This window comes from Rhodococcus sp. MEB041, assembly GCF_030208955.1.
Taxonomy (GTDB): domain Bacteria; phylum Actinomycetota; class Actinomycetes; order Mycobacteriales; family Mycobacteriaceae; genus Rhodococcoides.
Genome location: NZ_JARVSZ010000010.1, coordinates 1 through 57,671, shown reverse-complemented (window position 1 = coordinate 57,671; position 57,671 = coordinate 1). Strand labels below are relative to the sequence as shown.

Here is a 57,671-nt window from a genome sequence, read left to right as displayed (position 1 = left end):
TTCCCCGAACTGCCAACTGGGGAGCTCGCACGTCTCGATGTCCACCTCGGCCCACTGCACCTGGGCGCCGTACCGATTGGCGATGCGCAGCCACGGTGCCACGTTCGCCTCGTCGTCCAGCCGGGACAGGACGATGCCCGTACCGAGGCCGAGACGCGTGCTGAGGGCTTCCGCGAGAGCGGTCAGGAGGATGCCGTGGTCCGGACCGAGGACCACGCCCTCGGGGGTTCCACCGACCAGATCTGCGACGGCCTGCCGAGCGTCGTCGGCGACCTTCGCGCTGCGCTGCGCGTAGGGGTGCCGACCGATGTGCGTCGATGCGGTCCCACGGAAGGTGGTGGACACGGCCGTGGCCACCCGGTCGGGGATCTGCATGCCCAGCTGCGGATCGAGGTGGATCCAGCCGTCGCCGAGCGAGGGAAACAGCCCTCGTACGCGGGCGACGTCGTAGGTCATGCCGCACACTCTAGGCGCCGACGGCGACAGGGCGGGCACGCACGGGCACGCCCCGGACCCCATCCTGGTGAGCGACCCGGGTCAAGATGGAGACATGACGTCTTCACACGAGCAGAACTCGGACGGCGGCCGCGCGGACGACAGCGCCGACCACGTCGTCGTCATCGGTCCGGACGGGCAGCCGATCGCGCTCAGTCCCCGCGAGGCGGCGGCCGCCGCGGCCCGCGCGAACGTCACCGGGGCCGGCGACTCGTCGGACGGCGACGACCAGGAATCGCTGGCGGACATGGTCGAGCAACCCGCCAAGGTCATGCGCATCGGCACCATGATCAAGCAGCTCCTCGAGGAGGTGCGCGCGGCACCGCTGGACGACGCCAGCCGCACCCGCCTCAAGGAGATCCACACCTCCTCCATCCGTGAGCTCGAGCAGGGACTCGCGCCGGAGTTGCGCGACGAGCTCCAACGCCTGGCGTTACCCTTCGGCGAGGACGCGGTGCCGTCCGACGCCGAGCTCCGCATCGCCCAGGCACAACTGGTGGGCTGGCTGGAGGGACTGTTCCACGGCATCCAGACGGCACTCTTCGCTCAGCAGATGGCGGCGCGCGCCCAGCTCGAGCAGATGCGCCAGGGTGCACTTCCGCCCGGTGTGTCCATCGGCGGCGGCGGTCAGGGCCAGCACGGGCAGGGCACCGGCCAGTACCTCTGACGGTTCTCGTCTGTAGGGTCGTCGGTCGTGGCAGCACCAGCGATCGACTCGAACACCGGGGACTCGAACTCCGGGGATGCACCCGCGTCCGATTCGCAGACGTTCCGCCGGGCCGTCCGCGATCTCCGGCAGGGCTACGCCCAGCGTGAGCTGTGGCTGAGTCTCGGGTGGCAGGACATCAAGCAGCGGTACCGGCGTTCCGTCATCGGCCCGTTCTGGATCACCATCGCCACGGGTGTGCAGGCCGTCGCGATGGGTCTGCTGTACTCGGTCCTCCTCGACATCGACCTGAAGTCGTTCCTGCCCCACGTCACCGTCGGGCTCATCATCTGGAACCTCATCAGCGCGTCGATCCTCGAGGGCGCCGACGTCTTCGTGGCCAACGAGGGCCTGATCAAACAGCTGCCGTCGGCACTGAGCGTGCACATCTATCGGCTCGTGTGGCGCCAGGTGCTGCTCCTCGGCCACAACATGCTGATCTACCTGATCATGCTCGCGGTGTTCCGTCCAGAGCTGCACTGGACCATCGTCATGGCGATCCCGGCGTTCGGTCTGATCGTCGTCAACATGGTGTGGGTGTCACTGCTCTTCGGCATCATCGCCACCCGCTACCGCGACCTGGCCCCGATCCTCGGCAGCGTCGTCACGCTGCTGTTCTTCATGACGCCGATCGTGTGGACCACGGCGAATCTGCAGAAGATGGGCGGGGCCGCGGCGGACCGCGCGCGGCTGGTGGAGATCAATCCGCTGTTCCACTACCTCGACATCCTGCGCGCGCCCCTGATCGGCGAGGACCAGCAGGCGTACCACTGGTACATCGTGCTGGCGTTCACCGTGGTCGGCCTGGCCGTCACCATGGTGGCGATGCGTACGTTCCGGGCCCGCGTGCCCTACTGGGTCTGATCGGACGAGACACACATGACAGTCAGCATCGAGACGCACGGCGCGTGCGTCGACTTCCCCATCTTCGACGCCAAGACCCGGTCGCTGAAGAAGGCGTTCCTCGGCAAGGCCGGCGGCACCATCGGACGCAACAGCAGTGACGTCGTCGTCGTGGAGGCGCTGCGCGACATCACGCTCTCACTGAAGGAGGGCGACCGCGTCGGACTGGTCGGCCACAACGGTGCGGGCAAGTCGACGCTCCTACGCCTGCTGGCGGGCATCTACGAACCCACCCGAGGCAGTGCCGTCGTGCGGGGTCGCGTCGCGCCGGTCTTCGACCTGGGCGTCGGCATGGACCCGGAGATCTCCGGCTACGAGAACATCATCATCCGCGGCCTGTTCCTCGGCCAGACACGCAAGCAGATGATGTCGAAGATCGACGAGATCGCCGACTTCACCGAGCTCGGCGAGTACCTCGACATGCCGCTGCGCACCTACTCGACGGGCATGCGGGTGCGCATCGCCATGGGCGTCGTCACGAGCATCGACCCCGAGATCCTGCTGCTCGACGAGGGCATCGGCGCTGTCGACGCCGAGTTCATGAAGAAGGCGCGCACTCGTCTGCAGAAGCTCGTGCAGCGCTCGGGCATCCTCGTCTTCGCCTCGCACTCCAACGAGTTCCTCGCCCAGCTCTGCGATTCGGCGATGTGGATCGATCACGGCCACGTGCGGCAGCAGGGCGGCATCGAGGAGGTCGTGCGGTCGTACGAGGGCGACGACGCGGGAGACCACGTCGCGCACGTCATTCGTGAGCTGGAGGCCGCGGATCGTGACCAGGCCGATCACGACCCGCATGCCTGAGTTCATCGTCGGCGTGGTGGTCACCCACCGGCGCCGCGAGCTACTGGCCCAGTCCCTCGCCGTCCTGACGTCGCAGACCCGTCCGCTCGACCATCTGATCGTGGTGGACAACGCGAACGAGACCGCGGTCCGCGAGCTCGTCGAGAGCGCGGCCGTGCCGACCACCTACCTCGGGAGCAAGCACAACCTCGGCGGGGCGGGCGGCTTCGCGCTGGGGATGCTGCACGCGCTGTCCCTCGGTGCCGAGCGGGTGTGGCTAGCCGACGACGACGGCAGGCCGGAGGGGCCGGACGTCCTCGCCACGCTCCTCGACTGCGCGGTGCGACACGGCCTCGACGAGGTCTCCCCCGTCGTGTGCGACATCGACGATCCCGATCACCTCGCGTTCCCGCTGCGACGCGGCACCGCGTGGCGACGCTGGCGGTCCGAACTCGGTGACGACGAGTTGTTGCCGTCCTACGCGTCGTTGTTCAACGGTGCGCTGTTCTCGGCCGCTGCGATCGACGCCGTCGGTGTCCCCGACCTCCGGCTCTTCGTCCGCGGCGACGAGGTCGAGATCCACCGTCGCCTCACACGCTCGGGGCTGGCTTTCGGCACGTGCCTGCAGACCGCGTACCTGCATCCGAACGGCGCCGACGAGTTCAAGCCGATCCTCGGCGGCCGGATGCACACGCAGTATCCTGACGACGCCACCAAGCGCTACTTCACCTACCGCAACCGCGGATACCTGATGGCTCAACCCGGCATGCGCAAGCTTCTCCCGCAGGAATGGGTGCGCTTCGGGTGGTACTTCGTGGTCACACGACGGGACCTCCGCGGCCTGCGCGAGTGGTTGCGTCTGCGCAAGCTCGGCCGGGATGAGTACTTCCGCAAACCCTGAACTACGGTATGTCCCCATGACGAGTGGACGGTGCGGGTGATGCGGTGGAGCCGACGCGTCAGAGCCTCGGCGCGGGGCAAGGTCGTGCAGGCAGTCCAGGACGCCGTGGCACCCGAGGCCGACCGTCGTCACAGTGAGTTGATTGACCTGATCACGGGTCAGGCGAAGACGATCGCCGACCTCCAGGAATCCATCACCACGCTGGAGTTCCGGATGCGCCGCGACATCCCGTTCGCCTCGGACCTCGAGGCCACCGCCTCGAGTGCCGACTTCGTGGAGGACCACCTCCCGCGGACGCCGTCGTTCACCCGTCCCGACCTCACGTTGCGCCACGCCCTGGGTGCGGTGTCCATCGACGGCATGGCACTCGAGTTCGGGGTCGCCACCGGGACCACGCTGGCGATCATCGTCGACGAGTGGCGCCGCGCCGCCAACGTCGGAGTCATCGCCGGCTTCGACACCTTCGAGGGCCTGCCGGAGGACTGGCGCACCGGCTTCGAGGCCGGGACCTTCGCTCAGGACGCTCTACCGGACGTTCCGGGAGCGCACCTGGTGAAGGGCATGTTCCAGCAGACCCTCGGGCCGTTCCTGTCGAAGAACCGCGGCCCGGTCGCGTTCCTGCACCTCGACGCCGACCTGTACTCGTCGACCGACTTCGTCCTGCGACGTCTCGAGTCACGACTGGTGCCGGGCACCGTCATCGTGTTCGACGAGTTCTTCAACTTCCCCGGCTGGGCCCTGCACGAGTACAAGGCGTGGACCGAGTTCGTCCACCGCACCGGGGTGACGTTCGAGTACCTCGCCTACACGTCCAACAACGAGCAGGTGGCGGTCCGGCTCACCTGACCGATTCGGTGGTCGGAGCGTCGGCGTCGATCCCGTAGAGCCGGGCCCAGTTCTCGCGTGCGATGAGATCGGCACCGGCCGCACGGTACTGCTCCTGCAGAGCAGGAGCCTCCCGCCGCAGACGCCGCATCACCTTGACGGCACGCACCATCAGCGCGACCCCACGTGCTTTGTCCCGCTTGCGGATTCGAACACCGCCCTGCGATGCGTCGGTGACCACGACATGATCGAACCTGGCGATGTGCCACCAGTGGGCGTCCTCGCGCGTGACGCCGACGAGACCGCCGATCGTGCGTCCGAGGAACTGGTCGACACCGCGCTTGGCCAACACCGCTCGCATCGCGCTCGGCTCCCCGCCCGCTCGCGACACCCGCACCTCCGCGGAGGGCACCGGCGCAGTGGCCGCCGGGTGCATGATCGTCTCCGGGTACTCCTTGCGGTCGGCTCGGATACGAGCCATCGCCGCCATGCCGCCGTCGGACAGATGGTCCGGCCCCGACAGCCAGTCCTCGATACCCTTCAAGGTGGTGTGGGCGAGGCCGTACTGCATTCCGACGACGTACTCGGCGATGTGCCGCAGGAACATTCGCGACAACACCGTCGTGTTCAGGTCGCTGTGCAGAGACCCGACGATCAGCGAGTTGCGCGTGCTGAAGTACCGCGCCCAGTCGTCGAAATCCTTCCAGTAGAAGTCGGCGTGCCACACCGCCGCGTTGGGCAGCGTGACGGTCGGGAAGCCGGCACGGCCGGCGCGCACGCCGTACTCCACGTCGTCCCACTGGAAGAACATGGGAAGCGGGAGACCGATCTCCTCGACGACCTCGGACGGGATCAGGCACGTCCACCAGGCGTTGTAGCCGGCGTCGACCCGGCGCTCCTGGTTCTTCTTGATCATGCTCTTGTTGGACAACGCCTTTCCGACGGTGCGACCGTGCTGCAGGTGCAGGAAGTCCACCTCCTCCGCGCCGACGTTGAGGTAGTCGGGATTGAGCAGGAACAGCATCTGCGCACCGACCAGGGTCGGCTGCGCCGTGACGTTGGCGAAGGCGCTCAGACGCAGCACCGTCTCCGGCTCACACAGGATGTCGTCGTCCATGAGGATGACGTCGACACCACTCCGAGACGCGGTCACCTCGTACAGTCCACGCGTGAAACCGCCCGCACCACCGAGATTGGGCTGCCGGAGGTACACCAGGGTGTCGCCCATCCGCGCCCGCGCATCGGCGAACTCCGGCTGATCCTGCACGAGGTCGGTGCCCTGATCCACGACGTGCACGGTGTCGATCAGCGACAACACCACGTCGTCGGACGCCAGTGCGGCCACCGTGTGCGCACAGTCGATGGCGCGGTTGAACGTGCAGATGGCAATGGCCACCGGACGTCTCGACACCGTGGTGGCGTGGGTCCACTCGAGGCCGTCGACGACGGCGGACTCGCCGAACGTCTCGAACTCCAGCCAGAGGGCACCCCCGTCGACGAACTTGTCGAGCGGAGCCTCGAATGTCAGCACGGCGTCGCTCCGCGTCTCCTGCACCGACACGATGCGGCGGTGACCGGCGATGTCCGAGGCCAGCAGTCGCACTCGGACACGGCCGCTCGTCGCGATGCGCAGAGACGCCGTGACCGCGCCGACCGTGGTCCACCGCTGCCAGTAGGACGCCGCGAAGCGCCCGAAGTACGTGTTGGTGTGAGCGAAGGAGTTCTTCGCGAGCGTCATGTCGTGGCGCCTGCGATCCCCGCTGCCCTTCTCGATCTGCACGTACAGATCGGGATTCACTCTGGTGGAGGGGCCGAGGAAGACGCCTCGCTGGAGGACCAACCTGTCGTGGCCGCTGTGCGGAATCGTCGCGGGCGCGGTCGACTGCATCGGTTGTCCAACTCCTGACAGTAGAGACAGGCGTGCTCGTCGCACCCCGTAACAAATGAGACCGGTCTGTGACCTACGATAACAACCGGGAGGGTTCCGTCGCGTCCATGACACTTGCGGGGAACGACGTGTCGGTCAGGAAGCGAGGACGGTGTGACACACACGCCTGTCGTGACCTCGGTCGAGACGTCCCGTCGAGAGCGCTGGTCCTGGGGTCTCGGCTCCGGTGTGGTGGTGGTGCTGGGATTCGTCGCGATCCTCGTGAGCGACCATCGCTTCTTCTACCTCGACGACACCGAGTCCGGCGCGGTGGGCAACTGGCTGGCTCTGGGCCGCCTGCTGCGTGAAGGGCAGTTCCTCCCCCTCGTCACCACCCAGTGGATGGCCGGCAACTACCCGGTCGAGGGCCAGGGTGGGCTCTGGAATCCCGTGCAGATGATCGTCAACCTCATCTCACCGTCGGTGGACGACCTGGCACTGCTCGCTGCCGTCGTCAAGATCTTCTTCGCCGTGGTGCTGGCGATCGGCGTCTACCGCGTGGCTCTCGAGTACGGATCCAGGCCCTCCTGGGCGGCGGTCGCTGCGACTGCCACGCCGTTCGCGGGATTCACCCTCTTCTTCGAGCAGCCGTCCTGGGTGACGTCGCTGATCGGCATGGCCTGGGTGATCAATGCCTGGGCGAGTGCCGTGCGCTATGCCCGCGGCACCTCCGGTCCGCTACCGGTCTTCGCGTTTCTCTACCTCGCCATCAGCGTGGGGTACGTCCACGCGGCCCTCATGGCCGGAGTCGCCGCGGGCGCGGTGATGATCGGCGAGTACCTGCGTGCGCGCGTCCCGATGCCGGTGATCCGACTCGGGGCCGTATCGATCGCCGCCGCCCTGTGCGGCGCCGTCACGTTCCTCCCCGGCGTCCTCACCTCGGGCGTCACCTGGCGCTCGGGCGCCGAGGGAACCCTCAACGACAACTTCCTCGTGGTCCCCTGGTCGGAGACCTTCAGCGCGAGCCTGCCGTCGGCGGTGACCAGCATGGAGTCGTGGAGTGGCGAGACCACCATGGCCCCGGTCACCTACATCGCCTGGTTCCTCGTCCCGGCTGTGGCATTCGTCGACTGGCGCCGTGTGCCGACGGTCGTGCGCGAACTGTCCGGTCCCCTCATCGTTCTCGGCGCCCTGCTCCTGTACACCGCGGGGCCGTCCGACATCGGGCCGATCCGTTGGCCCGGACGACTGCTGCCCTTCGTCGCTGCCGCCCTGCTCATCATCGCCGCAGTTCTGCTGAGCCGTTTCGGAACCCTGCGCTCTCTGCGCGGCCGACTGACCGCCGCCGGCGTCATCACGGGCGTCCTGCTGATCCGCGCGCTGTCGTCCGGACCGCAACTGGCCGGCCGACACCTGCTGTCCGTCCTCTTCGTCGTCGTTCTCGGCGGGCTCGTCGTCGCCGTCTTCCGCGCGCGCAGGGCGACCGCCGCCACCGCGCTGCTCATGGTGTCTGTCATTCCCGTCGCGCTGTACCAGATCCACAACTACCGGCCCGTTCTGAGCGAGTGGAACTTCCCGTCGTCCCAGCAGGAGGCGCGTGCGGAGTTCCCGGACTGGACCGGGACCACGCTGCAACTGGGCGATCGGGCACTGTCCGACAGATCGCCCGAGGACGCCACGGATCGCTGGCGTGCGCAGGTGTACGGCAACTACGCCAAGGTGCTCGACCTGAACTACGTCAGCGCCTACACGCCGGTCGGCCACCAGGCGTTCTCGGAACTGTTGTGCGTCGCCTACGAGGGCACCACCTGCCCCGATGCGTACCGCAACGTGTTCCGTCCCGACGTCTACACCGGGCGGACCACGGCGGATCTGATGTTGCTCGACCGCGTCGTCGTCCAGAAGGCGCAGTACCCGATGTGGCGGCAGCTTCCGGTTCCTCCCGGATGGCGCTGGGTCGACGTCCCACGACCGCAGTCCGACCAGGTCGCCGTCCTCGAACGGGTCGACGGGCCGGTGTCGACGCAGGAGGGCACCGTGTCCGCGACGGTGAACGCCGACGTCGAGCCGGTGCGCTCGAGCGACGTCGACGAGAGCCTGCGGGTGAGCTCCGCCGCCGGCGGCAGCGTGGTCTTCGCCAGGCTCGCCTGGCCCGGATACACGGCCACGCTGAACGGACAGCCGTTGCAGACCAAGGGGCTGGGCGACACCTTCCTCTACGTCGACCTGCCCCCGGGTACCACCGACGCCGATCTCGAGCTGACTTTCCGCCCGCCCGGGTTTCGGCTCGGACTGGCTGCCATGGGCGCTGGAATCGTCGTTCTGCTGGGCCTCGTCGTGCTCGACGTCCGACGACGGTTCTCCGCGCGACCGCAGTCGTCGGCCGCTCGCTCGTCGGCAAACGGCCCCTCTGCGTTATAGGGTCGGCTCTCGTGACTGACGATCAGCTTCCGCACCGGATCTCGGTCATCGTTCCCGTCTACCAGGGTGAGAGGACCCTCGGCCCGTTGACCGACGAGATCGAGACCCTCACCCGGCCGTTTCTGACCCCCGGTCGCCGACTCGCGGTGGTCGAGGAGGTCCTGTTGGTGTTCGACCACGGCCCGGACGGATCCGCGGCCGTCATCCGAGACCTGGCGGACCGTCACTCGTTCGTCCGCGGAATCTGGCTCAGTCGCAACTTCGGGCAGCACCCCGCGACGCTCGCGGGCATGGCCTCGAGTGGCGGCGAGTGGATCGTCACGATGGACGAGGACGGGCAGCACGATCCCGCCGACATCGGCGGACTTCTCGACACCGCACTCGACGAGCAGGCCTCGGTCGTCTACGCCCGCGGTACCAACGCCGCCCCGCACGGACTGTGGCGCAACGCGACGAGCAAGGGTTCGAAGTGGCTCATCGCCAAGGCGTTGGCCGGTGAGAACACCGTGCAGTACAGCAGCTTCCGCATGGTCGTGGGCGAGGTCGGACGGTCGGTGGCCGCCTACGCCGGATCCGAGGCGTACCTCGACGTCGCACTCGGGTGGATCGCCGGCAGTGTGACCACCAGCCCGGTGACGCTGCGCGAGGAACAGGGACGGCGTTCCGGCTACAACCTGCGGACCCTGCTGTCCCACTTCTGGCGCATGGTTCTCTCCAGCGGCACCAAGGGTTTGCGTCTGGTCAGCGTGCTGGGGGTGGTGTTCGCCGTTCTCGGTCTCGTCCTGGTCGCCTATCTCCTCGTCGTGTACACGTTCTTCGACCCGGACACCGAGGTCCGCGGCTGGGCGTCCACCATGGTCGTCCTGCTGTTCGGATTCGGGGCCACCCTGTTCTCTCTCGGCGTCGTCGCCGAGTACGTCGGCGTCAACGTGAAGACCGCGATGGGAAAGCCTCCCTATCTGATCGTGGGCGATCCGGCTGCCGGGCCACTGGGTCGGGCCGACCGGGTGTCCCCGAGCCCGGGCGCCGAGAACCGGGACGCCGATAACCCCGACCTCTCGTGACGACGTTGTCCTGGGTCGTCGGGAGTGGTGGACTTCTCGGCTCGGCCGTCTCCGCCGAACTCGCCCGTCGTGGGCACCGGGTGGTGACCGAGACGATCCCGTGGCTCGACGAGAACGCGGCGCGCACCGTGATCACCTCTCGCGCGCGAGCGGTGGCCACCTCCGACGCACGTCGCGTCAATGTCGTGTGGTGTGCGGGCGCAGGCGTCAACGGCACGCCGCGCGCAGCCTTCGACCGGGAGAACGACCTGTTCGCGCACGCGTTGGCACAGCTCGAGTCGTATGCGGTCCCGAGGCCGGAGCCTGTCACCGTCTTCCATGCGTCGTCCGCCGGTGGGGTCTACGCGGGCACGCCCGACGCACCGCACGACGAGTCGAGCGCGGTCGCGCCGCTGGGCGAGTACGGCCACGCGAAGCTACGCGCCGAGCAGAGAGCGGTGGACTTCGGTCGACGCACCGATGCGTCGGTGGTGGTCGGCCGCTTCGCCAACCTGTACGGACCGGGACAGAACCTGTCGAAGCCGCAGGGACTCATCTCCCACCTGTGCCGCGGGTACCTACTGGCATCACCCATCTCGATCTATGTGCCCATCGACACCCTGCGCGACTACCTCTACATCTCCGATGCGGCAGAGATGGTGGCGGACGCCCTGGACGTCGCCGCGCGGGAGCGCACGGAGCCCGTCACCAAGATCTTCGCCTCGGGCAATGCCGTCACCATCGGCGCCATTCTCGGCGCGTGCAGGTCCGTCTTCCGTCGGCGACCGCTCGTCGTCCAGGCCGCCTCCCCGTTATCCTCGCTCCAGGGCCGTGACCTGCGTCTTCGATCCACCGTCTGGCCCGAGATCGATCGCAGGACTCACCGCACGCTGCCCGCCGGCATCGCCTCGACGCTGGAGTCCATCCGGTCCTCGCTCCTCGCCGGCCACCGCGGGTGACGAGCCCGGAGCGGGTCCGCGAGTTTGTGCCACGGTGAACGCTGCTGAGACACTGCCGTGGTGACCGCCGATCAACCTGCCGACGACGACCGTGTCGTCGTGGACGCGCAGCCGGTCGGCCCGCTCCTCCGCCTGATGGGCAACCAAGGACTCGTCTTTCTCCTGGTGGGCGGCTTCAACACGGTGCTCGGCACCGTCTGGTTCATCGTCTGGCAGCTCGCGATCGGTGACACGCTCGGCTATCACGCCGCGATCGTGCTCGGCTACCTGTGCAACGTGCTGACTGCCTTCTGCACGAATCGCTACCTGGTCTTCCGGGTGCGGGGACACGTGCTTCGCGACTTCTGGCGGTTCGTCGTGGTCAACTCCGGGGCCTTCGCGGTGAACCTCGCCGCGATGACCGTCGCCGTCTCGGTACTCGGATTCGCACCCATCCCGTCCCAGCTGGTCATCACCTTGCTCACCGCCTGCATCAGCTTCTTCGGCTACCGCGACTTCTCGTTCAAGCGCTCGTCCTCGGTGAAAGGTTCCTGACATGGCACCCCGCGTGTCGATCGTGGTCCCGGCGTACAACAACGCCGACTTCATCGGCGAGACCATCGAGTCGATCCTGAGTCAGACCTACCGAGACTTCGAGCTGGTGATCGCCGATCACGCGTCGACCGACTCCACCCTCGACGTCATCGCCCGCTACGACGACGATCGCATCCGCGTCGAGCACACCGAGGCCGGCGGCGGCGCGAAACGCAACTGGGACAGAGTGAGTCGACTGGCCACGGGCGAACTGATCAAACTCGTGTGCGGCGACGACACGATCACCGAGACGTCGATCGCCGACCAGGTCGCCGCGTTCGACGCGCACCCGTCGGCCGTCCTGGTGGCGTCGCAACGCACGCTCGTCGACGCCGCCGGCAAGACCATCATCGCCACGCGTGGACTGGGAAAGTTGTCCGGCCTCGTCGACGGACGCACGGCCGCACGCACCGCGGTGCTCGCCGGCTCCAACATCTTCGGTGAGCCGGGATGCGTCCTGATGCGACGAGACGCCCTCGCCGACATCGGCTGGTGGGACAACGACCACCCGTTCCTCATCGATCAGGCGACCTTCACGGAGGTCGCACTCAAGGGTGACGTGGTGGCCATCCGCTCGTCGCTCGCGGCGTTCCGCATCAATGCCGGGCAGTGGAGCGTGCGCCTGGCGCGGGAACAGGCGGGGCAGGCCGCGGGATTCCATCGGAAACTGCGCGCGGCCTACCCGGACCTGCTGTCCGAGAACGACGTTCGTATCGGTAATGCTCGCGCGCTCGTGACGTCGTTCCTGCGCCGCGCGGTGTACGTGCTGCTGCGGCGGCGCATCACGCACCAGCCGCCGGAACCCGTCTGATCAGAGCGTCCGTTCGCCGGCCGATGCATAGGCCGCTTCGGTCGCAGCTTTCCGGGGCGCCCACCAGGATTCGTTGTCGCGGTACCAGTCGATGGTGGCGGCGAGTCCGCTGCGGAAGTCGGAGTAGCGGGGTGCCCAGCCGAGCTCGGTGCGCAGGCGGGTGCTGTCGATGGCGTAGCGCAGGTCGTGGCCGGGGCGGTCGGTGACGAAGTCGAAGTCGCTCTTGTCGTGGCCGCAGAGTTCGAGGATGGTCTCGACGACGGTGCGGTTGTCGACTTCGCCGTCGGCGCCGATGAGGTAGGTCTGCCCGAGGGCGCCCTTGTCGATGATGGTCCAGACGGCGGTGTTGTGGTCGTCGACGTGGATCCAGTCGCGGACGTTGAGTCCGGCGCCGTAGAGCTTGGGGCGGATACCGGTCAGGACACCGGTGATCTGGCGGGGGATGAACTTCTCGACGTGCTGATAGGGCCCGTAGTTGTTGGAGCAGTTCGAGATCGTCGCGCGGACGCCGAAGGACCGGGCCCAGGCGCGCACGAGCAGGTCGCTGGAGGCTTTGGTGGAGGAGTACGGCGAGGACGGGTTGTACGGGGTGGTCTCGGTGAACCGCGCGGGGTCGTCCAGCTCGAGATCGCCGTAGACCTCGTCGGTGCTGATGTGGTGGTAGCGCACGTCGTGGGTGCGGACTGCCTGGAGCAGGGTGGTGGTGCCGACGATGTTGGTGTGCACGAACGGCCAGGGGTCGCCGAGGGAGTTGTCGTTGTGGGATTCGGCGGCGAAGTGGACGACGAGGTCGGTGTCGGCGACCAGGCGGTCGACGAGGGCGGTGTCGGTGATGTCGCCCTGGACGAAGGTGATGCGGTCGGCGACGGGGTCGAGGGAGGCTCGGTTGCCGGCGTAGGTGAGGGCGTCGAGGACGGTGATCTCGATGTCGGGGCGGGTGCGGGCGGTCAGGTGCACGAAGTTCGCGCCGATGAACCCGGCGCCGCCGGTCACGAGCATTCTCATGGGCGGCACTTTACGTGGGAGAGCGGCGCGAAGCGCAGTCTGAAAGACTCGACCATCATGCGAGGAATCATTCTGGCCGGTGGCACGGGGTCGCGGCTGCATCCGATCACTCAGGGCGTGAGCAAGCAGTTGGTGCCCGTCTACGACAAGCCGATGATCTACTACCCGCTGACCACGCTGATGCTCGCCGGGATCCGCGACATCCTGATCATCACCACCGCGCAGGACGCCGAGCAGTTCCAGCGGCTGCTCGGTGACGGCTCCCAGTTCGGCATCTCGCTGACCTACAAGGTGCAACACGAACCCAACGGCCTCGCGCAGGCGTTCGTGCTGGGTGCCGAGCACATCGGCACCGAGGGCGCCGCGCTGGTGCTGGGGGACAACATCTTCTACGGCCCCGGCCTGGGAACGCAGCTGAGCCGGTTCGGGGACATCGACGGCGGCGCGGTGTTCGCCTACGAGGTCTCCGACCCCACCGCGTACGGGGTCATCGAATTCGACGAGAGCGGCACCGCCCTCTCCTTGGAGGAGAAGCCGACGCACCCGCGGTCGAACTACGCGGTGCCGGGGCTGTACTTCTACGACAACGACGTCATCGCCATCGCCCGCGACCTCGCCCCCTCCGCTCGCGGGGAGTACGAGATCACCGACGTCAACCGCCACTACCTCGAGGCGGGGACCCTGCAGGTGCAGGTGCTGCCGCGTGGGACCGCGTGGCTCGACACCGGCACCTTCGAATCGCTCCTCGACGCCTCCAACTACGTGCGCACCATCGAACAGCGCCAAGGCCTCAAGATCGGCGCCCCCGAGGAGGTGGCGTGGCGACGCGGGTTCATCACCGACGACGACCTGCGCGCCCGCGCGCAGACACTGCTCAAGTCCGGATACGGGGCATACCTGCTGGACCTGCTCGAGAGAGGACACCGACCGTGAGCTTCCGCGAACTGCGCGTCCCCGGGGCGTTCGAATTCACTCCCCGCCAGTTCGGCGACGACCGCGGGGTGTTCTTCGAATGGCACAAGGACTCCGCCTTCACCGCCGCCGTCGGGCACCCCCTGGAACTGCTGCAGGCCAACTGCTCGGTCTCCGCCGCCGGTGTGCTTCGCGGGATTCACGTCACCGTCGACCCACCCGGGCAGGCCAAGTACGTCACCTGCACCCGCGGCGCGTTCCTCGACGTCGTGGTCGACCTTCGCAAGGACTCACCGACGTACGGCACCTGGGACTCGGTGCTCATCGACGACGTCGACCGCCGCGCGGTGTACCTGCCCGTCGGGCTGGGTCACGCGATCCTCTCCCTCGAGGACCACTCCACGGTGATGTACCTGTGCAGCCTCGAGTACACCCCCGGAGCGGACCGCGACATCCACCCGCTCGACCCCGACCTCGCCATCGACTGGCCCACCCACGGCCGCGACGGCACGCCCCTGACCTACCAACTCTCCGACAAGGACGCCGCGGCACCCGCCTTCAAGGACTGGGCCTAGCCCCCGTGCGCCTTTTACGTATCGCTGGATGCGCACAAGGCGCACGGGCGCGTCAGCGCAGCTTGAAGATCACCGCTCGCTGGACCACGAAGTTGATCACCGTCGCGGTGCCCTGCGCGATGACGAACGCCGCGGCGCTGTAGAGGATCGTCTCGGGCCACAGGTGCCCGAACAGCGTGTACAGCACGTTCTGGACACCGAACGTCGCCGCGTACAGGACGACGACGGCCACGAACCGCGCCCGCGACGGCGGTGCCGCGAACGTCCAGCGCCGGTTGATCAGGTACGCGACGGTGGTGCCCACGACGAATCCCGCCGCCTTGGCCAGCGAGAGCTGCACGTCCAGGCCGTACTGCAGCGCGATGGTGATGGAGAAGTCGACGACGGCCGACAGCACCCCGGTGACGAGGAACCGGACAACCTGGGTCCGCAGATCCAGCGCGTCGTCGGCGGTGTTCTCCGTGACGGGGATCTCGACGGGCAGAGGAAGGCGCTGGTGATCGTCTGATGACACAGAGCGTCAGCGTACTGGCCCTCTCACTGCCTGTAACCTGACGAACGATGTCCATCACCGAATTGCCACCCACCAGTGCGCGCACCCTCACCGGGTGGGCACGTACCTCGCCCACCACGGCGCAGGTGCTGACCACGTCCGATCCCGAGATCGTGGCCGCCGCCGTCCTCCGGGTCGCGGAGCAGAACGAGAGCAAGCCGTCCCATCTGCGGCGCGGCGTCATCGCCCGCGGACTCGGCCGTTCGTACGGTGACAACGCGCAGAACGGCGGCGGGCTCGTTGTCGACATGAGCGCACTGAACCGCATCCACTCGATGGACGCGGAGACGCACATCGTCGATGTGGACGGTGGAGTGAGTCTGGACCAGCTGATGCGTGCGGCACTGCCGTTCGGGTTGTGGGTTCCCGTGCTCCCCGGCACTCGTCAGGTGACCATCGGCGGCGCCATCGGGTGTGACATCCACGGCAAGAACCATCACAGCGCCGGCAGCTTCGGCAATCACGTGCGCTCGATGGAGCTGCTGCTCGCGGACGGCACCGTCCGCCACATCACGCCCGACGGCGACGACGCGCCGCTGTTCTGGGCCACGGTGGGCGGCAACGGCCTGACCGGCATCATCCTGCGGGCGACCATCGAGATGACGCCGACCGAGACCGCGTACTTCATCGCCGACGGCGACGTGACGGCGAGCCTCGACGAGACCATCGCGATCCACAGCGACGGCAGCGAGAGCCGGTACGACTACTCGAGCGCCTGGTTCGACGCCATCTCGGGTCCGCCGAAGCTGGGACGTGCGGCGCTGTCGCGCGGATCGCTCGCGACCCTGGACCAGCTGCCGGCGAAGCTGCAGAAGGATCCGCTGCGCTTCAGCGCGAAGCCGCTGCTGACCTTCCCCGACGTGTTCCCCAACGGCCTCGCGAACAAGTACACGTTCGGACCCATCGGCGAGCTCTGGTACCGCAAGTCGGGTACCTACCGCGGCAAGGTGCAGAACCTGACGCAGTTCTATCACCCGCTCGACATGTTCGGGGAGTGGAACAGGGCCTACGGCCCGGCCGGATTCCTGCAGTACCAGTTCGTGGTGCCGCCGCAGGCCGTCGGCGAGTTCAAGAAGATCATCCACGACATCCAGCGCTCGGGGCACTACTCGTTCCTCAACGTCTTCAAGCTCTTCGGGCCGGGAAACCAAGCGCCACTGAGCTTCCCGATCGAGGGCTGGAACGTCTGCGTCGACTTCCCGATCAAGGAGGGTCTCGGCGCGTTCGTCGCGGACCTCGACCGGCGGGTGCTCGAGTTCGGCGGACGGCTCTACACAGCCAAGGACTCCCGGACGTCCGCGGACACGTTCCACGCGATGTACCCGCGCATCGACGAGTGGATCGCCGTTCGGCGATCCGTCGACCCCACAGGCGTCTTCGCCTCGGATATGGCCAGAAGGTTGGAACTGCTGTGACGATCGATGCTGTGGGCGACCCGCAGACCATTCTCGTACTGGGTGGCACGAGCGAAATCGGCCTCGCGATCACCGAGGAGTACCTCTCGACGTCGTCGGCTCGCGTGATTCTCGCGGCGCTGCCCAACGATCCCCTGCGTGACGCGGCCGTCGCTCAGCTGACGGCCAAGGGCGCCAAGTCCGTGGAGGTCATCGACTTCGACGCGCTCGACACAGCGTCGCACCCGAAGGTCATCGATGAGGCCTGGTCGAAGGGCGACGTCGACGTCGCGATCGTGGCGTTCGCGGTGGACTTCGATCCGGAACTGCTGTGGCAGGACCAGAACAAGGCCGTGCTCACGGCCAACATCAACTACACCGCGTCGGTGTCGGTGGGTGTGCTCCTCGGCGAGAAGATGAAGGCGCAGGCCTTCGGCCGCATCATCGTCATGTCCTCCGTCGCGGGCGAGCGCGTGCGGCGCTCCAACTTCGTCTACGGCTCCACCAAGGCCGGACTCGACGGGTTCTACCTCGGTCTCGGGGAAGCCCTGCGCGAGTTCGGTCCTCGCGTCACCGTCATCCGTCCGGGCATGGTGCGCACCAAGTTCAGCGCGCACGTCAAGGAAGCACCGCTGACGGTGGACAAGGAGGACATCGCCAAGCTGGCCGTGTCCGCGTCCCGCAAGGGCAAGGATCTGGTGTGGGCTCCGGGGCCCTTCCGCTTCGTCATGATGGCGCTGCGGCACGTCCCGCGTCCGATCTTCCGCAAACTCCCCATCTGAGCAGGGCCATGCCGAACAGAGTCATGCGGACGGCTCTGAGTACCAGCGCAGAGGCCGTCGCCGCGGCAGTCGTCGCGGCCGCGGTGGCGGCGGTCGGTCTGTACGCTTTCTCCCTGGTGCAGTGGCCGGCATTCAACTCCTCCAACGTGACTCGCGCCGTCGCGACGGTCGGGCAGGTGGCTGCTCTCGCCGTGCTGGCCGCGTCGGTGGTGATGCTCCGGCTGCGCCGCTCCCCCCGTGTCGCGACCCTGCTGTCGTGGATCGGCCTCTCCGGATTCGTCACCGTCACACTCGGCATGCCGCTGGCCGCCACGAAGCTGTACCTGTTCGGCATCTCGGTGGATCAGGAGTTCCGCACCGAGTACCTCACTCGCCTCACCGACTCGCCGGCACTGGCCGACATGACCTACGCCGACCTCCCGCCGTACTATCCCGCGGGCTGGTTCTGGGTCGGCGGCCGGGTAGCGAACGCCCTCGGCATGGCCGGGTGGGAGGCCTACAAGCCCTACGCCATCGCGTCCCTCGCCGTCGCCGCCGTGGTCTCGCTCGTGCTGTGGCGCAGTCTCGTTTGGGCGGACCTGGCAGTACTGGCCGCGCTCGGCGTGACGGCCCTGATGCTGGCCTACGGTTCACCCGAGGCCTACGGCGCCACGATCGCAGTCATGATCCCGCCCGTGCTGATCCTGGCGTGGGGTGCACTCCATCGCCCGGGGTCGACGCGCGGCGCAGGATGGGGAGCCGTCGTCGGCGCCGGCCTGTTCCTCGGTGTCGCCGCGACGGTCTACACCCTCTATCTCGGTATCGCGGCCTTCACCGTCGTGCTCATGGCGGTGGTCGCGGCGGTGCTGCGCTATCGGGAGAACCGTTCCCTCGCAGTGCTGCTCGACCCGGCACTTCGCCTCGTCGTCATCGCAGGCATCTCCGGGCTGCTCGCGCTCACCGTCTGGGCGCCGTACCTGCTCGCGTCGCTGACGGGCAGCACGGCGGAGAACGGTACCGCTCTGCACTACCTGCCGGAGTCCGGGTCCGAGCTGCCCTTCCCGATGGCGCAGTTCACCCTCACGGGCGCCCTGTGCCTCGTCGGCACTCTGTGGATCGTGGTGCGAGTCCGTGATTCTCGCCGTGCGCAGGCCCTGGGTCTCGGCGTCGTCGCCGTCTACGGGTGGTGCCTGCTGTCGATGCTCGCCACCGTCGCGGGTACCACCCTGCTCGGCTTCCGACTCGAGGCGGTGCTGGTGCTGATCCTCGGCGCCGCGGGCGTGTTCGGCTTCGTGGAGGGCGCTCGGGCGCTGTACCTGGTGGCGAGTGAGTCGCCCCGGGTCCGAACCGTCTCCGTCGCGGTCGGAATCGTCGGCGCCGTCGCCTTCGCCCAGGACATCCCCCACGTCCTGCAGAACGAGATCACGGTGGCGTACACGGACACCGACGGCGACGGAGTCCGTGCCGATCAGAGACCACCGAGCGCCGTGTCGTACTACGGCGAGGTCGACGCGGCACTCCAGGAGGCGCGGCCCGGTCCGCGGACCGACACGGTGTTGCTCACCTCGGACACGACGTTCCTCGCGTACCACCCGTATTTCGGGTTCCAGGGGCTGACGTCGCACTACGCGAACCCGCTCGCCGAGTTCGCCGCCCGCGCCGACGCCATCGAGTCGTGGAGCGATCTGCGCAGCAGCGACGAGCTGATCGCCGCCCTCGATGCCCTGCCGTGGCGCGCCCCCGACGCGTTCCTCTTCCGCCGCGGCGCCGACGGTTACACGTTGCGTCTCGCGGAGGACGTGTACCCCAACGATCCGAACGTGCGCCGCTACACCGTCTCCTACCCCGAGTCGCTGTTCGACGACCCTCGGTTCGAGATCCGCGAGATCGGTCCGTTCGTCCTCGTCGTGCGCACGTGACCGCCCGCCGGGCGGACCTCCTCGCTGCCACCGTCTACACGCTGCTGTCCGTGCTGGTGCTGCACAACCAGTGGCAGCACCTGCAGTCGCAGTACCTCCGTTTCAGCGGCCAGGACCAGACCATGTGGGAGTGGTTCTTCGCCGTGACCGCCCGCTCGGTCACCCATTTCGACAACCCGTTCTTCTCCGACCTGCAGAACGCGCCCGACGGCGTGAACATGATGGCCAACACCGCGATGCTCGGCCTGTCGGTACCTCTGACACCGATCACTCTGGCTTTCGGACCGGCGGCCACGTTCACCCTCGCCCTGACGCTCGGGCTGGCGACCACCGCTTACGGGTGGTACTTCCTGTTCTCCCGCACCGTGATCCGGTCACGTGCGGCCGCGGGTCTCGGCGGGCTCCTCTGCGGGTTCGCGCCGGGCATGATCTCGCACGCCAACGCCCACCCCAACTTCGTCGTGCTGGGAGTCCTGCCGTTCATCCTGTATCTACTCGTCCGCATCGCCGACGCGGAGAACACTCGCCGTCGCCGTCACGCCGTCGTCCTGGGTCTCCTGGTGGCGTGGCAGGTGATGCTCGGCGAGGAGCCGCTCCTCGTCTTCGCGGTCGCCGTCGCCCTGTTCACGGTGCTGTACTGGGTGTTCCGGCCGCGCCGGTTCGTCCCCATGGTCCGGCACGCGGCCCTGCCCGTGCTGGGTGCCGCACTGCTGACAACGGTGCTCGTCGCGGTACCCCTGTGGTGGCAGTTCCGCGGGCGACAGCACTACAGCTACCTCGACCACAATCTGCCCGGGAACGATCTGGTGTCACTCGTCCGGTTCCCGCCCCAGTCGCTCTGGGGTGCAGCGTTTCCGATGGACGACGTCGCCCTGAACCCCACCGAGCAGAACGCGTACTTCGGCATCCCGCTGCTGCTTCTCGTCGTGGTCTCCGCCGTGGTGCCGCGCCGCCGTCCGATCGCGGTGGCCGCCTTCGTGTCGATCCTGATCCTCGGCGTCGCCTCACTGGGCGTCGCCCTCGTGGTCGACGGGACGGAGACCGGCATCGCCCTGCCCGGCGAGTACCTCGACCGGATCCCGCTCCTGCAGTCCGTCCTCGAGACCCGGTTCGTACTGGCCGCGGTGCCGGCCATGGCGCTGCTGATCGCGATGGTCACCGATCACGTCCTGACCGCACCCGCGTCGCGCCGCGTCGCCGTGGTGTGGACGGGCGCTCTCGCCGTCGCACTCGTCCCCCTCGCACCGACACCGCTGACGACGGCCGACCGGGGAGAGACCCCGTCGTTCCTGGCGGACGGGACGTGGCGCGAGTACGTCGACACCGACGACCCGGGATCGATCGTCACCGTGCCGGTCCCGAATCCCGGCACCGCCGCAGCGCTGCGCTGGCAGGTGGACACCGGGCTCGAGTACCGCATCGCCGGTGGCTACTTCGTCGGACCGAGCGGACAACCGGACGGGGAGGCGAAGTACGGCGCGATCGATCGACCCACCGCGAAGCTGCTCGGCACCGCGGGACGCACCGGCATCGTCCCGACACTGAACGACGATCAGCGACGCACGGCGCGAGAGGACCTCGCGTTCTGGGATGCCGACGTGGTGATGCTGCCCCCGACCGAGAACCAGGACGCACTGCGCGACACCGTCGACGATCTGCTGGGTCGCACCGCCACCGAGATCGACGGCACGTACGTGTGGGACGTCCGCTGACGGTCGCGGATTCTGGCGGGGCGGGTCTCGTCGCCTAGCATCGTGGCGTGCCGACAACCGCCGAGACGACGACCGAACCACCGGCCCCGGCGTCGAGACCGAGTCGATTCGCCTTCGGGAAGGCCGGAGGCCGGTCGGGACAGTTCGCCACCACGCGCATCGTCGCGATCGTCACGGGTCTGCTCGGCACACTTCTGGCGATCCTCACTCCGCTCCTGCCCGTCGAGCAGGACGCCGCGTCCGTCACCTGGCCGCAGGACGGCTCGTTCACCAGCGTCGAGACGCCCCTCGTCTCGTACAACCCGCTCTCGCTGTCGGCCACCGTCCCGTGTTCCGTTCTCGCCGACGCCGCGCCGGGCAGCCTGGTGCTGTCCACCGTCGCGCCGCAGTCAGCGGACGCCCGGCGCGTGGGCCTCGTGGTCACACGGACCGACGCCGGCGACGTCACCGTCGTGCTGCGCGACCAACTGCTGCTCTCGGTGCCCGCGGACACCGTGGCCGGCTGCGATGCGCTCACTCTCAGCTCGACGCCGGAGAGCACCACCGCGGCGGTCGGCGATCTCACCGGCACCGCCCCGAGCGACGTGCGACCCCAGACCGTCGGGGTGTTCAGCGACCTGACCGGATCCGCACCGGCCGACATGTCGGTACGCATCGACGTGGACTCCCGGTTCTCCTCCTCACCCTCGACGCTGAAACTGCTCGCGATCGTGCTGGGGTCGCTCCTGGTCATCGCGTCGCTGGTCGCACTGCACCGGCTCGACGACGCCGACGGCCGGCGCGCACGGCGGTTCTTCCCCCGGCACTGGCTCCGGGTCACCGGCGTGGATGCCGTGGTCGTGGGGACGCTGCTGCTGTGGCACGTCATCGGCGCCAACACCTCGGACGACGGATATCTGCTCAACATGGCGCGGGTCTCCGAGCACTCGGGATACATGGCCAACTACTACCGGTGGTTCGGCGTGCCCGAGGCGCCCTTCGGCATGCCGTACTACGACATGCTGGCCGCACTGGCCAAGGTGTCGACCGCCAGCCCGTGGATGCGCCTGCCCGCGCTGATCGCGGCCGTCCTGTGCTGGCTCGTCATCTCTCGGGAGGTCATCCCGCGCCTCGGTCGCGCGGTGCGCACCCGACCGGTGGCCGTGTGGACGGCCGGTCTGGTCTTCCTGGCCTTCTGGCTGCCCTACGACAACGGCCTGCGTCCCGAGCCGATCATCGCGCTCGGCGCTCTGCTCACCTGGTGCTCCATCGAGCGCGCGGTCTCCACCGGGCGCCTGCTGCCCGCGGCCGTGGCCGTGGTGATCGCCGCCTTCTCCCTCGCTGCCGGACCCACCGGCCTCATCGCGATCGCCGCGCTGCTGGCCGGCGCGCGCCCGGTCATCCAGATCGTCGTCCGCCGGCGCCACGCCGTCGGACTGCCCGCGCTGCTGGCCCCGATCCTCGCGGCGGGCACCGTGGTGCTGTTCGCCGTGTTCGCCGACCAGACCGTCGCCTCCGTCCTCGAGGCCACCCGTGTCCGATCCGCGGTCGGACCCAACGTGAAGTGGTTCGACGAGCGGTACCGCTGGGACGCTCTGCTCAACATCTCGCCCGACGGATCGCTCGCCCGCCGCTTCGCCGTCTTCGCGATGCTGCTGTGCCTCGTGACCTGTCTCGTCGTGATGCTGCGCCGCGGCGGCCGGATCCCGGGAACGTCGACCGGTCCGTCCCGCCGCATCCTCGGCATCGTCGCCGGAGCCCTCGCCCTCATGATGTTCACGCCGACCAAGTGGACGCACCACTTCGGCGTCTACGCCGGGCTCGCAGGGTCTCTCGCCGCGCTCGCCGCCATCGCCGTGATGTCGGCGACGGAGCGTTCACCGCGCAACCGGACTCTGTTCACGGCCGCCGTCCTGTTCCTCACCGCGCTGGCGTTCACCGGGTCCAACGGGTGGTGGTACGTCTCGAGCTACGGCGTGCCGTGGTTCGACAAGCCCCCGTCCATCGCCGGCAAGGGCTTCGCGACGCTGCTGCTCGGGCTCACCGTGCTGACGCTGGCGTACGCCGCATGGCAACACTTCCGCGCTCCCTACGTCGGCGCCGAGCCGGCGCGGACCCGGCGTTTCAGCGGGGCCTCGCTCACCGTCGTGGCCGGCCTCGTGGTGCTGTTCGAGGTGTTGTCCCTGCTGAAGGGCGCGGTGTCGCAGTACCCCGCGTACTCGGTGGCCCGGTCCAACGTGAACTCGATCCTCGGTCAATCGTGTGGCCTGGCACGCGACGTCCTGGTGGAGACCGATCCGAACGCCTCGATGCTGCAGCCGCTGAACCCGGAGCCGGGCGCCGACCCGCTCGCCGGGACCGACAGCGTCGGCTTCACCCCGAACGGCGTCGCCGGCGATCTGAGCGCCGATCGCGAGAGGTCGGGTGCGACAGGCGGAGCCAACTCGGTCGACCCCTCGGACACCGATCAGCAGGCCACCGCGAACAGCGCGGGCACCGGGGGCGGCACCACCGCCGGCACCGGCGTCAACGGCTCGCGGATCGCGCTGCCGTTCGGGCTGGACCCCGCGACCACGCCGGTGCTCGGCAGCTTCGGCTCCGGTGACGCCGCACCGGCGAGCCTCACGTCCGGCTGGTACGCGCTGCCCGACGCCGCGCAGCGAGACTTCCTGTCCGTCACTGCGGCGGGTCGTATCCGCTCGGTCGACACCGACGGCATCGTCACCCCGGGGCAGAGCCTCGAGGTGGAGTACGCCACGGTCGGGGCGGACGGTGCCGAGGAGATCCTCGGACGCGTCGCGCCCATCGACATCGGCCCGCAACCGTCGTGGCGCAACCTACGGGTCCCCCTCGACCAGGTCCCGCCGACCGCGAACGCGGTGCGACTCGTCGCCTCCGACGAGGATCTGGCGGGCGACCAGTGGCTCGCCGTCACCCCGCCGCGCGCACCGCGGACCACCGTTCTCAACGACGTCGTCGGGTCCACCGACCCGGTGCTGCTGGACTGGTCCGTCGGACTCGCGTTCCCGTGCCAGCGGCCATTCGACCACCGCTACGGAGTCGCCGAACTGCCGGAGTGGCGCATCCTGCCCGACCGCAACGGTGCCGAGTCGACCAACGCCTGGCAGGACTCCGTCGGCGGCGGCCCTCTGGGCTGGACCGGACTGGTCCTGCGCGCGGAGACGGTACCGACCTACCTGGCGGACGACCTCCGTCGCGACTGGGGATCCCTCGAGCGCTATCTGCCCCTCGACCCGGACGCGGTAGCCGTCGAACCCGACGTAACCACGTCGTCGCGTTCGGGCATCTGGTCGCCCGGACACATCAAGTACCAGTAAGTAACCAGCGAGTGCAGCAACCGGATCACGGTCGCATAACATCGGGAGCCGTGCCCGACGCCCTCACCTCTTCGCCGACCGCGCCGACACCTGCCGGCCCGGATCGCTCGGTGGACGTCCGACAGCAGTACCGCACCACCCGCCTCGTGGCGATGGTGGCGGGGGTTCTCGGTGTTCTCTTCGCGATTCTGACCCCGTTCCTTCCGGTCACGCAGGACGACGCCGTCGTCCAGTGGCCGCAGGACGGCACCGTCGACAGTGTCGATGCACCCCTGATGTCCCAGGTGCCGGTCTCGATGTCGGTCTCCATCCCCTGCAGCGCCGTCGCAGACGTGCCGGCCGCGGGCGGCATCCTCCTCTCCACCGCGCCGCCGCAGGGCGAGGGCGCCGCGCTGAACGCGATGTTCGTCCGCGTCGGCGAGAACACGGTCGACGTCCTCGACCGCAACGTCGTGATCGTCTCCGCCCCGCGCTCCGAGGTGCAGTCGGCCGCGTGCGGGGCGATCACCTTCGAGTCGACCATCGATGCCACGTCCGCGTCGTTCGACGGGCTCGTGGACGCACAGGGCAATCCTCGCGCGGGTCAGCTCGGCGGCGACCTGCGGCCCCAGGTGGTCGGCGTCTACTCCGACCTCGCCGGCAGCGCCGCGCAGTACCCGGGCCTCGACGTGTCGATCGCCGTCGACTCCCGTTTCTCGTCGTCGCCCACCGTGCTCAAGCTGCTCGCCATGGCCGCCGCCATCGCCTGCACGGCGCTCGCACTGAGTGCGCTGGCCAGGCTCGACGGTGTCGACGGCCGCACCCACCGCCGCTTCTTCCCCGCGCACTGGTGGAAGGTCACCGGTATCGACGCGGTGGTGGTCGGCGCACTTGCCGGCTGGCACTTCTTCGGCGCCAACACCGCGGACGACGGGTACCTGCTCACCATGGCCCGCGTCTCCGAGAACGCCGGCTACATGGCCAACTACTTCCGCTGGTTCGGCGTCCCCGAGGCGCCCTTCGGCTGGTACTACGACGTGCTGGCCGCGTTCGCCAAGATCTCGACGGCGAGCCCCTGGATGCGCCTGCCCGCGCTGATCGCCGGCATCCTGTGCTGGCTGGTCATCAGCCGCGAGGTGGTCCCGCGCCTCGGGCGCGCGGTGCGCGTCAACTCGGTCGCCGTCTGGACCGGCGGACTGGTCTTCCTCGCCTTCTGGCTGCCGTACAACAACGGGCTGCGTCCCGAGCCCGTCGTGGCCCTCGGCGCCCTGCTCACGTGGTGCTCCGTCGAGCGCGCCATCGCGACCGGACGGCTGCTCCCCGCCGCCATGGCAGCGCTGATCGGCGCCTTCACCCTCGCCGCCGCACCCACCGGCCTCATGTGTGTCGCCGCGATCCTGACGGGCATCCGGCCGCTGGTGCGCATCGTCGTCAAACGGCACCGCATGGTCGGGACGCTGCCGCTGCTGGCACCCATCGCCAGTGCCGGCGTGCTGGTCCTCATCGTCGTCTACGGGGACCAGACCTTCGCGGCGGTCCAGGAGTCGACGCGTGTGCGCACGCTCATCGGTCCGAACTTGCCCTGGTACAACGACTTCCTGCGGTACTACTACCTCTTCGTCCAGACGGTCGACGGATCGGTCGCCCGCCGCTTCGCCTTCCTGACCATGCTGCTGTGCCTCTTCACCACGGTGTTCGTCCTGCTGCGTCGCAAGCGGATCCCGGGCGTTCCGTCCGGTCCGGCGTGGCGTCTCATCGGTGTCGTCTTCGGCACCATCTTCTTCATGATGTTCAACCCGACGAAGTGGACCCACCACTTCGGGGTGTACGCCGGCATCGCCGGTTCGCTCGCGGCGCTCACCGCCGTCGCGGTCTCGGCCAGTGCACTGCGGTCGCGGCGCAACCGCACCGTCTTCGTCGTCGGTCTCGCCTTCGTTCTCGCACTGTCGTTCTCGGGCATCAACGGGTACTGGTACGTCTCGAGTTACGGCGTGCCGTGGTTCGACAAGGTGGTCTCGGTCAAGGGGATCCAGTCCAACACCGTGCTGCTGATCCTGTTCTTCGCCGCCGTCGGACTCGCGGCATGGCACTATCTCCGCGAGGGATTCGCTGCGCCGCAACCGAAGCCCGGAACCGAACGCGGGCGGCGCATCCGCAAGTTCGCGGCCGCGCCGCTCACCGTGGTAGCCGGGTTGCTCGTCCTGTTCGAGATCCTCTCGCTCCTCAAGGGTGCCGTCTCGCAGTACCCCGCCTACTCGCTCGGTCGCTCCAACGTGCAGGCGTTGGCCGGCAACAGCTGCGGACTGGCCGGGGATGTCCTCGTGGAGTCCGACCCGAACGCCGGTGTGCTGTCGCCACTTCCGGGACCGGTGGACACTGCCACGGGCCCACTGGGCGGCGCCGAGCCCGTCGGCTTCACACCCAACGGCATCCCCACCGACCTCAGTGCCGACGCCGTGGAGGTCAAGCCCGGACAGGGCAACACCGACCAGCAGTCCGTGGGCGCGTCCTTCGAGGAGGGCCAGTCCTCCGGTACCGCGGGTGGTGTCGGCGCCGCCGGTGTCAACGGCTCCACCGCGCGCCTGCCCTTCGGGCTCGACCCCGCCACGACACCCGTCCTCGGCTCGTACCAGACCGGGGTGCAGACACCGGCCTACGCGACGTCGAGCTGGTACGGCCTCCCCGCGCGCAGTGACGACGCGCCCCTGGTGGTGGTCAGTGCGGCCGGCCGCATCTGGTCCGAGAACCAGGAGACCGGCGAGAACACGTACGGTCAGTCGCTCCGCGTCGAGTACGGCATCCGGCAGCCGGACGGCTCGGTGCAGGTCCAGGGCGACTACCTCCCCAAGGACATCGGCCCGGCACCGTCGTGGCGCAACCTGCGCATCCCGCTCGACGAGCTCTCCCCCGATGCGGATGCCGTGCGTGTGGTCGCCAACGATCCCAACCTCACCGGTGACCAGTGGCTGGCCTTCACGCCGCCCCGCGTGCCCGTGGTCGTCCCGCTGCAGGAGGAGATCGGCACGACGCAGCCCGTCCTGCTGGACTGGGCCGTGGGGCTGCAGTTCCCGTGCCAGCGTCCGTTCGACCATCTCGACGGCGTCGCCGAGGTGCCGAACTTCCGCATCCTGCCCGATCGCGGGTTGGCGGTCTCGTCCACCGACACGTGGCAGGCCGCGGAGAACGGTGGCCCGCTGGGCTTCACCGAGATGCTGGCGACACCCACCACCGTGCCGACGTACCTGAACCACGACTGGGGACGCGACTGGGGTTCGCTCGAGCGCTACGACAGGTTCGATCCGAGCGCGTCCGCAGCGACCGTCGAGGTCACCGAGCAGACCCGGAGCGGGCTGTGGTCGCCGGGGACGCTGCGGGTCTACTAGACGGCGTTCGTCACCCCGTGGGCTCCGCCGGCGCGATCGGCGACGGGTGTGAGCACGAGTTCGGCGCGGGGACGCCGTCGAAGCGGTCCTGCAACCAGTCGACCGCCACCAGGCCGCCGACCTTCGCCGTGTCCTGGTGTGCCACCTGGCCGATCCAGGCGACGTCGGACTCGGGAGACGGTGCGGCGCAGGCCGTCCGGGCCAGCAGCGCCGTCGTGTTCGGGAGGACGACCGTGTCGGCGAGGCTCTGGACGACGAAGAGGGGTATGTCGACGCGCGAGAGGTCGATGGTCTGATCCGCTGCGGCGGCAGCCCAGTCCGGGTTCTGCATGGGGTCGGAGTCGAAGAACTGCTCCCCCTCGGCGCGCTCGAGCAACAGTTCGGGCAGTTCGTCCGTGATGCACCCGTCGGCCAGCGACCGGTAGCGCGACATCGCCGCGTCGCCGAGCACCCCCTCGAGCGGCAGGTCGGGATACACGACCGGCCACGAGACCGCGACGCTGGGTCCGATCCCCCACGCCACGAACGTGTTCCACTGTTCGGAGAACAGCGGACCCAGCAGCGCCGCGGGCGCTGCCGCCGCCGCGCCCACCGACCGGAGCTCGGGCGCGTAGCCGGCGAACATCGCCGTGCCGATCGCCGCGTGACCGCCTTGCGAGTGCCCGAACGTGGCGTACACCGAACTCGCTTGCGCCGGAGCGTGATCGCGCGCCGCACGCACCGAGTTCAGAACGTCCTGCGCCTCGCTGCGGGCGATCAGATAGTAGGTGTCACCGGCGGTGCCGAGGCCCGTGTAGTCGGTCGCCGCGACGACCCACCCGCGCTCCATCACGGACGGCAACCAATTCGTGAAGTCCAGGGTGTCCATCGTCGGGTGGTACCGCCGCGACGGGGTGCACTCGTCTCCGAAGCCGAGCGTGCCGTGAGACCACGCCAGAACCGGACGACCACCCGGCGGCGCCGGTGCCGTCGGCACGATGAGCATTCCGGACGAGACGGCGGGCGACCCGTCGGGACGCTGGGTGCCGTAGAGCATCCGGTAGGCCGTGCCGCCGGGCACGTCCAGATCGTCGATCGGCTCGATGCGGATCAGCTCACCCGGCGCGGCAGGCGTGTCCGGTGACTCGTAGAACGACGCGATCGACTCCTGGAACCGCGCATCGTCGCGAGACGTCGTGGACGACCGCGTGATCACCACCGCCACCACCGCGGCCACCACCAGCACCACGACCGCTCCGACGCAGGCCAGGACGACCACGGTCCGTCTCATGGCAGCACGATAGCCCCGGCGGAACTAGATCGGGAACAGATGCTGCTTTCTCGGTCGCGGTTCCTTCGCCTTGTCGCGCAGGATGTGCAGGGCCTTGCGGATCTCGAGACGCGTGGTGGACGGCTCGATCACGGCGTCGATGTAACCGCGCTCGGCGGCCACCCACGGCGTCGCCACGTGCTCGTTGTAGAAGTCGATGAATCCCTGACGGATCGCCGGAGCGTTGTCGCCCGCCTCGGCCAGCTGCTTGCGCGCCATGATCGACACCGCACCCTCCGCGCCCATCACCGCGATACGTGCTGTGGGCCAGGCGAAGTTGATGTCGGCGCCGAGCTGCTTCGACCCCATCACCGCGTATCCGCCGCCGTACGACTTGCGGATCACGATGGTGACCTTGGGGACCGATGCGCACACGTACGAGAAGATGAACCGGCCACCGCGCTTGATGACGCCGATCTTCTCCTGCTCGAGCCCCGGCAGGAATCCCGGTGTGTCCGTGACCAACACGAGCGGGATCTCGAAGGCGTTGCAGATGTTGATGAAATGAGACGCCTTGTCGCTGCTCGCCGCGTCCAACGCGCCGCTGAGGTGCATCGGCTGGTTGGCCACCACTCCCACCGGACGACCGTCGACGCGGGCGAACCCGACGATGATGTTGGACGCGGTCTGTGCGGTGAGTTCGTGGAAGTCACCGTCGTCGAAGATCCGCAGCAGGATCTCGTGCATGTCGTACCCGGCGTTGTCCGAGTCCGGCATGAAGGTGTCCAACGAACGATCGTCGTCCGTGATGGTCGGCTCGAGACCGGGGTTGATGACCGGCGGCTGCTCGTGGCAGTTCGACGGCAGGTACGACAGGTACTTGCGCACCCACTCGAACGCTGCCTTCTCGTCCTGAGCCACGTGGTGCACGTTGCCGTACTCGGCCTGCTTCCGGGCACTCCCGAGATCGTGGAGGCTGACGTCCTCGCCGGTGACGGACTTGATGACGTCCGGGCCGGTGACGAACATGTAGGCCTCTTCGGTGGCCACGATGATGTCGGTGTTGATCGGCGCGTACACGGCGCCGCCGGCGCACTTGCCCAGGATCACCGAGATCTGCGGGCACATGCCGGACAACGGTTCCTGCCGACGACCGAGCTCCGCGTACCAGGCCAGCGACGTGACGGCGTCCTGCACACGCGCGCCGCCCGAGTCGTTGATACCGACGCACGGGCAACCGACGTCCGCCGCGAACTCCATGATGAGCGCGACCTTGCGGCCGAACATCTCGCCGACGGTGCCGCCGAACACGGTCTGGTCGTGCGAGAACACGGCGATCGGTCGGCCGTCGACCGTGCCGTGGCCGGTGACCACGCCGTCGCCGTACAGCGAGTCCTGGTTGCCGGGCGCGCGGACGAGGGCGCCGATCTCGACGAAGGAACCCGGATCGAGCAGCATGTCGATGCGCTCGCGCGCACTCGGAATGCCCTTCTTCGCGCGCTTCGCGATGGCGACGTCCCCTGCGGGTTCCCGCGCCACCTCCAACTTCTCGCGCAGTTCGGCCAGCTTGGCGGCAGTGGTGCTCACGTGTGCGACTCGCTTCCCTCGGGCGTGATCGACGCCGAAATGTCTCGCATCTTGCCCGTCAGATCCGCGGCGATCGCGCGGATGTACGGCTCGTCGATCACCGCGAGGTGGTCACCGCCGATGTGCACGATGTCCAGATTCGGTGCGAACGGCGCCCAGCCGCCGTGCGGCTCCCGCTTGCCGAGCCGAGGCTCGAGCGCGATGGCGTCGTCGTGGTACTTGTCCGCCATGTAGAGCGTGACGTCCCCGTCGTAGTGCTGGGGCCGGGCGGTCTGGATCGCGCGGTTGTCCAACCAGGACGTGCGCTGGTGCTCGATGATGCCGCTGGGGATCTTGGCGCTGCTCATCTTGACCATGTCCATGATGATCTTGATCTGGCCGTCGTCGTCGGCCTGTGCCAGCTTCTCGTACGGCAGCGGGTAGTCGACGTTGTAGAGCTTCTTGCCCACCTGCGCGTAGCGCTTCCAGCGGAGCTCGATCTCCTCCGCGGTGTCCGGGATCGGCTCGTACGGCATGACGGTGTCGATGAGCCCGACGTAGCGCACGTCGGCGCCCTCCTCGCGGAGCATCGTCGCGACGGCGTACGAGAGCACACCGCCGAGGGACCAGCCCATCAGCACGTACGGCCCGTCGCCCTGGATCTCCCGGAGCAGGGGCAGATACTCGCGGGCGCGATCCTCGATCGGTCCCTCCGTGCGCTCGAAGCCGTACATCGGCGTGTCCGCCGGGAGTCGCTTGAGCAGCGGCTCGTACACGACGCACGAACTGCCCGCGGGATGGAAGACGAACACCGGCACCGCGGTGGAGCCCTCCGGGCGAGCGCGCAGCGTGCGCACCAGTCCGGTGACGTCGCCCGACTCGAGGAACGGCCGCACCACGTCGGCGAGCTGCTCGATCGTCTCCGAATCGAGGATGTCGTCGAACGTGATCTCGCCCTTCGACCGCTCACTCAGACGCTCCGCGAGCTTCTCGGCCGTCGGATCGTCCAGCACGGGAAGGGGATTGAAGATACCTTTGGCGGACTGCCCCGTCACGACGGCCCACGTCGCAAAGGTGAGGCGCTCCGCGGCGTCACGCGGTGCGACGTCCGTCCCGGTTGCCTCCGCGAACGACTGTGCGTCGCCCACGTCGGTCACCGCGTCGGACACGGGCGCCTCGAACGCCGTCGCCGTGGTCGGGCCCGCCTGCCCGCTGTCGGATCCCGGTACGGTCTCGTCGACCGCCGTCTCGGGCTCGGCGATCACCGGATCCGGCTGTGCGACAGGGGGTTCCTGCTCGGGCGTCTGATCGGCGGCCTGCTCGGCCGTGCGCTCGCGTTCCTGCTGCTCGGCGAGCGCCGCGACCTCCTCGCGATTGTCCAGCGCGTAGCGGAGGTACTTCTCCACCTCACGCAGGCTGGCGTCGCGCACGGCCTGCAACTGCACCTGGGGGATGTCGAACTCGAACTCCACGCGGTTCTTGATGCGCACGGCCATCAGTGAGTCGAGACCCAGTTCGATCAACGGGATCTCGGCCGGCAGATCCTCCGGCGCGTACCCCATCGACTCGGCGACGATGATCGCGAGACGATCCTCCATCGTCTGGGTCCCGTTCGGGATCCAGCGATCGCCGAAGTCGTCGACGACCTCGGGTTCCTCCTCCACGAACGGAGCCGCCGCGGCGGAATCGCCTGCGGGAGCCAGTGATCCGACACCGCCCGCCGCGGTGACCACGGCGTCGGCGACCGGCACGAAGAGGGTGCCGTCGTTCCAGTGCACCTGGAGGGACGCACCGCCCGGATGCGGGGTGAGCGTGGTGGTGAGCGAACCGGTGGTGGGCACGGGGCGCTGCGTGACCACGGCGCCGACCGTCACGTCGCCCAGCACCTCGCCGGCGAGTGTCGACACCAGATCTCCGATGGCGGACACACCGGCCACCGGTGTCTCCCAGACGACGCGGCCGTCGGGCAACGCGACTCGCGCGCCCCCGGCGCTGCCGCTGCCCAGATGCACCGCGGCGTCGATCCAGTGGTGTTTGCGCACGAAGGCGGTGCGTGGCGGTTTCGCGTACTCGCCGGGTCCGAACAGACTCGACAGCGTCACGGCATGGCCGTGCACGTAGAGGTCGGCGAGTGCGGCGAGGAACGTCGCGGGCTCGCTCTCCTTGCGCTTGAGCGTCGCGATCAGCGTCGCGTCCGGGACACCCGTCGCCCAGGCCGTGGCGGCGACGGACATCAGCGCCACAGGATTGGGCGACAACTCCACGAAGGTGGTGTAGCCGGCATCCACGGCCAGCTTGACCGCCTGGGTGAACCAGACGGGATGGCGCATGCCCTTGGTCCAGTACTCGACACCGTGGATCGGCTCGTGACCCGCGCGGTAGAACGCTTCCCTGTCCACCGACGAGAACACCGACACGGCGAGTGGGGTGGGCTCGATGCCCATCAGTTCGGCCGCGAGCTCGCCCAGCAACGGATCGACGGCCGAGGTGTGTCCGGCGCCCTTCACGTCGAGGATGCGGCCCATCTTGCCGAGCGACTCGGCGCACTCGACCAGCTGTCGCACCGGCTCGGCCGGTCCGCCCACGGTCGTGTGCGTCGGCGCTGCGTACACGCTGGGCTCCACCCCGGGGAAGCGATCGGTGAGGTCGGCGACCTCCTGCGCGGAGAACTCCACCAGCGCCATCGCGCCGGCCTCGGCGTCGCCGAGACCTTCCTGGCCCTCGCCGAGCAGTCGCGAACGCGCCACGATGATGCGCACCGCGTCCTCGAGGTTCAGACCACCGGCGGCGTACGCGGCGGCGACCTCACCCATCGAGTGGCCCACCACCGCGGTCGGCGCGGCGCCGTACGCACGCAGCGTCTCGACGAGCGCCACCTGGATCGCGAAGATCCCGACCTGCGAGTTCTCGAAGTCGTACGTGAGCGAGTCGTCCGAGACGATCGCCCGGATCGAGTACCCGGACTCGTCCTCGATGAGGGCGTCGACGCGATCGAGCGCCGCGGCGAACAGCGGCTCGGACGCGTAGAAGTCCTTCGCCATCTTGCGGTGCTGCGCACCGAAGCCGGAGAACACCCACACCGGGCCGTTGGACGCGGGCGCGTCGGCGGAGAACACGCCGGGGCCCGGCTTGTTGTCGGCGACGGCGCGCAGTCCGGCGACGGCCTCGGCACGCGTCGTGGCGAGCACGACGGCGCGGGAGCGCCCGTGATTACGACGGGCGAGGGACCGACCGAGAGCCTCGAGGTCCGTGGTGCTGCCGACCTCGGACTCGATCCAGTCGGCCAGATCCGATGCCGCACGACGACGGCGCGACGGCATGCTCGCCGACACGGCGAGGAGAACGGGTCCCGGCTCCGGCGCCTCCTCGGACTCGGCCGGAGACGCCGACACACCCGCGAGTACCCGCTCGATGTCCGCCGGCGTCTCCTCGGGAACGCCCACGGGCTCCCCGATCAGCGCTTCCGGATCGACCGCTGTCGAATGGAACTCCGGCGAATCGAACTCGGGTGCGCCGGCAACGCTCGGCGCCGACGCGGCGGGAACGTACTCGCGGACCACGACGTGCGCGTTGGTGCCGCCGAAACCGAAGCCGGAGACACCGGCGATGGCGGTGCCGGAGTACCGGGGCCAGTCCGTCGCGGTGTCGACGACGCGGAGCCTGGCCGCGTCGAACGGAATGTAGGGGTTGGGTCCGGCGTAGTTCAGGGACGGCGGCACCTGGTTCTCGCGCATCGCGAGGATCACCTTGATGAGCCCCGCGGCGCCCGCGGCACTCTCGAGGTGGCCGAAGTTCGTCTTCGCGGAACCGAGCAGCGCGGGCTTGTCCGCGTCGCGTCCGCGGCCGACGACGCGACCCAGTGCATCGGCCTCGATGGGGTCGCCGAGGATGGTGCCGGTGCCGTGCGCCTCGATGTAGTCGACGGTGGTGGGCACGATGCGGGCGTCGCGGTAGGCGGTCCGCAGGACGTCGGCCTGGGCGTCCGGGTTGGGCGCGGCCAGCCCGTTCGAGCGACCGTCCTGGTTGACCGCGCTGCCCGCGATGACCGCGAGCACGGTGTCCCCGTCGCGCTCGGCGTCCTCGAGACGCTTGAGCACCACCAGGCCGCCGCCCTCCGAGCGGATCATGCCGTCGGCGTCCGACGAGAACGCCTTGATGCGGCCGTCGGGTGCGAGCACGCCGGTCTGCCCGAATCCGAGCGTCGCGGCGGGCGAGAGCAGCATGTTCACGCCGCCGGCCAGGGCCAGGCTCGACTCACCGGTGCGGAGGCTGCGCACCGCCTGGTGCACGGCGACGAGGGACGACGAGCACGCGGTGTCCAGCGCGACGGACGGCCCGCGGAAGTCGTAGAAGTAGGACACGCGCCCCGCGACGACGGCGGTCGACGTGCCGGTCAGTGCATAGGGGTGCGGGTCGGGATCGCTGACGGCGATCATCTGGTAGTCGTTGGTCGACGTGCCGATGAAGACGCCGACCTGCGTGCCCTTGAGTTCGTTGGCCGGAATCCGCGCGTCCTCCAGCGCTTCCCACGTGAGCTCCAGCGCGAGGCGCTGCTGCGGGTCGACGTTGGCCGCCTCGCGCGGCGACATGGCGAAGAACTCCGCGTCGAACGTCTTGACGTCGTCGAGGTACCCGCCGCGGGTCACCGTCTTCTCCACCGCCTCGGCGATGGCACGGTCGCCGAGGAACTCGGACCACCGGCCCTCGGGCAGATCGGTGATGCCGTCGCGTCCGCCGGACAGCATGTCCCACATCTCGTCCGGCGTGTGGCCGGCACCCGGGAAGCGGGTGGACACGCCCACGACGGCGATGTCGTGACTGTCGTCGGTGGTGCCGGACAGGTAGAACGCGTCGTCGGTGGTGCCGCTCTCCGACTCGGGCTCCCCGTCGATGATGCGTGTCGCGAGCGAGGCGATCGTGGGGTGCTGGTACGCGACCGTGGCCGTCAGCGTGACGCCGACCAGATCCTCGATGTCGCCGCTCAGCGCGACGGCATCGCGGGACGCGAGACCGAACTCCTCCATCGGACGGTCGTCGGAGATCTCCGAGACGTCCTTGCCGGTGGCCTCGGCGACCCAGGCGCGGAGCCAGTCCCTCAGCTGCGCGACGGTCATGTCGCCCGCCTGCGGGGCCCCGGCGTCACCTGTCGGCTCCGGTGCGGACGTCGTTGTCTCTTCTTCAGCCATCAGCTCGCCAAACTACCCGCGTCGGGTGATCAGTCTTCGGGATTGTCGGGGAACGCCGTCTGCTGGTAGCCACCACGCAGCGTGCCCTCGATGTACGCCGCCTTGCAGGCCCGACGCGCGATCTTGCCGCTGGACGTACGCGGGATCGAACCGGCGGGAACCAGGAGGATGTCGCGTGCCGTCACGCCGTGGCGAGTCGAGATCGCCGCACGCACGGTGTCCGCGATGGGCTGCGGATCCGCCTTGCCGGCGCCCGGCGCCCGCTCGGCCACGATGACCAGCTGCTCCGACGAGTCACCCGGGTCTCGGGTGAGTCCGGCGCCGCCGTGCTCGAAGACGAAGTCGGGAAGCTGGTTCGCGGGCACGGCGAAGGCCGCCACGAAACCGGGGCGCAGGGCCGTGCTCGCGTCCTGGGCGGATGCCTCGAGGTCCTGCGGGTAGTGATTGCGGCCGTCGACGATGACCAGGTCCTTCACGCGACCGGTGATGTAGAGCTCGCCGTCCACGTAGACACCGAAATCGCCGGTGCGCATCCAGTTCGCGCCCTCGGCCGCACCGTCGGCGTGGCTGTTCTCCGTCTGGCGCGAGACCAGCTTGTTGTGGAAGGTCTCCGAGGTCTCCTTCTCCCGGCCCCAGTAGCCCTTGCCGATGTTCTCGCCGTGCAGCCAGATCTCACCGACGTGCCCGTCGGGAACCTCGGACGCGGAGTCGGCATCGACGATGGCGGCCCACTGGCTGCGTGCGACGTAGCCGCACGACACCTGCGGAATGGAGTTGGGCGTTCCCTCGGCGACCTGGACGACACGTCCGGAGTTGAGCTCCGTGCGGTCGACGTGGATGACCTTGGCCTCGTCCGAGTGCTTGGTGGAGGAGACGAACAGTGTCGCCTCCGCCATGCCGTACGACGGCTTGATGGCCGTCTTCGGCAGTCCGTACGGCATGAACGCGTCGTTGAACTTCTTCATCGACGTGGTGGTGACCGGCTCGCTGCCGTTGATCAGGCCGATGACGTTGGACAGGTCCAGCGACTCGCCGTTCTTCGGCAGGCCGCGCTGTGCCGCGTGCTCGAACGCGAAGTTCGGTGCAGCCGCGAACGTGCCGGCACCGTCGGACACGGCGGCGAGTTCCTTGATCCATCGCCACGGCCGCTGCACGAAGGCACGCGGGCTCATGATGGTGATGTACTTGCCGCCCAGCGCCGGCAGGATCACGGTGAGCAGGCCCATGTCGTGGAACAGCGGCAGCCACGTGACGCCGCGCGAGTCGTGGTTCAGCTCGATCGCGTCGACCATCTGCAGGGCGTTCACGCCGACGGCGCGGTGCGTGATCTCCACACCGGCCGGCACGCGGGTCGATCCGGACGTGTACTGCAGGTACGCGATCGCGTCGATGTCGGTGGGCGGCTCGGTCCAGGTGGCGCCGACGCTGTCCGGGATGGCGTCGACCGCGATGATGCGGGGGCGCTGCGCCGCGGGAAGAGCGCGGAAGAACTGGCGTACACCGGCGGCCGAGTTGGTCGCGGTGAGGATCGCCGACGGCGAGCAGTCGTCGAGCACGGCGTGCAGGCGGTCGCTGTGTCCGGGCTCGTCCGGATCGAAGAGCGGTACCGCGATGGTGCCCGCGTAGACGGCACCGAAGAACGCCACGACGTAGTCGAGGCCCTGCGGAGCGAGGATCGCCACGCGGTCACCGGGCGACGTCACCTGCTGCAGGCGCGCGGCCACGGCGCGCAGACGGGCACCGAACTGCGACCAGGTGAGCTCGTGCACCTCACCGTCGCGCTCCCGCGAGTAGTCCACGTAGCGGTAGGCCAGGTCGTCGCCGTTGTCCGCGACGTTCTGCTCGACGTGGCGGACCAGCGTCAGATCCTCGCGGATCACGATGTTGCCGGTGTCGTCGACGAAATCGTCGAACGAGTTACTCATCATTCTCTCCTCCGAAGCAGTGCGACACCGCCGGCTACACGACACCGCCCAGTTCTGATGTGGGCGCGGTCTGCTGGATGCACGCGCTCGTTCTCGAGCGTCGTCATCTTACTCACCGGTAAGTCTCACCGGTCTCGCTCACCGATCGTGACAGCGAGAACCACAAGCATGGTACAGACCCGCCGAGCGACGACCGTCATTCTCCCGCCAGCAGCGGAATGACCGGAGCGAAGGCGTCCATCTGCGTCGGGAAGACACCGACGTACGACATCGTCGTCCGGGCCCGCACGTTCCGGATCTGGTCCGCGATCTCCTCGAAGCTCCCGATCGCGATGTACGGCGACTCCAGGATCTGCTCGACGGTCAGACGGGTGTCGACCTCCATGTTGGGCGGGAAGCCGTTGTCGAGCGCACCGATGACCATCTCCGCCGTCTGCTCCCGATCGTCCGAGATCAGGATGGTCGTGATGGTCCAGTTCAGCTCGATGTCGGCGAACCGGTCGCCCGCAGCGGCGCGGATGAGCTCGACGCGCTCGATGCTCTTCTCCATGGTGATCTCGGACAGCTTGAGCTTGCCCTCGCGCGTGGTGCTGGGGACCAGGGAGATGATGTCGGCGTGCTTGGCTGCCATCGCGAGCATCTTCGGGCCGCCGCCGCCCACGGCGATGGGAGGCCGGGGGCCCTGGCGCGGCCGCGGGCTGCCCTGCAACCCGTTCACCTGGTAGTGCTTGCCCTGGAAGTGGCACTCCTGCCCACGCATCAGGGTGTCGAGAATGGTGAGCGACTCGTCGAGCTTCTCGATGCGCACACCGGGGCTCTCGTAGGCGATGCCCGCCTTGTCGTACTCCTCCTTGAGCCAGCCCGCACCGATTCCCAGCTCGAGCCGTCCGCCGGAGATCTGGTCGATGGTCGTCGCGTCCTTCGCCAGCACCGCCGGGTGACGGAAACCGTTCGCGAGGACTGCGGTCCCGAGGCGGATCTTGTCGGTGGCGACGGCCAGCGCGCCGAGCGCGGCGATGGGGCCGACCTGGTTGCCCAGGTGGTCGGGAATCATGAAGCTGTCGAAACCCAGCTCCTCCGCCTTCTGCGCCAACTTCACGAAACGCCGTGCGCCGCCCTCGTCCGGGTTGCCCTCACCGCCTGCCGCGAAGCGGAACGTGCGCAGTGGCGCAGTGGTGGCCGCGGCGTCGGCAGAACTCATGAATTTTCTCTCCTGCAGCGTCGAGGGAAGGTGCGGTGGCCGGAGTCGAAGCCGACTCGCCACTCTAACCGTTACCGGCTCGAGACCAAAGTTGCCCCGCGCAGCACCTTCCGTCAGCTGTGAGCAGGCGTCGGAGCCGACGCGACGAGCCCCGCCGCCCAGTTCGCCGTCCACTGTGTGGCGGTGGTGCCGGCGTCGTCGACGACGTACCGAGCGTAGTTGCCGTGCACCGGATTACCCGCCGCACCGGCCAGTGCGGTCAGCGACGACGGGATGTTCCGGAGCGACATGGCCTCGGGCGGCGCCGCGCAGATGAGGTCGCCGGGAGCGCAGATCGAGAAGGTCCGATCGGCGAGCGCACCGAACCCACCCTGGCGGGCACCGGTCATGGTGATTCCGGGTACGTCGAGACCGCCGAGAGCCACCTCCGCGCCCACGCCGTCCACCGGCGGGCCGATCTGCTGCGCGCTGGTGCCGTCGCGTCGGCCGTCCGCGATGACGGTGACGCCGAGGACTCGCTCCGCCGGAACCGGACCCGCCCCCGCGCCGATCGACGCGGCGAGATCGCCGACGATGACTGCTCCCTGCGAGAACCCTGCGAGCACGTAGGACGTGAGCGGGCACTCCGAGGACCGCTGCGCCAGGATCTCGTTCGCCTTCGCGGCGCCCTCCGACCGGCTGACGTTGTACGAGGCCTGGCCGTCGGGCGGGAACGCGATGGGATTCGAGAACTGCGCGACGTACGGAACCGTGTAGACCTCGGCGCGCTCGGGGCCGAACTGCTGCTGCAGCGGCTGAGTCACGTTCAGCATCAACGAGATCGGGTTCGCGGTGGGAGCGTAGGGATCGTCCGCCGCGTTCGACTCCCACGTGCCCGGCACCGAGAGCACGAACACGTCGGGGCACGACGCCGGCTGCGAGGTGGGCGGCTCGGCGCCGGGAACCTGCGGCTCACCGGGACCGGGTGTCGTCAGTCGACCCGCGAGCAGGTACCAGAGCAACAGCAGGACGAGGACGACGACGAGCGCGACCGCGAGCAGGACGAGCAGTGTGCGCGCCACCGAACGCCGACGCGGCGGCCCGGGCCGACCGGATCGTGTCACGAGGCGCCGCCTATCCGCAGTACGTCGAGCGCGCGACGTCGACGTACGTCTGTGCGGTCCGCGACGCGTCCTCGGCGCTGATGGTCGCACCGGACGCCGACGCCTCGGCACCGACGTTCGCGGTGACGAAGGTGAGGACCTGGTCGTCCGCCACACCCTCGGACTGGGCGGCGCAGATGTAGCTCGCCGTGCCGATGGCGATGTCGCCGTTGCCGGCCACCGTGACGCCGCGGGACTTCAGAGCGTCGAGGAACGCGGTTCCACGGGCGTCGATCGGCACCTCGGTCGGGCCGGGGAAGCCACTGGGCACCGGCTCCGCCTCGTCGGGAGCGGTCGCCGCCGCGCCCGGACTCGTGGTCGCGCCAGGCGAGGTCGACGTGGCGGACGCGGACGTGGAGGTCGGCGCCTCCGTCGTGGTCGCAGCGGCGGTGGCGCTCGACGTGAGGGACGGCGTGCTGCTGGCCGAGGAGTCGTCGCCGCCGCACGCGGTGAGCAGAGCGCCGGCCGCGACGGCCAGCATCACGGGAGCGACGGTGGTGGCGAACCTCGAGGTCACGAGAACGTCCTTACTGTCATCGGGGCACGGCAACTGACAGCGGACGGTACCGGCACGGTCTGAGAGGACTCTGTGTGCGGCAAGGCCGGAGGCCGGCCGCGGGGCGAAGTCCCACCGTGTCGGCACCGCCCGGTGTCGGGTCAGGGAACGATCTGGACGACGCCGTCCCGCACCGTCACGAAGCCGTTCTGGAAGTTCTGCTGGACACCGCCGGGGATGTCGAACTGATCGCTGGTGACGTATCCCAGGCGACCGTTCTCGTACCCGACGCTCTTCCACGCGTCGAATATCTGGCCGTTGAGGATGGACCACGCGCCGGTCGCGGGCGACCAGTAGATGTTGCCGCCCTGGAACTCGGTGAAACGACCGCCGTCACGGACCGGGACCTCGTTGGTCTTCGCGAAGCCGAGTGCCCCGTTCTCCCACCCGAGCTGGCCGTACTTCTCCATGATCTTGCCCATCACGGCGTGCGTGCCGGTGTCGGGCGAGAAGTACATCGCACCGATCTCGAAGCCCTGGACCGCACCCGGCTTGTTCGGGGTCTGCACCTCGTCGCGCAGCGGGTAGCCCAGCGGCCCACCCTCGTAGCCCTGGCGGGCCCACTCGTCGAGAATCGCGCCGCGCACTGCGTGCGCACCGGTCTGCGGGGTCCAGTAGACCATTCCGTTGCGGAACGAGTTGTAGCGTCCACGGCCGTCCGGGGTTCCGAGCTCACCCGACAGCGGCATGCCCAGTGCGCCGGCCGGACCACCGTTGGCCGCGTACGCGCCACCGATCGCACCGGCGACGACGTGCGTGCCCCCGTCGGAGGAGAAGATGCGACCGAACCGGAAGTCCTGCGCGCGCCCACCCGCGACGTCGTACTCGGAGGTGAGGCAGTCGCCGAGCCATCCGTTGGCGCTCGCGGTGCCGCCGATGTTCCCGCCGACGCTGCACGCGGGCTTGTCCACCTCGACGCCGAGGGCGGTGGCGATCTGCGGCCATGCCTGGCGGAGCTCGAACTGCCAGTACTGCCACGAGTGGGTTCCGGACGGCCGGTAGTTGATCGAGGCCGGGATGCCGAGCTTGTTGAGCTTGGTCGCGAACGTCTGCGACGTGAGCCGCGACAGGATCTCGAGACCCATGCCGGCGTAGTTCGTGCTGATGCCGGGGATGTCGGACTGCTGGTCGTACGGTCCGGCGGTACCGCTGCCGCTCGAGACGTACAGGCTCATGCCCTTCAGCTTCTCCGCGAGAACGTACGGGTCGTGCTGAGCCCACAGCTCGCTCGACGGCACGCCCCACATGGCGCCGGCGTCGAAGCCGCCCGCGTCCTGCATGGCGTACCCGATGGCCTGCGGCATGCCGAGCGTCGTGGTGCTGAGGATGCCGGAGAACGATCCGGCGAATCGGAAGAAGCCCGGGTTCCGCGCCGAGAGCGTCATCGCGGCGGTGCCGCCCATGGAGAGACCGGCGACCGCGCGCGTCTGGTTGGAGCGCCAGTCACGCTCGAGAATGGGCGGGAGCTCCTTGGTCAGGAACGTCTCCCACTTGTAGTTCCGGCCGTTGTTCTGCTCGGCCCAGTCGGAGTAGAAGCTCGACTGACCGCCGACGGGCAGCACGACGTTGACGTTCTTGTCGGCGAACCAGGACTCGGCGTCGGTCTCGGCGGTCCAGCCGTTCTCGGTGTCGGTCGCGCGCATGCCGTCGAGCATCCACACCGACGGGAACGTGGCCTGCGGGTTCTTGTTCCAGTCCCGCGCGAGCAGCAGCTGCACCTGGATCGGGACTCCCATGGACGGCGAGTTCACCCACACCGCGACACGGCGGTCGGTGATCCAGTCGACCGCGGACACGGTGGCGCCGGCCTCCGCCTGCGCGCGCAGCGGCGCTGCCTGGACCGGTGCCGCGTGGACCGGAGACGCGACCGCCGTGGCGGCCTGGCCCCCTGCGAGCGGAAGAACCAGCGTGACCGCCAGGGCGGACAGGATCCGCGCTCTCCGGCCGTTCGGAACTCGCATGTGTGGGACTCGCTTCCTCGAAACGTCAGACTGTGCGGGGCCGTCGGCGTGCCGGAGAGGTCCGGTCCGTCGAGAGTGCCGCCGATCTTGTTCTACACGGTCACGACGACGGTCTCGGGGAGACTCGCTGTGACTGGTGGTGCAAATGTTACTGGAGTCGCCTCAGAACATGCGACAGCCCCGGACACCGTCGCCGAAGCGAGGGCCGGGGCTGTCGACTACCGAGCTGACTCAGCCGATGTTGGCACGCAGGTCGGGCATCATCTGCACGATCTGATCGAACCAGTAACCCCACCGGTGCGTTCCCTGCGCGGGGAAGCTGTAGGTGACGTTGTTGGCGCCGATCGAGGCCATGCGGACCTGGAACGCGCGGCTGTTGGCGAGCGCCAGAGCCTCGAGGCCCATGCCGTTGGCGGTGTTGTAGTAGTCGAGCAGCGAGCCCGGGCGGTCGTAGTTGCCCGGGAGGCCGCTGGCGGCCGAGACCCAGACACGCGTGCCGTTGTCACGCAGACGCGGCGCGAAGACGAACGGGTCGTTGCGGAGCCACGCCGGGTTCCAGGGCGGTCCCCACATGCTGTCGACGTTGTAGCGACCGGCGTCGAGCATCGCGACGCGGATGGCCTCGCGCATGCCGGGCGCCGAGATGTTCAGGTAGCCGGACAGCGAGCCGGCGTAGCTGAACTGGTTCGGGTGGTACGCGGCGAGCGTCAGCGCAGCGCTGCCGCCCATCGACAGACCGACGATGCCGTTGTTCTGACGCGAGAAGCCGAGGTCACCCGCTGCGAGACGGTTGGGGAGGTCCTGCGTCAGGAACGTCTCCCACTTGTAGGTGATCTGCTGGCCGTTGAAGTTCGACGGTGCGTACCAGTCGGTGTAGAAGCTGGACTCACCGCCGACCGGCTGGACGACGTTGATGTTGTTGTCCGAGAGGAACGAGCCCGCATTGGTCTCGTGCTCCCAGCCGCTGATGTCCGGCGTCGCGCGGAGACCGTCGAGGAGGTACACGACCTTCGACGTGTTGCCGTCGGCGGCGCGCCAGACGCGACTCTTGATCGGACCCATGGACGAGTCGGACCAGACGTCGAATCCGGCACGGATCTCGGCGTTGGCAGTGGCTCCGGTGCCCACGACCGCGAGGCCGAGGGGGATGGCGGCGGCCATCACGACGGAGACGAGGGCCTGACGCATGCGTCGGCCCACTCGGGGGGTGCGCAGGCGTGAAGCCTTACGCGGCAGAGCGCTGTCGTCACCAGCGACATCGGTAACGGACCCGTCACGCATACATTCGGCCTCTCACAGTTCCGTGCAGCCGGACGGCCGCACCGCTTCGTCGATCGATATCCGGTCACGCTCCGAGGAAGACCTCGGAACCTGAACCATCGGTCTCGTCTTCCGCGCACGATCGCCCCGCGGGCGATCCTGCACGTCGACGCACATCATCTACACATATCTCCGCCGACGGAGACAGCGTTACACAAACGAGATGCCGGAATCCAGCCGGGACGTCGAAATCGGAATACTCACGACACCGAAACGCCATGACCCGGTGATCTCACTGTGACGCGGATCTCACTTGCCGCACATCGTCACGATGCGGGCCGCTCCGGGGGCATCTCCAAATTACACCGTTGTATTTCGTACTTCGGCACCCGGTCGAATCGGTACCCCGCGAGATCCAACGAGTGCTTGAAGTTCTGCACGAATCGGGCCCGCGTGAGCTCTGAACGGTAGGACGTCAGCAGTTCCTGCGTCTCCGGACAGGTCAACGCGACCTGCGCCTGCTCCACCCATTCCTCGTCCAGATAGAACGGCAGGAAGGGATGCACGTCCACCATTCCGGTGTCCGCGACCACCCAGTCCGTGTACAGGTTCTTGTCGTGTCCGATGCGGCCGTTGTCGAGCCGTTCCGTGTGCGCCGCCAACGGATACGCCAGGCCCATCTGATCCAGCACCCGGACGTCGAGCCCCACGTTCATGCTGGTCATTCCCAAGTTGAGGAAGTAGACGACGTGCTCGTCGCCGCCCTCGGGAATCGGCAGGGGCGGCGGCACCACGTCCCAGTAGGTGAACTGCGCGGACGGCAGCAACAGACCGCCGTCCGGCGTGTTCTCGATGGTCTGCACCATTGCCCGCATGCGCGGGTAGTCCAGGTAGTCGCTGGCCAGGATCGGATGGCGGTGGCCGGTGTTCTCCGAGTAGAAGGCCCGCTCGTCGACGATGCCGCTACGCCCGACCGTCGTGCCCTGCGGCATGCCGATGGTGGTGGCCGCGAAGATCGCCCAGACGACCACGCCGAGCCACAGCGCGACGCACGACACCAGCGCCACGATCCCGCGTCGCAGCGGGATCGGCACGACGGCGACCGGGAGCAGAAGCAGGAACAGCGCGGGGAGCAGAGTGCGGCCGTGCATGAAGTCGCCGCCCACTCGCACGGCGTACACCGTGGAGATCAGACCCGACACGAGCGCGAAGACCACCACGGCGCTCGGCGTCCGGATCCGCGAGACCAGTCCGGCGAGACCGCGCGGCGCCTCGCCACGGCGAGCCGCACCGGGCCCGATCCGGGTGGCGGCCAGTGCCGCGGCCACGACGACCAGCACCGCGGGCACCCACAGGGCGTAGGGCCCCACGAGGTTCCACAGATACGTCGAACCCTGCGCCCACTTGGCGCCGCCGGCGTCCTTCGACACCGCGGTGTTCGGGTACGGCAGCGCGTAGTAGCCCATGCGCCAGATCTGGTAGCCCACCGGGAGCAGACCGGCGACCACGACGACGGCGCCGCGGCGGATCCATCCCGACGTCGCGACGACGAGCATGAGGAGCGCGAGGCCGCCGACGATGACGAGTTCCGGGCGGACGAGGGGCGACAGTCCGCCCCAGAACGCGATGACGAGCACGAGTGCCGTCGACGGGTTCTCCACCCGCCGGTCCGCCCACCGGAGCATCAGCCACCACAGGACCGCGATCCAGAAGATGACCAGGCACGACTCGAGGCCGGACGTCGCGAAGTCGCGTGCCGGCGGTACGGCGATGTAGACGAGCGCTCCTGCGGGGAGCACGAGCACCGCGCGCCCGGCGTACAGGCGTGCCGTGCCGATCATCGCGACCGTGACGGCCGCCGTCGTCAGCACGAGGGCGATGGTCAGCACCACGTACTCGAGGCGGACACCGCTGAGCCACGAGAAGGCGTACACGACGTAGGTCCAGGCGGCGCTCGTGTTGGTCTCGACGCGCTCGCCCGCGTTGAACACCGGCCCGTTGCCGGCCAGGAGGTTGCGGACCGTGCGCAGCACGATCAGTCCGTCGTCCGCGATCCAACGGCGGTCCCAGGCGCCCCAGAAGGTCAGCACCGCGACCACGGCGATACCGGCGACGCCGGTCGCTCGGGCCCACCCGGGCGTTCCCACCCGGTCCTCGGCCCGCGACTGCTCGTCGCCGGTACGTTCTGTCAGTTCCTCATGCGAGGTAGACAGCGACACCCACCACTCCGATCCACACGATGGCGAGCATCTGGAGCACCCGGTCCCCGAGTGCGATCTCCTCGGGCTCGCCCGCTTCGCCACCGTCCACGTCCACTGCGTACCGCAGGATAGCGACAGTGAAGGGAACCATCGAGATCGCGAAGAGGGAACTGCCGTTCTTCGCGTCCTGGTCGAAGGCCCACAGTCCGTAGCAGATGACGACGGCCGTGGCGCTGAGCGTCCACACGAACCGCAGGTAGGTGGTGGTGTAGTTCTCCAGCGACTTGCGGATCTTGGCGCCGGTGCGTTCGGCGAGCTGCAGTTCGGCGTACCGCTTGCCGGCTGCCATGAACAGCGATCCGAAGGCCATGATCAGCAGGAACCACTGCGACAGCGGGATGTCGGCCGCCACGCCGCCCGCGATCGCGCGCAGCAGGAAGCCGGACGAGACGATGCAGATGTCGAGCACCGCCTGGTGCTTCAGGCCGAAGCAGTACGCGAGCTGGACCGCGATGTAGACGCCCATGACCACGGCGAGGTTCCAGTTGGCCAGGAACGAGAGCCCGATCGCGCCGCCGAGCAGCACCACCGCCATCGCGAAGGCCAGGTTGACCGGGAGGACACCCGCCGCGATGGGACGGAATCGCTTGGTGGGGTGCGCCCGGTCCGCCTCGACGTCCATCGCGTCGTTGACCAGATAGATGCCCGACGCGGCCATGCAGAAGACGAGGAACGCGAGCGCGACCGGCAGGAGCACCGAGCTCTCGGTGACCGAGCCGGCAGCCAGGGGCGCCGCCAGGACCAGCACGTTCTTGACCCACTGGCGCGGGCGCACCGCCTTGACGATGCCCGTGGCCAGGTTCTTCGGGGGCGCGCCGACGACGGCGGGTTCCTCGCTCATGCTGCTCCTGCTGTCGTGGCCGCTGCGTCTCCGCCGGTCAGGCCGAATCGGACCGCCGCGTTCTTCTCGGCTCGCACCGTCGCCGCCGCGGACAGCGCGCCGAGCGCGGAGCCCACGAGTACGTCGGAAGGGTAGTGAACACCGAGCACCAGGCGCGACACCAGCATCGCGGGCACCAGCACCGGTGCCACGGGCAGACCGCTCGCGCGGCCGATCAGCAGCGCCGCGGCCGTGGTGGACGTCGCGTGCGACGACGGGAAGCTGAACCGGCTGGGCGTGGAGACGCCGACGCGCACGGACGGATGGGTCGGGCGCCGACGCCGCGAGATGCGCTTGACGACGATCGACGCCGCGTGCGCACCGACGGCACCGACCGCGACCGACGCCCACTGCTCGCGCCGCGCCGAGTCGACCACGGCACCGACACCGCCGATGGCGATCCACCCGAGGGCGTGCTCACCGAAGTGCGACATCCCCCGAGCGACACGCACGGCGCCCGGCAGTGATCCGACGCTGCCCTGCACCGCGGTGAGGACCCGCAGGTCGGTTCGAACCAGGTTGTCAGTTCGGATAGGAGAAGACACGTTCCCAACGCTCCTTGCTGGTGAGTTCGGGCACGGCGCGACGGTACCGGTCGGACAGCTCGGGGAAGCGCGACGCCAGCTCGCGGCGCAGCGAGAGCGCCTCTCCGAGCAGCGCGGAGGCGATCTTCGGATCCCGCTTGCGGTAGACGACGCCGCGTCCGTCGGCGGTGGTGACGGTGACACCGTCGACCTGCGAGAGCAGGTACCAGCGCGCATCGAGCGTCGGCACGTTGAGCTGGGGACGGTCGTGGTGCTGCCGCTGCGCGCCTCGGGCGTTGTGGATCAGGCCCTTCGCCAGCCGGGACACCTTGGCCACGGCGCCGACCGGCTCGGCGACGGCGGGTACGTCCGCGCCGCTGGCCGGCGGGAGCAGCGTCGACGACGGGACGACCACGGCGTCGGGGTACTGCCTGCGTACCCGGTGCACCTCGGCGAGCGCCGTCGGCAGGATGTCCATGATGTGCTCGGGGCCGGCGAGGAAGTCGCGGATCGCCATGTTCTGGATCGCGACCGTGGAGTACTCGAGGCACAGCAGATGCTTCATCGTGGCCTTGACGGTGTTCACCACGAGGCCGCGGGCGGAACCCGGGGAGTGCAACGCCGCCACCACGAGGCGGTTGCGCAGGTGGAAGTACGCCTGCCAGTCGATGGCGTCGTCCTTGTCGCTCCACGCCATGTGCCAGATCGCGGCCCCCGGCAGAGTCACCGTGGGGAACCCGGCCTCGCGGGCTCGCAGTCCGTACTCGGCGTCGTCCCACTTGATGAACAGCGGCAGCGGCTGACCGATCGTCTCGGCGACCACCCGCGGGATGAGGCACATCCACCAGCCGTTGTAGTCGACGTCGATCCGGCGGTGCAGCAGTGTCGACTCGCGGAGCGGCTTCTCGGCGAAGTCGTGGTCGTACTCGACGTTCTGGGCGCCACCCCACATGAAGATGCCGGTGTCGATCTTCTCGCCCATCACGTGCAGGTGACTTCGTGCCTGCAGGTTGAGCATCTGGCCACCGACGAGTGTCGGCACCTTCGCGAAGCGGGCCATGGCGAGCGCCCGCAGGATCGAGTCGGGCTCGATCTCGATGTCGTCGTCCATGAAGAGGATGTGCTCGGCGTCGGTGTTCTCGAGCGCCTCGTACATGATCCGGCTGTATCCGCCGGATCCACCGAGGTTGGCCTGGTCGTGGATGCGGAGGAGATCACCGAACGCGGCCGCGGCGTCGTCGAATCCGGGCTCGTCGCGCACCTTGCGGGTGCCCTGGTCGGGCACGATGACGGCGTCGACGACGGCCATGACCAGTGGATCGGACGCGATCGCCGTCAGCGCCTTCACGCAGTCCGTCGGCCGGTTGAACGTGGGGATGCCGATGGCCACGGACGCGCGTCCGGGCGCGTCGACGGGTGCGAACCACCCGGCGGACCGCACCTCGACGTCGGTGTCCGTGGTGACGTCGAACCAGATCCATCCGCCGTCCTCGAAGGGACCGAGCTCGACGACGAACTCGAGAGTCGTGACGTCGCCGTCGACCGTCGTCGCGTCGTCGGTGTCGCCGCCCTGGACGTGGATCCGGGACCCGTCCGCCTTCGAGCGGTAGACGTCGACGCGGCAGTGGCCGATCAGCTCGACCCGCAGGACGACGGAATCCAGCGTGCTCCACCGTCGCCAGTAGCTCGCCGGGAACGCGTTGAAGTACGTGCCGAAGGAGACCTCCGACTCGGATCCGATGGACACCGAGGTGCGAGAGAGCGAATGCGCGCGGCGCGGGTTGGTGCGGGCCTCGTCCGTGTACAGGGTGCGGACGTCGAGCGGCTCACCGGCGCGCGGGAGCAGGATGCGTTGGAGCAGCGACCGCCCCAGCAACTGGTCCTCGCTCACGCCGAATCACCCAGTGGAGCACCGGATTCGAGGTGGGGGCGCAACGTGTTCTCGAACGTGGTGAGCGCACTGGCGATGGCCATGTGCATGTCGAGGTACTGGTAGGTGCCCAGTCGGCCGCCGAACAGGACGGAGTTCTCGGCCGTCTCCTGCTTGGCGCGGGCCCGGTAGGCCGCCAGCTTCGCGCGGTCGTCGGGAGTGTTGATGGGGTAGTACGGCTCGTCTCCCGACTCCGCGAACCGGGAGTACTCGCGCATGATGACCGTCTTGTCCGCGGGGTAGTCGCGCTCGGGATGGAAGTGCCGGAACTCGTGGATGCGCGTGTAGGGCACGTCCGCATCGTTGTAGTTCATCACCGGGGTGCCCTGGAAGTCACCGGTGTCGAGCACCTCGGTCTCGAAGTCGAGTGTGCGCCAACCCAGTTCGCCCTCGGAGTAGCCGAAGTATCGGTCCAGCGGTCCCGTGTAGACGATCGGCGCGTCCGGGCTCTCGGCCCGGAGTTCGTCACGGACGTCGAACCAGTCCGTGTCCAGCCGGACCTCGATGAGGTCGCTCTTCGCCATGTTCTCGAGCCACGCGGTGTAGCCGTCGACGGGCAGACCCTCGTGGGTGTCGTTGAAGTAGCGGTTGTCGAAGGTGTAGCGGACCGGGAGCCGCGCGATGTTGCCCGCGGGCAGATCCTTGGGATCGGTCTGCCACTGCTTGGCGGTGTAGTCGCGGACGAACGCCTCGTACAGCGGGCGGCCGATCAGCGCGATGGCCTTCTCCTCGAGATTCGCGGCGTCCTCGACCGAGATCTCGCTGGACTGCTCCTCGATGAGCGCGCGCGCCTCGGCGGGAGTGAAGTAGCGGCCGAAGAACTGGGAGACCAGGCCCAGGCCCATCGGGAACTGGTACGCCTGGCCCTTGTGCAGGGCGAACACGCGATGCTGGTAGCCCGTGAACTCGGTGAAGCGAGTGACGTACTCCCACACCTTCTCGTTCGACGTGTGGAAGAGGTGGGCGCCGTACTTGTGGATCTCGATGCCGGTACCGGGCTCGGGTTCGGAGTAGGCATTGCCTCCGATGTGGGAGCGCCGGTCGAGCACGAGCACTCGTTTTCCCAGTTCCGCGGCACTCCGCTCGGCGATCGTGAGGCCGTAGAAACCGGACCCCACGACGATCAGGTCGTACCGTCCTCGCGAAGTATCAGTCACGGGTGACCAGGGTATCCGACGCTGTGTAGTCGTCCCGCAACCCGCACGTCGACCCTTCCGACGGGCGAATCGTTCGAACACCTGGCCGAACCCTCTACTTGAGGTTGATGGTTGGTGTTTCTGTGGTTAGTGTGGCGCTTGTTGCGCATCATCTATCACATGAGTCACATCCGTCACATGTGACGGTGATCGCGGGGCAACGTCTACCAGGGGAGAAATCGTCTTGCACCGTCGACCGAAGCCGTCACTGATTCTGGGTGTCGTCGCCGCACTCGCGGTCACGAGTCCTGTCGTGGTCTACGCCGTCGGGGACAGCACCACCGGAGTGCGCGCGGCCAACGACACGACCACCGTCGTTCCCACGCAGATCGCCAAGCTGGCGCTCGCGAACGCACCCGACATCGTCATCCCCGTGAAGGAACTCACCGGGCTGGATCTGCCGGACATCGACCTGGGGTCGCTGCGCGATCTGTCGCTGCCCGACTCCTTCGAGATCCCGTCCATCCCCGGACTCACGGTTCCCGAGGTGCCCGCCGCGTCGCCCACCGATCCGGCAGCCCCCGCGCCGTCCGAGGTGGACGGCTCGCAGGACGGCGCCGTGGTCAAGGAGGTGTCCCAGGACACCCCCTTCAGCATGGTCGCGCTGACGGCCGACCAGCTCGGCTCTGCGGTGGCCCGTGTGCGTGCCCAGCTCGACGACGGTTCCTGGGGTCCGTGGAACGAGACGCAGTCCATCGACACCGGTCGCACCGATTCGGACGTGCCCGCCGTCGCCAACGGCACGGAGCCCATCTACGTGGGCCTGACCAAGCGCGTCCAGTTCCTGCTGAGCCCCACCGTCCCGGCCGGCGCCGTGCTGAACCCCGCCGACCCGGCCTTCCCGGTCGAGCCGCCGGCACCCGCTCCCGAGGCGGCACCGGCACCCGAGGCGGCTCCCGCTCCCGACGCGGCCGATCCCGTCGCGCCGGCACCCGAGCTCGGCTACGTCCCGGCGTCGTCGTCCCGCCCGCTACGGGCCCAGCCGATCGCGAACGCCCTCGCGGACGCGACCGCCGTGCTCATCACGCCCGGCACCTCGGCGGCCGACAGCACGCTGAGTGACATCGCGACCCCCGTCGACGGCTCCGGCCCCGCCGTGATCACCCGCGCCCAGTGGGGAGCGGACGAGTCGAAGCGCTGCGGTTCTCCCACGTACGACGACTCTCTCGGCGGCGCCACGGTGCACCACACCGCGGGCAGCAACAACTACAGCAAGGACGAGTCTGCGGGCATCGTCCGGGCGATCTACGCGTACCACGCGCAGACACTGGGCTGGTGCGACATCGGTTACAACGTGCTGGTGGACAAGTACGGCCAGGTGTTCGAGGGCCGCGCAGGTGGCCTCGATCGCAACGTCGAGGGCGCGCACGCGGGCGGCTTCAACGAGAACACCATGGGCATCGCGCTGATGGGCGACTACAGCTCGGAGCAGCCGACTCAGGAGTCGCTCGACGCTGCCGGCAAGTTCCTCGGGTGGCGTCTCGGCAAGGCCGGCCTGGACCCGAAGGGGACCACCACGATGACGTCCGAGGGCACGCAGTACACGTTCGTCCAGCAGGGCCGCTCGATCGATCTCCCGGTGATCTTCGCGCACCGCGACGTCGGCAACACCGAGTGCCCGGGCGACGCCGCCTACGCACGTATGGACGACATCCGGTCCATCGCGGCAGCCAACCTGAACGGGACCGGCACCCCGACACCGGCGGAGCCCGGTACCGGGACCTCGACCGACGAGGGCCTGGTGGCGCCGCCCGTCGCCGCTCCCCCGAGTGTCGACGCGTCGTCACCGGCACCCGGCAACACGCTGACCGGCCTCGTGTCCGAACTCCTCGCGATGGGCGTCCAGAACCCGATCGTGCAGAAGTGGGTCGCCGAGGGCGGTGAGTCGGGTCGACTCGGCGCCGCCCTGACCGGACTGCTCCCCGCACCCGAGGGACAGACCCGCGCGGACTTCGCCAACGGATCGATCTACACGACGCCCACCGGCCAGGTGGTCTCGGTGCTCGGCCAGATCTTCAAGCAGTTCGTCGCCATGGGCTCGGAGTCCGGATCTCTCGGACTCCCGACGTCCGACGAGTACCGCATCCCGAACGGATGGCAGTCCGACTTCGAGAACGGGTCGCTCTCGTTCGACGAGATCACGGGCATCGTGACGACGGTCGTGAAGACCTTCACCGACACGTACACCGCGGAGATGAACGCCGGCGCGCCGGTGGACGCTCCCGCACCGGCCCCGGAGGCTGCCCCGGCTCCCGAGGCAGCGCCCGTCGGCTGATCGTTCTCCTCTAGCTCCACCACCGTTCGAGCACGCGGGCGACGCCGTCGTCCGCGTTGCTCGTGGTGACCTCGTCGGCCGCGGCGATCGCAGCAGGGTGCGCATTGCCCATCGCGACGCCGTGGCCGACCATCGTCAGCATCGGCACGTCGTTCGGCATGTCTCCGAAGGCGATCATCTCGGACGCGTCGATGCCGAGTGTGCGCGCGATCTCCAGCAGTCCCGACGCCTTCGACACTCCGGGCGGACTCAGTTCGATCAGCCCGTTGTCGGTCGAGAAGGTCACGTCGGCGAGGTGCTCCACATGGGACGTCAGCGCGGCCGCCATGTCCCCGCTCGTCATCGACGACTGCCGGATCAACAATTTCACGGCGGGGGCGGACAGCACCTCCTCCGAGGACGTCTCGGTGTTGTCGGGGTTGAGCCACGCGTGCTCGTAGCCGGGAGAGCTCACGAACTGCGGCGTCGCCGCGTCGTGCGCGCTGCGGCCGACCCGCTCCACCGCGAGGCCGCACCCGGCGATGAGGGACTCCGCAAGAGCGGCCAGCTCGGCCAGATCGGTCACGCTCAACGTCCGCGCCGACACGACCACGTCGTTCTCGCTGTCGTAAATCACGGCGCCGTTGGCGCACACGGCCATGGGCGCGTGACCCAGCTGCTCGACGATGGGCCCGATCCACCGCGGCGGTCGACCCGTCGACAGCACGAAGGTGTCCCCGGCCGCCACGACGGCGTGCACCGCGGCCTTCGTTCGAGCCGTCACGCGCTCGTGGTGGTCGATGAGCGTTCCGTCGACGTCCGATGCGACGAGCCGCGGCCGTCCGGTCTCGCCGGGAGTGACGGGTCGCTGTGTGGGCTGCATCGGTCAAGTTTGCCCGACGGGGTTCCGCGACGTCTCCAGCGACGCACGAATATGGCGTGGAGGACGCGATCGACCGGCCGTAGTCTGACGTCCTGTGTCCCATCTCGAACTGTCCGACGTCGACTACTTCCTGCCCGACGGCCGCCAACTGCTGGACGGCGTGTCCTTCCGGGTCGGTGACGGCGCCAAGACCGCACTGATCGGACCCAACGGCACCGGCAAAACCACCATCACCCGCATCGTCGCCGGTGACGTGCCGCCGGACGAGGGGAGCGTGACGCGCTCCGGAACGCTCGGGGTGATGCGGCAGTTCGTCGGCCAGGTGCGCGACGAGTCGACTGTGCGTGACCTCCTGCTGTCCGTGTGCGCCGAGCCCGTCCGTACGGCCGCCCGGCGACTGGACGACTCCGAGAACGCGATGATCGAGCACGACGACGAAGCGACCCAGATGGCCTACGCACAGGCGCTGTCCGACTGGGGCGACATCGGCGGGTACGACCTCGAGCCGTTCTGGGACGAGGTCACCATGGCCGCGATGGGCACCTCGTTCGAACGCGCGAAATGGCGGGCCGCGTCCACGCTCAGTGGCGGCGAGCAGAAGAGGCTCGTGCTCGAGGCACTGTTCGCGGGCAACGATCAGCTGCTGCTGCTCGACGAGCCCGACAACTACCTCGACGTGCCGGGCAAGCGGTGGCTCGAGCGCACCATCGCCGCGTCGGACAAGTCGGTGCTGTTCATCAGCCACGACCGAGAGTTGTTGTCCACGGCCGCGACTCGCATCGTGACACTGGAGCCAGGGATCAACGGCGCCTCGGCGTGGGTGCACGGCGGCGGCTTCTCCACCTACACCGAGGCACGCGAGAAGCGGAACGCGCGACTCGACGAGTTGAAGGCGCGGTGGGACGAGGAGCGGGTGAAACTGCAGGCGCTCGTACTGCGGCTGCGCGAGAAGGCGAAGTTCAACGACGGTGTGGCCTCGCGCTATCAGGCGGCCCGGACGAGGCTCGCGAAGTTCGAGGAGGCGGGCCCACCCGAGGCGGTGCCGCTCCGCCAGAACGTCGCTGTGCGGCTCACGGGAGGACGGACCGCGAAGCGTGCACTCGTGTGCACGTCACTCGAGTTGACCGGACTCATGCAGCCCTTCGACACGGAGATCTGGTACGGCGACCGCGTGGCCGTACTGGGCTCCAACGGGTCCGGCAAATCGCACTTCCTGCGGCTGCTCGCTGCCGGCGGAACCGATCCCGACCTCGAGCACCTTCCCGTCGGCGAACTCGACCTGGCACCCGTACCGCACACGGGCACAGCCACTCTCGGTGCGCGGGTCCGCCCGGGACTGTTCGCTCAGACCCACACCCGTCCCGACCTCGAGGGCAACACATTGCTGGACATCCTGCACCGCGGGACCTCGCACCGTGACGGGATGGGACGGGAGGCCGCGTCCCGCGCACTGGACCGCTACGGGCTCTCCCGCCAGGCGGAGCAGAGGTACGACGACCTCTCCGGAGGTCAGCAGGCACGGTTGCAGATCCTGCTTTTGGAGCTGTCCGGCGCCACGATGCTTCTCCTCGACGAACCCACCGACAACCTCGACCTCGAGTCGGCCGACTCCCTGCAGGACGCGATCGTCGCGTTCGACGGAACCGTGGTCACGGTGACGCACGACCGATGGTTCGCTCGGAGTTTCGACCGGTTCCTCGTCTTCGGGGCGGACGGTCGGGTGTACGAGTCGGGTGAACCGGTGTGGGACGAGGGCCGCGTGGCACGCGCTCGATGACACCCCGGCGGACGTGACGATTCGGACACGGTGAGGCGCGTGCAACGCCGTGCGTGCGAGTCGCGCCGTTAGTGTCGGGACACATCTCGGCACGCGAAAGGGTGACTCGGCGTGGACATCATGGAACCGATACACGGAACGGCCTACCTGCTGTCGGTCGCGGCCGTCGCCGTGGCCGTCCTGCTCTTCCTCATCATGAAGGTGAAGCTCCACGCCTTCCTGTCGCTCGTTCTGGTCAGCATGGTGACGGCGGTCGCCGCAGGCATCCCGCTCGCGGACGTACCCGACACGCTCCTCTCGGGCTTCGGAGGGACACTCGGCAACGTCGCGTTGCTCGTCGCGCTGGGCGTGATGCTCGGCCGACTCCTCGAGAAGACCGGTGGGGCCCAGGTTCTCGCGGACACCCTCATCGCACGCTTCGGTGAGAAGCGCGCTCCCTTCGCGCTCGGCGTCGCCGCCTTGATCTTCGGGTTCCCGATCTTCTTCGACGCCGGTCTCGTCATCTTCCTGCCGATCATCTTCTCGGTGGCGCGGCGCTTCGGCGGATCCGTCCTGCTCTACGCGCTGCCGACAGCCGGCGCCTTCGCGGCCATGCATGCGATCGTGCCGCCGCACCCGGGACCCGTGGCAGCGGCGGACCTCATGGGCGGAGACATCGGCGTCACTCTCGTCGTCGGGCTCCCGGTCGCGATCATCGCGTGGTTCCTCGGTTCCTACCTGGTCGGTACGCGCCTGGGTCGCCGGTTCGTCACCAGCCCGGCCGCGCTGTTCGCGGATGCAGCCGACGACCCCGACGCTCCGCCCGTCGCGCCACCGCGCTTCCTGGCCGTCCTCGGACTGCTCCTGTTGCCGCTGATACTCATCTGCCTGAACACCGGTGTCTCGACGCTGCAGACCGCCGGAATCGTCTCGGAGGACGCCGGGTGGGCGGACGCACTCATTCTCCTGGGGCAGACACCCGTCGCTCTGCTGCTGACGGTGCTCCTGTCGCTCGTGGTCCTGGCACCCGGACGGTTTTCCGTCTCCAAGGCCACGTCGCTCATGGACGACGCCCTGGGCCCGGTGTGCGCGATCATCCTCATCACGGGCGCCGGCGGAATGTTCGGCGGGGTCCTTCGCGCCAGCGGCATCGGTGCGTCTCTGACGGAGTCACTGTCGGATCTCGGGTTCTCGTTGATCGTGCAGGCGTTCCTCATCGCGGCGGCTCTCCGTGTCGCGCAGGGCAGCGCGACGGTCGCGCTGACGACCACTGCCGGCCTGGTCTCGGCTCAGGTGGTCGAGCTCGGGTTGGGTAACTTCGACATCGCACTGCTCGTGTTCGCGATCGCTGCGGGAGCCACCGTGCTCTCGCACGTGAACGACTCGGGTTTCTGGCTCGTCAGCCGATTCTTCGGCATGGACGAGAAGACGACTCTGAAGACTTGGACGGTCATGGAAACGACATTGGGACTCGCGGTCTTCGCGCTCGCCTCACTGCTCTGGGTGGTGTTCTGACGTGACGGACCACGCCGACGGCATTCCGAGACACATCGTCGTGATGGGTGTGTCGGGGACCGGGAAGACCACCGTCGGCAGCGCACTGGCGACGACACTGGGGAGCACCTTCATCGAGGGCGACACTTTTCATCCCAAGGCGAACATCGACAAGATGTCTGCAGGCCACCCGCTGAACGACGACGACCGTCGACCGTGGCTCGCCGCGGTGGCAGGTGAGATCGGACGAGTGGCAGACGAGGGTGGAACGTCGGTGACGGCCTGTTCCGCCCTGACGCGGCTGTACCGGGACTGGCTGCGCGGGGGCTACCCGGATCTGTTCTTCGTCCATCTGCAAGCGGACTACGACACGCTTCTCGACCGCATGTCGCGCAGGAAGCACTTCATGCCCCCGTCTCTGCTGCAGTCGCAGTTCGACACCCTCGAGGACCTCCAGGCGGACGAGCACGGCGCGGGAGTGCCGGATGTCGACGGCGTCGAGAAGGTGGTGGCAGCTGCCGTGAAGGCAGTGGGCGCCTCCCAATAGCACCATGCCGGCCGGCGGGGGGCACGGCGAAAGACCTTATGCCGGTGCATGACCCGTGAATGCAGAAAGCCCCCCGACCGGTGGTCGGGGGGCTTTCTGGGAAGGG

General features: G+C 68.6%; 41 protein-coding genes (1 of these 41 running past the window's edge). 22 read left to right on the top strand and 19 right to left on the bottom strand.

Annotated elements, in window-relative coordinates; translation table 11 throughout:
- Positions 1-456 carry the beginning of a cysteine desulfurase-like protein gene (locus tag QRN16_RS20620; protein WP_285189609.1) on the bottom strand. It extends 747 nt beyond the left edge of the window, so the window shows 456 of its 1,203 coding nt (coding positions 1-456); it begins with the start codon at positions 454-456; its stop codon lies off the left edge, out of view.
- A 94-nt stretch (positions 457-550) separates the two neighbouring features.
- On the opposite strand from QRN16_RS20620, the gene QRN16_RS20615 reads away from it, so the two are divergent.
- From QRN16_RS20615 to QRN16_RS20595, 5 genes are read left to right on the top strand one after another with little or no spacing between them, the layout of a single operon-like run.
- Positions 551-1,162, top strand: coding sequence for a bacterial proteasome activator family protein (locus QRN16_RS20615; RefSeq protein ID WP_051613544.1), 612 nt, complete (start codon positions 551-553; stop codon positions 1,160-1,162).
- A gap of 27 nt (positions 1,163-1,189) precedes the next feature.
- The gene (wzm, locus tag QRN16_RS20610) at positions 1,190-2,065 is read left to right on the top strand and encodes a galactan export ABC transporter permease subunit Wzm/RfbD (RefSeq protein ID WP_027506560.1); all 876 of its coding nucleotides are present in this window, start codon (positions 1,190-1,192) and stop codon (positions 2,063-2,065) included.
- A 15-nt stretch (positions 2,066-2,080) separates the two neighbouring features.
- On the top strand, positions 2,081-2,905 hold the full coding sequence (gene wzt / locus QRN16_RS20605) for a galactan export ABC transporter ATP-binding subunit Wzt/RfbE (protein ID WP_027506559.1): 825 nt from the start codon (positions 2,081-2,083) through the stop codon (positions 2,903-2,905).
- The gene (gene glfT1, locus QRN16_RS20600) at positions 2,898-3,785 is read left to right on the top strand and encodes a galactofuranosyltransferase GlfT1 (RefSeq protein ID WP_222641201.1); all 888 of its coding nucleotides are present in this window, start codon (positions 2,898-2,900) and stop codon (positions 3,783-3,785) included. Before wzt ends, glfT1 begins: the two co-directional genes overlap by 8 nt.
- Before the next feature lie 39 nt (positions 3,786-3,824).
- Positions 3,825-4,631 carry a class I SAM-dependent methyltransferase gene (locus QRN16_RS20595; RefSeq protein ID WP_027506557.1) on the top strand — a complete coding sequence of 269 codons (807 nt, stop codon included), beginning with the start codon at positions 3,825-3,827 and terminating at the stop codon, positions 4,629-4,631.
- On the opposite strand, the gene QRN16_RS20590 is transcribed toward QRN16_RS20595, so the two are convergent.
- A complete protein-coding gene (locus QRN16_RS20590; protein WP_056443146.1) occupies positions 4,624-6,498 on the bottom strand; it encodes a glycosyltransferase in 1,875 nt (624 codons plus the stop codon). The genes QRN16_RS20595 and QRN16_RS20590 overlap by 8 nt on opposite strands.
- A 153-nt stretch (positions 6,499-6,651) precedes the next feature.
- Here QRN16_RS20590 and QRN16_RS20585 point away from each other — a divergent pair, with 153 nt between their 5' ends.
- From QRN16_RS20585 to QRN16_RS20565, 5 genes are read left to right on the top strand one after another with little or no spacing between them, the layout of a single operon-like run.
- Complete coding sequence (locus tag QRN16_RS20585; RefSeq protein ID WP_285189602.1) at positions 6,652-8,898, top strand: hypothetical protein; 2,247 nt, start codon at positions 6,652-6,654, stop codon at positions 8,896-8,898.
- A 38-nt stretch (positions 8,899-8,936) separates the two neighbouring features.
- The gene (locus QRN16_RS20580; RefSeq protein ID WP_285189717.1) at positions 8,937-9,962 is read left to right on the top strand and encodes a glycosyltransferase; all 1,026 of its coding nucleotides are present in this window, start codon (positions 8,937-8,939) and stop codon (positions 9,960-9,962) included.
- A complete protein-coding gene (locus QRN16_RS20575) occupies positions 9,959-10,900 on the top strand; it encodes an NAD-dependent epimerase/dehydratase family protein (RefSeq protein ID WP_285189600.1) in 942 nt (313 codons plus the stop codon). The genes QRN16_RS20580 and QRN16_RS20575 overlap by 4 nt, the downstream gene beginning before the upstream one ends.
- A gap of 60 nt (positions 10,901-10,960) precedes the next feature.
- Positions 10,961-11,434, top strand: coding sequence for a GtrA family protein (locus QRN16_RS20570; protein ID WP_231476428.1), 474 nt, complete (start codon positions 10,961-10,963; stop codon positions 11,432-11,434).
- Between the two features lies 1 nt (position 11,435).
- Positions 11,436-12,284, top strand: coding sequence for a glycosyltransferase family 2 protein (locus QRN16_RS20565; protein WP_027506551.1), 849 nt, complete (start codon positions 11,436-11,438; stop codon positions 12,282-12,284).
- On the opposite strand, the gene rfbB is transcribed toward QRN16_RS20565, so the two are convergent.
- Positions 12,285-13,289, bottom strand: coding sequence for a dTDP-glucose 4,6-dehydratase (gene rfbB, locus QRN16_RS20560; protein WP_285189596.1), 1,005 nt, complete (start codon positions 13,287-13,289; stop codon positions 12,285-12,287).
- A gap of 57 nt (positions 13,290-13,346) precedes the next feature.
- Here rfbB and rfbA point away from each other — a divergent pair, with 57 nt between their 5' ends.
- A complete protein-coding gene (gene rfbA, locus QRN16_RS20555) occupies positions 13,347-14,222 on the top strand; it encodes a glucose-1-phosphate thymidylyltransferase RfbA (protein WP_027507342.1) in 876 nt (291 codons plus the stop codon).
- Positions 14,219-14,776, top strand: a complete 558-nt coding sequence (locus tag QRN16_RS20550) for a dTDP-4-dehydrorhamnose 3,5-epimerase family protein (protein WP_222641408.1) — start codon at positions 14,219-14,221, stop codon at positions 14,774-14,776. Before rfbA ends, QRN16_RS20550 begins: the two co-directional genes overlap by 4 nt.
- A 52-nt stretch (positions 14,777-14,828) precedes the next feature.
- Here the strand turns inward: QRN16_RS20550 and QRN16_RS20545 are convergent, their stop codons facing one another.
- Positions 14,829-15,290 (bottom strand): GtrA family protein, encoded by a 462-nt coding sequence (locus QRN16_RS20545; protein WP_285189590.1) that lies wholly within the window; start codon positions 15,288-15,290, stop codon positions 14,829-14,831.
- Positions 15,291-15,337: 47 nt separating this feature from the next.
- Here QRN16_RS20545 and dprE1 point away from each other — a divergent pair, with 47 nt between their 5' ends.
- From dprE1 to QRN16_RS20515, 6 genes are read left to right on the top strand one after another with little or no spacing between them, the layout of a single operon-like run.
- Positions 15,338-16,744, top strand: coding sequence for a decaprenylphosphoryl-beta-D-ribose oxidase (gene dprE1, locus QRN16_RS20540; RefSeq protein ID WP_056443121.1), 1,407 nt, complete (start codon positions 15,338-15,340; stop codon positions 16,742-16,744).
- Entirely contained in the window at positions 16,741-17,505 is a 765-nt protein-coding gene (dprE2, locus tag QRN16_RS20535; protein ID WP_027507284.1) for a decaprenylphospho-beta-D-erythro-pentofuranosid-2-ulose 2-reductase, read from the top strand. The genes dprE1 and dprE2 overlap by 4 nt, the downstream gene beginning before the upstream one ends.
- Before the next feature lie 8 nt (positions 17,506-17,513).
- Positions 17,514-19,403 carry a galactan 5-O-arabinofuranosyltransferase gene (locus QRN16_RS20530; RefSeq protein WP_285189585.1) on the top strand — a complete coding sequence of 630 codons (1,890 nt, stop codon included), beginning with the start codon at positions 17,514-17,516 and terminating at the stop codon, positions 19,401-19,403.
- Positions 19,400-21,115 (top strand): 6-pyruvoyl-tetrahydropterin synthase-related protein, encoded by a 1,716-nt coding sequence (locus QRN16_RS20525; protein WP_285189583.1) that lies wholly within the window; start codon positions 19,400-19,402, stop codon positions 21,113-21,115. Before QRN16_RS20530 ends, QRN16_RS20525 begins: the two co-directional genes overlap by 4 nt.
- Positions 21,116-21,162: 47 nt before the next feature.
- A complete protein-coding gene (locus tag QRN16_RS20520; RefSeq protein WP_502944031.1) occupies positions 21,163-24,432 on the top strand; it encodes an arabinosyltransferase domain-containing protein in 3,270 nt (1,089 codons plus the stop codon).
- A gap of 50 nt (positions 24,433-24,482) precedes the next feature.
- A complete protein-coding gene (locus QRN16_RS20515; protein ID WP_285189582.1) occupies positions 24,483-27,794 on the top strand; it encodes an arabinosyltransferase domain-containing protein in 3,312 nt (1,103 codons plus the stop codon).
- A gap of 10 nt (positions 27,795-27,804) precedes the next feature.
- Here QRN16_RS20515 and QRN16_RS20510 read toward each other — a convergent pair whose 3' ends face one another.
- The 14 genes from QRN16_RS20510 to glf form a co-directional block, all read right to left on the bottom strand.
- Positions 27,805-29,064 (bottom strand): lipase family protein, encoded by a 1,260-nt coding sequence (locus QRN16_RS20510; protein ID WP_285189580.1) that lies wholly within the window; start codon positions 29,062-29,064, stop codon positions 27,805-27,807.
- A 24-nt stretch (positions 29,065-29,088) separates the two neighbouring features.
- The gene (locus QRN16_RS20505) at positions 29,089-30,630 is read right to left on the bottom strand and encodes an acyl-CoA carboxylase subunit beta (protein ID WP_027507281.1); all 1,542 of its coding nucleotides are present in this window, start codon (positions 30,628-30,630) and stop codon (positions 29,089-29,091) included.
- Positions 30,627-35,795: a polyketide synthase Pks13 gene (gene pks13, locus QRN16_RS20500; protein WP_502944030.1), complete on the bottom strand. Its 5,169-nt coding sequence runs from the start codon at positions 35,793-35,795 to the stop codon at positions 30,627-30,629. The genes QRN16_RS20505 and pks13 overlap by 4 nt, the downstream gene beginning before the upstream one ends.
- A 29-nt stretch (positions 35,796-35,824) precedes the next feature.
- Positions 35,825-37,720, bottom strand: a complete 1,896-nt coding sequence (gene fadD32 / locus QRN16_RS20495) for a long-chain-fatty-acid--AMP ligase FadD32 (RefSeq protein WP_027507279.1) — start codon at positions 37,718-37,720, stop codon at positions 35,825-35,827.
- Between the two features lie 196 nt (positions 37,721-37,916).
- On the bottom strand, positions 37,917-38,921 hold the full coding sequence (locus QRN16_RS20490; RefSeq protein ID WP_027507278.1) for an LLM class F420-dependent oxidoreductase: 1,005 nt from the start codon (positions 38,919-38,921) through the stop codon (positions 37,917-37,919).
- 113 nt (positions 38,922-39,034) lie between these two features.
- The gene (locus QRN16_RS20485) at positions 39,035-40,024 is read right to left on the bottom strand and encodes a cutinase family protein (protein WP_081821493.1); all 990 of its coding nucleotides are present in this window, start codon (positions 40,022-40,024) and stop codon (positions 39,035-39,037) included.
- 10 nt (positions 40,025-40,034) lie between these two features.
- A complete protein-coding gene (locus tag QRN16_RS20480) occupies positions 40,035-40,580 on the bottom strand; it encodes a DUF732 domain-containing protein (protein WP_027507276.1) in 546 nt (181 codons plus the stop codon).
- 140 nt (positions 40,581-40,720) lie between these two features.
- Positions 40,721-42,580: an alpha/beta hydrolase-fold protein gene (locus tag QRN16_RS20475; protein ID WP_285189572.1), complete on the bottom strand. Its 1,860-nt coding sequence runs from the start codon at positions 42,578-42,580 to the stop codon at positions 40,721-40,723.
- A 231-nt stretch (positions 42,581-42,811) separates the two neighbouring features.
- Positions 42,812-43,768 carry an alpha/beta hydrolase gene (locus QRN16_RS20470; protein ID WP_231476482.1) on the bottom strand — a complete coding sequence of 319 codons (957 nt, stop codon included), beginning with the start codon at positions 43,766-43,768 and terminating at the stop codon, positions 42,812-42,814.
- A gap of 398 nt (positions 43,769-44,166) precedes the next feature.
- The gene (locus QRN16_RS20465) at positions 44,167-46,059 is read right to left on the bottom strand and encodes an arabinofuranosyltransferase AftB family protein (RefSeq protein ID WP_502944029.1); all 1,893 of its coding nucleotides are present in this window, start codon (positions 46,057-46,059) and stop codon (positions 44,167-44,169) included.
- Positions 46,037-46,942 (bottom strand): decaprenyl-phosphate phosphoribosyltransferase, encoded by a 906-nt coding sequence (locus QRN16_RS20460; RefSeq protein ID WP_027507272.1) that lies wholly within the window; start codon positions 46,940-46,942, stop codon positions 46,037-46,039. The genes QRN16_RS20465 and QRN16_RS20460 overlap by 23 nt, the downstream gene beginning before the upstream one ends.
- On the bottom strand, positions 46,939-47,484 hold the full coding sequence (locus tag QRN16_RS20455; protein WP_051613706.1) for a phosphatase PAP2 family protein: 546 nt from the start codon (positions 47,482-47,484) through the stop codon (positions 46,939-46,941). Before QRN16_RS20455 ends, QRN16_RS20460 begins: the two co-directional genes overlap by 4 nt.
- 19 nt (positions 47,485-47,503) lie before the next feature.
- Positions 47,504-49,396, bottom strand: coding sequence for a glycosyltransferase (locus QRN16_RS20450; protein ID WP_285189567.1), 1,893 nt, complete (start codon positions 49,394-49,396; stop codon positions 47,504-47,506).
- Positions 49,393-50,592 (bottom strand): UDP-galactopyranose mutase, encoded by a 1,200-nt coding sequence (gene glf / locus QRN16_RS20445; RefSeq protein ID WP_285189563.1) that lies wholly within the window; start codon positions 50,590-50,592, stop codon positions 49,393-49,395. Before glf ends, QRN16_RS20450 begins: the two co-directional genes overlap by 4 nt.
- 223 nt (positions 50,593-50,815) lie before the next feature.
- Between glf and QRN16_RS20440 the strand changes: the two genes are divergently transcribed.
- Positions 50,816-52,906 carry an N-acetylmuramoyl-L-alanine amidase gene (locus tag QRN16_RS20440; RefSeq protein WP_222647499.1) on the top strand — a complete coding sequence of 697 codons (2,091 nt, stop codon included), beginning with the start codon at positions 50,816-50,818 and terminating at the stop codon, positions 52,904-52,906.
- A 10-nt stretch (positions 52,907-52,916) separates the two neighbouring features.
- Here the strand turns inward: QRN16_RS20440 and QRN16_RS20435 are convergent, their stop codons facing one another.
- Positions 52,917-53,768: a Cof-type HAD-IIB family hydrolase gene (locus QRN16_RS20435; protein ID WP_027507268.1), complete on the bottom strand. Its 852-nt coding sequence runs from the start codon at positions 53,766-53,768 to the stop codon at positions 52,917-52,919.
- 94 nt (positions 53,769-53,862) lie between these two features.
- Between QRN16_RS20435 and QRN16_RS20430 the strand changes: the two genes are divergently transcribed.
- The 3 genes from QRN16_RS20430 (at position 53,863) to QRN16_RS20420 (ending at position 57,565) form a co-directional block, all read left to right on the top strand.
- The gene (locus QRN16_RS20430) at positions 53,863-55,545 is read left to right on the top strand and encodes an ABC-F family ATP-binding cassette domain-containing protein (RefSeq protein ID WP_222633246.1); all 1,683 of its coding nucleotides are present in this window, start codon (positions 53,863-53,865) and stop codon (positions 55,543-55,545) included.
- Positions 55,546-55,656: 111 nt separating this feature from the next.
- Positions 55,657-57,039, top strand: coding sequence for a GntP family permease (locus tag QRN16_RS20425; protein ID WP_285189557.1), 1,383 nt, complete (start codon positions 55,657-55,659; stop codon positions 57,037-57,039).
- 1 nt (position 57,040) lies between these two features.
- Positions 57,041-57,565 carry a gluconokinase gene (locus tag QRN16_RS20420; protein WP_502944028.1) on the top strand — a complete coding sequence of 175 codons (525 nt, stop codon included), beginning with the start codon at positions 57,041-57,043 and terminating at the stop codon, positions 57,563-57,565.
- The last annotated feature ends 106 nt before the right edge of the window (positions 57,566-57,671 follow it).

Excerpts from the sequence above, each read along its gene's own strand:
- QRN16_RS20615 (WP_051613544.1), top strand. The coding sequence starts at position 551 with ATGACGTCTTCACACGAGCAGAACTCGGACGGCGGCCGCGCGGACGAC.
- wzt (WP_027506559.1), top strand. The coding sequence starts at position 2,081 with ATGACAGTCAGCATCGAGACGCACGGCGCGTGCGTCGACTTCCCCATC.
- glfT1 (WP_222641201.1), top strand. The coding sequence starts at position 2,898 with ATGCCTGAGTTCATCGTCGGCGTGGTGGTCACCCACCGGCGCCGCGAG.
- QRN16_RS20595 (WP_027506557.1), top strand. The coding sequence starts at position 3,825 with ATGCGGTGGAGCCGACGCGTCAGAGCCTCGGCGCGGGGCAAGGTCGTG.
- QRN16_RS20590 (WP_056443146.1), bottom strand. The coding sequence starts at position 6,498 with ATGCAGTCGACCGCGCCCGCGACGATTCCGCACAGCGGCCACGACAGG.
- QRN16_RS20565 (WP_027506551.1), top strand. The coding sequence starts at position 11,436 with ATGGCACCCCGCGTGTCGATCGTGGTCCCGGCGTACAACAACGCCGAC.
- rfbB (WP_285189596.1), bottom strand. The coding sequence starts at position 13,289 with ATGAGAATGCTCGTGACCGGCGGCGCCGGGTTCATCGGCGCGAACTTC.
- rfbA (WP_027507342.1), top strand. The coding sequence starts at position 13,347 with ATGCGAGGAATCATTCTGGCCGGTGGCACGGGGTCGCGGCTGCATCCG.
- dprE1 (WP_056443121.1), top strand. The coding sequence starts at position 15,338 with ATGTCCATCACCGAATTGCCACCCACCAGTGCGCGCACCCTCACCGGG.
- QRN16_RS20530 (WP_285189585.1), top strand. The coding sequence starts at position 17,514 with ATGCCGAACAGAGTCATGCGGACGGCTCTGAGTACCAGCGCAGAGGCC.
- QRN16_RS20510 (WP_285189580.1), bottom strand. The coding sequence starts at position 29,064 with ATGAGACGGACCGTGGTCGTCCTGGCCTGCGTCGGAGCGGTCGTGGTG.
- pks13 (WP_502944030.1), bottom strand. The coding sequence starts at position 35,795 with ATGGCTGAAGAAGAGACAACGACGTCCGCACCGGAGCCGACAGGTGAC.
- fadD32 (WP_027507279.1), bottom strand. The coding sequence starts at position 37,720 with ATGAGTAACTCGTTCGACGATTTCGTCGACGACACCGGCAACATCGTG.
- QRN16_RS20490 (WP_027507278.1), bottom strand. The coding sequence starts at position 38,921 with ATGAGTTCTGCCGACGCCGCGGCCACCACTGCGCCACTGCGCACGTTC.
- QRN16_RS20475 (WP_285189572.1), bottom strand. The coding sequence starts at position 42,580 with ATGCGAGTTCCGAACGGCCGGAGAGCGCGGATCCTGTCCGCCCTGGCG.
- QRN16_RS20470 (WP_231476482.1), bottom strand. The coding sequence starts at position 43,768 with ATGCGTCAGGCCCTCGTCTCCGTCGTGATGGCCGCCGCCATCCCCCTC.
- QRN16_RS20460 (WP_027507272.1), bottom strand. The coding sequence starts at position 46,942 with ATGAGCGAGGAACCCGCCGTCGTCGGCGCGCCCCCGAAGAACCTGGCC.
- QRN16_RS20435 (WP_027507268.1), bottom strand. The coding sequence starts at position 53,768 with ATGCAGCCCACACAGCGACCCGTCACTCCCGGCGAGACCGGACGGCCG.